The 56,117-nt window shown below is 68.6% G+C and carries 53 protein-coding genes and 1 tRNA gene (1 of these 54 running past the window's edge); 28 read left to right on the forward strand and 26 right to left on the reverse strand.

The features are described from left to right. Both ACIRRA_RS33440 and ACIRRA_RS33445 read left to right on the forward strand, forming a co-directional pair. The coding region (locus ACIRRA_RS33440; RefSeq protein ID WP_402776574.1) for a MarR family winged helix-turn-helix transcriptional regulator at window positions 1-261 on the forward strand (261 nt) is incomplete at its 5' end. A 639-nt stretch (window positions 262-900) separates the two neighbouring features. Further along, window positions 901-2,109: a tyrosine-type recombinase/integrase gene (locus tag ACIRRA_RS33445; RefSeq protein WP_402776576.1), complete on the forward strand. Its 1,209-nt coding sequence runs from the start codon at window positions 901-903 to the stop codon at window positions 2,107-2,109. Here ACIRRA_RS33445 and ACIRRA_RS33450 read toward each other — a convergent pair. From ACIRRA_RS33450 to ACIRRA_RS33465, 4 genes are all read right to left on the reverse strand, one after another. After that, a tRNA-Leu gene (locus ACIRRA_RS33450) sits at window positions 2,110-2,183 on the reverse strand. 59 nt (window positions 2,184-2,242) lie between these two features. Next, entirely contained in the window at window positions 2,243-3,088 is an 846-nt protein-coding gene (locus ACIRRA_RS33455) for a universal stress protein (protein WP_402776578.1), read from the reverse strand. 286 nt (window positions 3,089-3,374) lie between these two features. Continuing rightward, window positions 3,375-4,232 carry an NmrA family NAD(P)-binding protein gene (locus ACIRRA_RS33460; RefSeq protein WP_402776580.1) on the reverse strand — a complete coding sequence of 286 codons (858 nt, stop codon included), beginning with the start codon at window positions 4,230-4,232 and terminating at the stop codon, window positions 3,375-3,377. Further along, a complete protein-coding gene (locus ACIRRA_RS33465) occupies window positions 4,229-4,834 on the reverse strand; it encodes a TetR/AcrR family transcriptional regulator (protein ID WP_402776582.1) in 606 nt (201 codons plus the stop codon). The genes ACIRRA_RS33460 and ACIRRA_RS33465 overlap by 4 nt, the downstream gene beginning before the upstream one ends. Before the next feature lie 94 nt (window positions 4,835-4,928). Between ACIRRA_RS33465 and ACIRRA_RS33470 the strand changes: the two genes are divergently transcribed. Together ACIRRA_RS33470 and ACIRRA_RS33475 are read left to right on the forward strand one after the other, a co-directional pair. After that, window positions 4,929-5,981 carry an alpha/beta fold hydrolase gene (locus tag ACIRRA_RS33470; RefSeq protein WP_402776584.1) on the forward strand — a complete coding sequence of 351 codons (1,053 nt, stop codon included), beginning with the start codon at window positions 4,929-4,931 and terminating at the stop codon, window positions 5,979-5,981. Window positions 5,982-6,037: 56 nt separating this feature from the next. After that, entirely contained in the window at window positions 6,038-6,328 is a 291-nt protein-coding gene (locus ACIRRA_RS33475) for a hypothetical protein (protein WP_402776585.1), read from the forward strand. On the opposite strand, the gene ACIRRA_RS33480 is transcribed toward ACIRRA_RS33475, so the two are convergent. Continuing rightward, window positions 6,322-7,569: a hypothetical protein gene (locus tag ACIRRA_RS33480; protein WP_402776587.1), complete on the reverse strand. Its 1,248-nt coding sequence runs from the start codon at window positions 7,567-7,569 to the stop codon at window positions 6,322-6,324. The genes ACIRRA_RS33475 and ACIRRA_RS33480 overlap by 7 nt on opposite strands. A gap of 209 nt (window positions 7,570-7,778) precedes the next feature. On the opposite strand from ACIRRA_RS33480, the gene ACIRRA_RS33485 reads away from it, so the two are divergent. Next, the gene (locus ACIRRA_RS33485) at window positions 7,779-8,090 is read left to right on the forward strand and encodes a hypothetical protein (RefSeq protein ID WP_402776589.1); all 312 of its coding nucleotides are present in this window, start codon (window positions 7,779-7,781) and stop codon (window positions 8,088-8,090) included. Window positions 8,091-8,191: 101 nt separating this feature from the next. Here the strand turns inward: ACIRRA_RS33485 and ACIRRA_RS33490 are convergent, their stop codons facing one another. From ACIRRA_RS33490 to ACIRRA_RS33500, 3 genes are all read right to left on the reverse strand, one after another. Then, on the reverse strand, window positions 8,192-10,033 hold the full coding sequence (locus ACIRRA_RS33490) for an APC family permease (protein WP_402776591.1): 1,842 nt from the start codon (window positions 10,031-10,033) through the stop codon (window positions 8,192-8,194). An 81-nt stretch (window positions 10,034-10,114) separates the two neighbouring features. Next, window positions 10,115-11,476 (reverse strand): NtaA/DmoA family FMN-dependent monooxygenase, encoded by a 1,362-nt coding sequence (locus ACIRRA_RS33495; protein ID WP_402776593.1) that lies wholly within the window; start codon window positions 11,474-11,476, stop codon window positions 10,115-10,117. Then, a complete protein-coding gene (locus tag ACIRRA_RS33500; protein ID WP_402776595.1) occupies window positions 11,473-12,549 on the reverse strand; it encodes an LLM class flavin-dependent oxidoreductase in 1,077 nt (358 codons plus the stop codon). Before ACIRRA_RS33500 ends, ACIRRA_RS33495 begins: the two co-directional genes overlap by 4 nt. A gap of 172 nt (window positions 12,550-12,721) precedes the next feature. On the opposite strand from ACIRRA_RS33500, the gene ACIRRA_RS33505 reads away from it, so the two are divergent. The 6 genes from ACIRRA_RS33505 (at window position 12,722) to ACIRRA_RS33530 (ending at window position 22,212) form a co-directional block, all read left to right on the forward strand. After that, window positions 12,722-13,621: a hypothetical protein gene (locus ACIRRA_RS33505; protein ID WP_402776597.1), complete on the forward strand. Its 900-nt coding sequence runs from the start codon at window positions 12,722-12,724 to the stop codon at window positions 13,619-13,621. Between the two features lie 258 nt (window positions 13,622-13,879). Next, window positions 13,880-16,018 carry an ArnT family glycosyltransferase gene (locus tag ACIRRA_RS33510; RefSeq protein WP_402776599.1) on the forward strand — a complete coding sequence of 713 codons (2,139 nt, stop codon included), beginning with the start codon at window positions 13,880-13,882 and terminating at the stop codon, window positions 16,016-16,018. Window positions 16,019-16,175: 157 nt separating this feature from the next. Further along, entirely contained in the window at window positions 16,176-17,363 is a 1,188-nt protein-coding gene (locus tag ACIRRA_RS33515) for a BTAD domain-containing putative transcriptional regulator (protein ID WP_402776601.1), read from the forward strand. A 148-nt stretch (window positions 17,364-17,511) separates the two neighbouring features. After that, window positions 17,512-20,199 (forward strand): alkaline phosphatase family protein, encoded by a 2,688-nt coding sequence (locus tag ACIRRA_RS33520; protein ID WP_402776603.1) that lies wholly within the window; start codon window positions 17,512-17,514, stop codon window positions 20,197-20,199. A 77-nt stretch (window positions 20,200-20,276) separates the two neighbouring features. Then, on the forward strand, window positions 20,277-21,512 hold the full coding sequence (locus ACIRRA_RS33525) for a cytochrome P450 (RefSeq protein WP_402776605.1): 1,236 nt from the start codon (window positions 20,277-20,279) through the stop codon (window positions 21,510-21,512). 130 nt (window positions 21,513-21,642) lie between these two features. Further along, window positions 21,643-22,212 carry a TetR/AcrR family transcriptional regulator gene (locus ACIRRA_RS33530; protein WP_402776607.1) on the forward strand — a complete coding sequence of 190 codons (570 nt, stop codon included), beginning with the start codon at window positions 21,643-21,645 and terminating at the stop codon, window positions 22,210-22,212. Between the two features lie 9 nt (window positions 22,213-22,221). Here ACIRRA_RS33530 and ACIRRA_RS33535 read toward each other — a convergent pair whose 3' ends face one another. Both ACIRRA_RS33535 and ACIRRA_RS33540 read right to left on the reverse strand, forming a co-directional pair. Beyond that, on the reverse strand, window positions 22,222-23,139 hold the full coding sequence (locus ACIRRA_RS33535) for an alpha/beta hydrolase fold domain-containing protein (RefSeq protein WP_402776609.1): 918 nt from the start codon (window positions 23,137-23,139) through the stop codon (window positions 22,222-22,224). A 4-nt stretch (window positions 23,140-23,143) separates the two neighbouring features. After that, window positions 23,144-24,607, reverse strand: coding sequence for a flavin-containing monooxygenase (locus ACIRRA_RS33540; RefSeq protein ID WP_402776611.1), 1,464 nt, complete (start codon window positions 24,605-24,607; stop codon window positions 23,144-23,146). Window positions 24,608-24,747: 140 nt separating this feature from the next. Here ACIRRA_RS33540 and ACIRRA_RS33545 point away from each other — a divergent pair, with 140 nt between their 5' ends. Further along, window positions 24,748-25,788, forward strand: a complete 1,041-nt coding sequence (locus ACIRRA_RS33545) for an NAD(P)-dependent alcohol dehydrogenase (RefSeq protein WP_402776612.1) — start codon at window positions 24,748-24,750, stop codon at window positions 25,786-25,788. A 30-nt stretch (window positions 25,789-25,818) separates the two neighbouring features. Here ACIRRA_RS33545 and ACIRRA_RS33550 read toward each other — a convergent pair whose 3' ends face one another. Further along, entirely contained in the window at window positions 25,819-26,751 is a 933-nt protein-coding gene (locus ACIRRA_RS33550; protein ID WP_402776614.1) for an alpha/beta fold hydrolase, read from the reverse strand. A gap of 39 nt (window positions 26,752-26,790) precedes the next feature. After that, window positions 26,791-27,663, reverse strand: coding sequence for a hypothetical protein (locus tag ACIRRA_RS33555; RefSeq protein ID WP_402776616.1), 873 nt, complete (start codon window positions 27,661-27,663; stop codon window positions 26,791-26,793). Between the two features lie 197 nt (window positions 27,664-27,860). On the opposite strand from ACIRRA_RS33555, the gene ACIRRA_RS33560 reads away from it, so the two are divergent. Continuing rightward, window positions 27,861-29,384: an APC family permease gene (locus ACIRRA_RS33560; RefSeq protein WP_402776618.1), complete on the forward strand. Its 1,524-nt coding sequence runs from the start codon at window positions 27,861-27,863 to the stop codon at window positions 29,382-29,384. 146 nt (window positions 29,385-29,530) lie between these two features. Further along, the gene (locus ACIRRA_RS33565; RefSeq protein WP_356995903.1) at window positions 29,531-29,818 is read left to right on the forward strand and encodes a hypothetical protein; all 288 of its coding nucleotides are present in this window, start codon (window positions 29,531-29,533) and stop codon (window positions 29,816-29,818) included. A 55-nt stretch (window positions 29,819-29,873) separates the two neighbouring features. Here the strand turns inward: ACIRRA_RS33565 and ACIRRA_RS33570 are convergent, their stop codons facing one another. Further along, window positions 29,874-30,524, reverse strand: a complete 651-nt coding sequence (locus ACIRRA_RS33570; RefSeq protein ID WP_402776620.1) for a DUF305 domain-containing protein — start codon at window positions 30,522-30,524, stop codon at window positions 29,874-29,876. A gap of 90 nt (window positions 30,525-30,614) precedes the next feature. Beyond that, complete coding sequence (locus ACIRRA_RS33575; protein WP_402776622.1) at window positions 30,615-31,082, reverse strand: DUF6153 family protein; 468 nt, start codon at window positions 31,080-31,082, stop codon at window positions 30,615-30,617. 117 nt (window positions 31,083-31,199) lie between these two features. Between ACIRRA_RS33575 and ACIRRA_RS33580 the strand changes: the two genes are divergently transcribed. Next, window positions 31,200-32,117, forward strand: coding sequence for a ribonuclease Z (locus ACIRRA_RS33580; protein ID WP_402776624.1), 918 nt, complete (start codon window positions 31,200-31,202; stop codon window positions 32,115-32,117). 169 nt (window positions 32,118-32,286) lie between these two features. Next, a complete protein-coding gene (locus ACIRRA_RS33585) occupies window positions 32,287-33,957 on the forward strand; it encodes a DUF885 domain-containing protein (RefSeq protein ID WP_402776775.1) in 1,671 nt (556 codons plus the stop codon). 77 nt (window positions 33,958-34,034) lie between these two features. Here ACIRRA_RS33585 and ACIRRA_RS33590 read toward each other — a convergent pair whose 3' ends face one another. After that, on the reverse strand, window positions 34,035-34,364 hold the full coding sequence (locus ACIRRA_RS33590; RefSeq protein WP_402776626.1) for a hypothetical protein: 330 nt from the start codon (window positions 34,362-34,364) through the stop codon (window positions 34,035-34,037). A gap of 216 nt (window positions 34,365-34,580) precedes the next feature. Here ACIRRA_RS33590 and ACIRRA_RS33595 point away from each other — a divergent pair, with 216 nt between their 5' ends. From ACIRRA_RS33595 to ACIRRA_RS33610, 4 genes are all read left to right on the forward strand, one after another. Continuing rightward, window positions 34,581-36,008 carry an MDR family MFS transporter gene (locus ACIRRA_RS33595; RefSeq protein ID WP_402776628.1) on the forward strand — a complete coding sequence of 476 codons (1,428 nt, stop codon included), beginning with the start codon at window positions 34,581-34,583 and terminating at the stop codon, window positions 36,006-36,008. Between the two features lie 119 nt (window positions 36,009-36,127). Then, on the forward strand, window positions 36,128-37,261 hold the full coding sequence (locus ACIRRA_RS33600; protein ID WP_402776630.1) for a class I SAM-dependent methyltransferase: 1,134 nt from the start codon (window positions 36,128-36,130) through the stop codon (window positions 37,259-37,261). 79 nt (window positions 37,262-37,340) lie between these two features. Continuing rightward, window positions 37,341-38,267 (forward strand): LLM class F420-dependent oxidoreductase, encoded by a 927-nt coding sequence (locus ACIRRA_RS33605; RefSeq protein WP_402776777.1) that lies wholly within the window; start codon window positions 37,341-37,343, stop codon window positions 38,265-38,267. Between the two features lie 183 nt (window positions 38,268-38,450). Continuing rightward, complete coding sequence (locus ACIRRA_RS33610; protein WP_402776632.1) at window positions 38,451-39,308, forward strand: Bax inhibitor-1/YccA family protein; 858 nt, start codon at window positions 38,451-38,453, stop codon at window positions 39,306-39,308. 91 nt (window positions 39,309-39,399) lie between these two features. On the opposite strand, the gene ACIRRA_RS33615 is transcribed toward ACIRRA_RS33610, so the two are convergent. The 3 genes from ACIRRA_RS33615 to ACIRRA_RS33625 form a co-directional block, all read right to left on the reverse strand. After that, entirely contained in the window at window positions 39,400-39,738 is a 339-nt protein-coding gene (locus ACIRRA_RS33615; protein WP_402776634.1) for a DUF1330 domain-containing protein, read from the reverse strand. 200 nt (window positions 39,739-39,938) lie between these two features. Next, window positions 39,939-41,156: an acetyl-CoA C-acetyltransferase gene (locus tag ACIRRA_RS33620; RefSeq protein WP_402776636.1), complete on the reverse strand. Its 1,218-nt coding sequence runs from the start codon at window positions 41,154-41,156 to the stop codon at window positions 39,939-39,941. A gap of 196 nt (window positions 41,157-41,352) precedes the next feature. Further along, window positions 41,353-41,817 (reverse strand): hypothetical protein, encoded by a 465-nt coding sequence (locus tag ACIRRA_RS33625; RefSeq protein WP_402776638.1) that lies wholly within the window; start codon window positions 41,815-41,817, stop codon window positions 41,353-41,355. Window positions 41,818-41,898: 81 nt separating this feature from the next. Between ACIRRA_RS33625 and ACIRRA_RS33630 the strand changes: the two genes are divergently transcribed. Next, window positions 41,899-43,287 (forward strand): cystathionine beta-synthase, encoded by a 1,389-nt coding sequence (locus tag ACIRRA_RS33630; RefSeq protein ID WP_356995699.1) that lies wholly within the window; start codon window positions 41,899-41,901, stop codon window positions 43,285-43,287. Between the two features lie 153 nt (window positions 43,288-43,440). Here the strand turns inward: ACIRRA_RS33630 and ACIRRA_RS33635 are convergent, their stop codons facing one another. After that, window positions 43,441-44,001: a DUF6529 family protein gene (locus tag ACIRRA_RS33635; protein ID WP_402776641.1), complete on the reverse strand. Its 561-nt coding sequence runs from the start codon at window positions 43,999-44,001 to the stop codon at window positions 43,441-43,443. Window positions 44,002-44,070: 69 nt separating this feature from the next. On the opposite strand from ACIRRA_RS33635, the gene ACIRRA_RS33640 reads away from it, so the two are divergent. The 3 genes from ACIRRA_RS33640 (at window position 44,071) to ACIRRA_RS33650 (ending at window position 46,892) form a co-directional block, all read left to right on the forward strand. Further along, complete coding sequence (locus tag ACIRRA_RS33640) at window positions 44,071-44,469, forward strand: hypothetical protein (protein WP_402776643.1); 399 nt, start codon at window positions 44,071-44,073, stop codon at window positions 44,467-44,469. Window positions 44,470-44,832: 363 nt separating this feature from the next. Beyond that, window positions 44,833-45,435 carry a transglycosylase SLT domain-containing protein gene (locus ACIRRA_RS33645; RefSeq protein WP_402776645.1) on the forward strand — a complete coding sequence of 201 codons (603 nt, stop codon included), beginning with the start codon at window positions 44,833-44,835 and terminating at the stop codon, window positions 45,433-45,435. Between the two features lie 251 nt (window positions 45,436-45,686). Next, on the forward strand, window positions 45,687-46,892 hold the full coding sequence (locus ACIRRA_RS33650; protein ID WP_402776647.1) for a hypothetical protein: 1,206 nt from the start codon (window positions 45,687-45,689) through the stop codon (window positions 46,890-46,892). A gap of 63 nt (window positions 46,893-46,955) precedes the next feature. Here ACIRRA_RS33650 and ACIRRA_RS33655 read toward each other — a convergent pair whose 3' ends face one another. Both ACIRRA_RS33655 and ACIRRA_RS33660 read right to left on the reverse strand, forming a co-directional pair. Beyond that, window positions 46,956-47,300 (reverse strand): DUF6401 family natural product biosynthesis protein, encoded by a 345-nt coding sequence (locus ACIRRA_RS33655; RefSeq protein WP_356995704.1) that lies wholly within the window; start codon window positions 47,298-47,300, stop codon window positions 46,956-46,958. 74 nt (window positions 47,301-47,374) lie between these two features. Further along, entirely contained in the window at window positions 47,375-48,550 is a 1,176-nt protein-coding gene (locus tag ACIRRA_RS33660; RefSeq protein ID WP_402776650.1) for an acyl-CoA dehydrogenase family protein, read from the reverse strand. 272 nt (window positions 48,551-48,822) lie between these two features. Here ACIRRA_RS33660 and ACIRRA_RS33665 point away from each other — a divergent pair, with 272 nt between their 5' ends. Continuing rightward, entirely contained in the window at window positions 48,823-49,968 is a 1,146-nt protein-coding gene (locus ACIRRA_RS33665; protein WP_356995706.1) for a cystathionine gamma-synthase, read from the forward strand. A 264-nt stretch (window positions 49,969-50,232) separates the two neighbouring features. On the opposite strand, the gene greA is transcribed toward ACIRRA_RS33665, so the two are convergent. Both greA and ACIRRA_RS33675 read right to left on the reverse strand, forming a co-directional pair. Then, window positions 50,233-50,724, reverse strand: coding sequence for a transcription elongation factor GreA (greA, locus tag ACIRRA_RS33670; RefSeq protein WP_154789804.1), 492 nt, complete (start codon window positions 50,722-50,724; stop codon window positions 50,233-50,235). Window positions 50,725-50,968: 244 nt separating this feature from the next. Further along, a complete protein-coding gene (locus tag ACIRRA_RS33675; RefSeq protein WP_356995707.1) occupies window positions 50,969-51,385 on the reverse strand; it encodes a DUF4307 domain-containing protein in 417 nt (138 codons plus the stop codon). Window positions 51,386-51,613: 228 nt separating this feature from the next. On the opposite strand from ACIRRA_RS33675, the gene mca reads away from it, so the two are divergent. From mca to ACIRRA_RS33690, 3 genes are all read left to right on the forward strand, one after another. Continuing rightward, window positions 51,614-52,516 carry a mycothiol conjugate amidase Mca gene (gene mca, locus ACIRRA_RS33680; protein ID WP_402776779.1) on the forward strand — a complete coding sequence of 301 codons (903 nt, stop codon included), beginning with the start codon at window positions 51,614-51,616 and terminating at the stop codon, window positions 52,514-52,516. After that, window positions 52,513-52,827, forward strand: coding sequence for a hypothetical protein (locus ACIRRA_RS33685; protein WP_402776653.1), 315 nt, complete (start codon window positions 52,513-52,515; stop codon window positions 52,825-52,827). Before mca ends, ACIRRA_RS33685 begins: the two co-directional genes overlap by 4 nt. A 134-nt stretch (window positions 52,828-52,961) precedes the next feature. Beyond that, window positions 52,962-53,861, forward strand: a complete 900-nt coding sequence (locus ACIRRA_RS33690) for an alpha/beta hydrolase (RefSeq protein ID WP_402776655.1) — start codon at window positions 52,962-52,964, stop codon at window positions 53,859-53,861. Between the two features lie 10 nt (window positions 53,862-53,871). On the opposite strand, the gene ACIRRA_RS33695 is transcribed toward ACIRRA_RS33690, so the two are convergent. From ACIRRA_RS33695 to ACIRRA_RS33705, 3 genes are all read right to left on the reverse strand, one after another. Then, window positions 53,872-55,104: an FAD-dependent monooxygenase gene (locus ACIRRA_RS33695; protein ID WP_402776657.1), complete on the reverse strand. Its 1,233-nt coding sequence runs from the start codon at window positions 55,102-55,104 to the stop codon at window positions 53,872-53,874. A 126-nt stretch (window positions 55,105-55,230) separates the two neighbouring features. Further along, complete coding sequence (locus ACIRRA_RS33700) at window positions 55,231-55,698, reverse strand: VOC family protein (RefSeq protein ID WP_402776659.1); 468 nt, start codon at window positions 55,696-55,698, stop codon at window positions 55,231-55,233. Window positions 55,699-55,907: 209 nt separating this feature from the next. Next, window positions 55,908-56,117, reverse strand: partial view of an AraC family transcriptional regulator ligand-binding domain-containing protein gene (locus ACIRRA_RS33705; protein ID WP_402776661.1) — the end only. Its footprint extends 807 nt past the window's final position; 210 of the gene's 1,017 nt are visible here — the last part of the coding sequence; the start codon falls outside the window, past its right edge; the stop codon is at window positions 55,908-55,910.

Here is a 56,117-nt window from a genome sequence, read left to right on the forward strand (position 1 = left end):
AGCGGTGTCACCCGACTCGTCGACCGGCTACAACGCAACGGCCTGGTCGTGCGTGAAACCGACCCCGCCGACCGGCGCAACACCTATGCCACGCTCACCCCCGAGGGAGACGCCAGGCTCGGCCAGGCCCTGCCCGAATACCGTGCCGCCGTGCAGCACTGGTTCATCGACCAACTACCCCCCGATCAACTCGACAGCCTGCTCGCGGGCCTGCGCGTTCTGCGCGACGCGCTGCGCCCCGAGGCCACAGCCATCACCTGAACACCCATGGTTATCGGTGGGAATCCATTTCGTCACCGCGTACCCCCGCACCAAGACCGGCGTCAGCTACGGCTGCGGTTGGTGCTCGTCGCGGGCCCGACCCCGAACCAGTGCTCGTGGGAAACCAGCGGAACCGGTACCGCGGACATAATCCCGGTCCTCGGCCCGGTGCTGAAGTCGCTCGAACTCCGATCCAGCCACCGGTGCCGCACCGGTTACCACGACCAGCCCGTGGCCGGCGCCGCGATAATTCGTCGACCACGACCGAACATCATGCGGCGCGAGCTGTCCGGGAACAACCAGGACAATTCACCGCGACATGAGACACGGTCTCAGCCCTACCGAGCGAACGAGATACGGCAAAGTAGCGTTGCGTCGCCTGCAGTTTCAGAGTTCGCGGTCGATCATGTCCAGCAGGTGGGTGATGAGGTCGTCGAGCTGGGCCGGTTCGAGGAACCGTAAAGGGTCCATCGACGGCGAGATAGGCCAAGCCGTGCACAGTCGGCCAGGCGAGAAACTCTGCACCGGGACGTCTTTCGGGTGCGAGGAGTCCGGTAGTGACGAGGCCGTCGAGTGCCTCGGCCAGCAATTCGATCTCGGAATCCGCGGGCGGGTGTCGATGATCGCTGGTACAAGACCGTGATCGAGATCGATCCCGCCACAGGGGAGAAGAAGCGCAAGAGGGTCGAGTCCAAGAAGTTCGGGCGCGGGCAGCGCTGGCAGGCGCGATATGTGGATCCGAACGGCAAAGAGCGTTCTCGCTCGTTCGGTACGAAGCTCGCAGCCCAGAAGTTCCTCGACAGCGATGTCACGACGAAAGTTGTCACTGGGACGTGGGTGGATCCGGATCGCAGCGGCGTCCTATTTCGTGTCGTTGCGGAGAAGTGGTTCGCCACCAAGAAATTGCGCAAGCCGAAGACCAAGGCCGGATACCGCTCATTGTTGGATCGAATCGTGTTGCCACGTTGGGGTTCGGTGCCGCTGCGAGACATCGAATTCGAGGACATTCAAACCTGGGTGGTGGAACTGCTGGAGTCCGGGAGCTACCGCTTCAAGGGCCGTGGCTTGTCCGCGTCGCGGGTTATCCAGGCGTACCAGGTTCTCGACCAGGTCTTGCGGTTCGCAATCAAGGCGCGGCGGCTTGCGGTCAATCCTGCGGAGGAGGTGGACTTGCCGACAGCCTCGCCTGCCGAAAAGCGATACCTGACGCACGTGCAGGTGATGCGAATGGCGTTGGCCGCTGGCCGGTTTCGTCCGCTGGTATTCACGTTGGCCTACACCGGAATCCGCTTCGGCGAAGCGATAGCCCTGCGTGTCGCGTCGGTGGACTTGGACCGCCGGCGGATCTTCGTAGCGCGTTCGGCTACCGCAGTCACCGGTGAGGGTCTGGTGGAGACCGACACAAAGAACCACACGACTCGCTCGGTGCCGATACCGGCGTTCTTGGTCAAGGAGCTGACTAGCTTGATTGCCGGTCGTGATCCGGATGCGCGGGTGTTCGAAAGTCGGAAGGGTGGCCCACTGCCGCTCGGCGAATTTCGCTGGGCCTTCGATCAGGCGGCCAAGGTGGCCGACGTGAGCGGCATTGTGCCGCATGGACTCCGGCACACCGCTGCCTCGCTGGCGATCAGTGGCGGCGCGAACATCAAGGTCGTACAGAGAATGCTCGGGCACAAAACCGCGACCCCGACGCTCGATCTGTATGGGCACCTGTTCGACGACGACCTCGGCCCGGTCGCCGATGCAATGAACGCTGGCGCGATGCTCGCTGCGGGCCAACTGCGGGCCGCGATCTTGGAAGCCGGTTTACAGGGCGTGTCCGAGAGCGATTTACCAGCGGTTTCGTAGTGCCCCCGATCGGGTTCGAACCGATACTCGGCGGATTTTAAGTCCGCTGCCTCTGCCAATTGGGCTACGGGGGCGTCCGGGTCAGACTACCGAGCCGTCCGGTCGTGCTGGTAGCAGGTATTTGGGGGAGGAGTCAGGGGGTGGGGGCGATCATGATGGGGGTTTGGACGGAGAGCAGGAGGGATTGGCTGGTAGAGCCGAAGACCTTGCTGACGAAGCCACCTCGGCCTCGGGTGCCCACCACCAGAAGCTGGGTGCTGGAGGAGAGTTCGAGGAGGGAGCGTTCGGGGCTGTCGTGGGTGGTTTGGCGGTCTATGCGGACGTTGGGGTAGCGCTCCTGCCAGCCGGCCAGGCTCTCGGCGAGGACGTAGTCGTCGAGGGCGTCCATTTCGGGGTCGTCGGAGGCGCCTTCGGCGTGCAGGGCGATGACGGCCACGCCGCGGACCGAGGCTTCGTCGAGGGCCGCCGCGATGGCGGGCTCACTGATCTTGGTGCCGTCGACGCCGACCAGGATGGGGCGGGTGGGCAGGTCCGGGGGTAGGGGGACGCCGTCTCGGACCACGACGAACGGGCAGTGGGAGCGGCGGGCGAGGACGGAGCTGACCGAGCCGAGCAGGGCGCGGCGCAGGGTGCCGCTGCCGCGGGCGCCGGCCACGACCATGCGGGCGTCGTGGGTGCGTTCGAGGAGGGTGGGGACCACGGCGCCGGTGCCCAATTCGGTGGTGACCGTGAGGCCGGGGGAGATCTGGGCGGCTTCTTCGGCAGCGGTTTCCAGCAGCCAGTTGCCGTGTTCCTCGAGCCGGGAGTAGTCCTCGGTGGTGATCGCGGCGCCCAGACCCAGACCCTGATCGGGGGTGATCTCGAGGACGCGCAGCAGGTGCAGGGGCGCATGGTGCAGGGCGGCGGTGTTGGCCGCCCAGGCGACGGCCGATCCGGCCGATTCGTCCACGGCGACGATGACGGCTTCCCCTGTCGACATGCTGAGTCCTCTCCCATCGTGAATCACGCGGTGCGGCTGCGGGATAGCTGATCGGTCGCTATCGACCCTACGCCGACGCGGGCCCGGCACGGACGCGCGGCGCCGCGATCCGGGTCACGGGAATTCCGGCCGGGCCCCGAACCGGCGGCGGAACACACCCGCGGCCCCGCCGAGGGGTGTACGGGGACTCGGCGGGGCCGCGGGGCCGGGCTGTGACCAGCCCATGCAGGCATCCTGGTACCTCAACCCACATTGAGGTCAAGGCCCGCGCGCGGACCGCCGGGGCTCAGCGGAAGCGCACGAGGTTCTCGGTGAGGAAGTCATCCAGGGTGCGCGGCGCGCGCCCCAGTATCCGGGCCACCACGCCGGTGGGCCGCTCGGGGCGGGTCCGGGCCAGGAGCTGGATCTCGGTCACGTGGGCGGCCAGCCAATCGGGCAGATGCGCCTGCCGAATCAGGTTGTCGCGCAGTGCCTCCGGCGGTACATCGACATAGCGGATCGGACGGCCGAGCAAGCGGGACAGCCGCGCCGCGATCTCCGGATAGCCCAAGACCTCCGCGCCCGTGAGCGTGTGCACCCGACCCTGGAGTTCGGGCCGGGTCAGCACCGCGGCCGCGACATCCCCGATGTCACGACAGTCGACCCAGTTGCAGGCGGTGTCGCCCATCGCTCCGACGATGACGCCTTCCGCCAACCCGGGAGCCAGCGTCAGCAGCTTCTGCATGAATGCGTACGGCCGCAGAATCGTATGCGCGACACCGGACCCGCGCAGATGCTCCTCGATGGCCCAGTGCCAGCGCGAGATCGCGACGGGGGAATCCGGTTCGGCGGCGGGTGCGGACAGCTTCACGATGTGTTCCACACCGCAGCTCGCCGCCACGTCGATGGCACGCGTCTCGAACTCGACCTGCCGCGGGCCGTTCACCATGGTGAGGAACAGCTGTGACGCTCCGTCGAACCCCGCGCGCAGCGATTCCGCGTCGGCGGCATCGGCGGCCGCGAACTCCACGCCGCCCACCTCGCCGAGCCGATCTCGCAATCGCCCGGGGTCCCGGCTCAAGGCCCGGCACGGCACCCCGAGTTCTCGAAGCCCTTGCAGCGCAGCGCCGCCGGTCTCCCCGGACGCTCCCATCACCGCGATCATTCCGATGTCCTTTCGCCTGTCGAAAGCAGCCCGTTCAGCACCAGGTCGACGACCCGCTCGGCGTAGTCGTCGGACAGCGGCTCCCGGGTGAGCAGTTTGCGGAAATGAATTGGCGCCGTCAGTATTTCGAGCACCAGCCAGGGGTCCGGAGCTGTCTCCAGCTCGCCTCGCTCGACGGCGCGATCGAGCATCACGCAGGCGCCGTCCAGACGAACCCGCCAGAATTCCGCGCGGGATTCCGCGAGTTCCGGGTTGTCGCTCGCACTCGCCATGGCCCGCCCGAGCATCGTGCCGAGCGGTGAATCGACGATCGCCACCATGGATCGGTTGAACGCGATCAGGTCCGTGCGCAGTGATCCGGTGTCCGGGACGGGCAGGTTCTCCGCGCTGTGCTCCAGCATCGCGTCGAAGATCAGCCGCTCGCGGGTCTTCCAGCGCCGGTAGATCGAGCTCTCGTGCACGCCCGCCCGGGTGGCGACCGCGCCGATGCTCAGCTGGTCGAATCCATTGTCGGCCAGCATTTCCAAGGTCGCGTCCAGCACAGCCCGCCGGACGCGCGCGGAGCGGCCGCCTGTGCGGCGGCGAACTTCCGGATCGGTCATCCGACCATATTAACGCAAGAATCTTGCGTTAGATTCCGGCAAGGTCTACCGTTCATAAACGCAGGCAACTTTGCGTTAGCGGCAGGAGGATCGAATGGCGTTCCACTGGCAGATCGACCCGCAGGACCTTTTCGTCGAGCGATACCCGCAGATGGTGGGTACCGGCCTGCCACAGGCCGACGTCGACACCGCGCGGGCGGCCATTACGGACATGTGGCTCGACGGCCCGGGCGGCTGGGTGCACGAATGGTCCACCCTGGCCGGGGGATACGCGGCCACCGGACGGCACCGGCTCGCGGCGCTGGCCTACGGCTGGGCCAAATTCCCCACTCTGGCGGACGAGTCGAAGCGTGCGGCGCTGTCCGATCAGGTTGATCAATACCTGCTCGCCGCACCGGATTTCGGGCTCGAATTCACCCGGCTGACAGTTGAGGCTCCCTATCGCGGCATGCGGATCGACGTCCCGGTGCACCTGCTGACCCCGCCCGGCTGGTCGGCCGCCGACCCCGTCCTGCTGGCCTCCGGCGGCGTCGACTCCTGGAAGATCGACCTGCACTCGCTGTTCGCCGAGATGGCTCTGCGTACCGGAATGCGCGTGCTGGCCTTCGACATTCCGGGTACCGGCGAGACGCCCGTGCCCATGTCCGCCGACAGCGGCTATGGCGTGGTCCGCGCGATCATCGACCGCGCCCGAACCCTCGGCAACGGCCGGGTCGCGCACCTGGGCGTCTCCATGGGCGGCTGGTTCTCCGCCCGCTCCGGCCTGGCCGCCGAGGTGGACGCCGCCATCGTGCTGGGCGGTCCGATCGAGCGCGCCTTCGACCCGGACCGCACCTGGGCATACGGCATGCGCGGAATCATCGGCAATGCCCTGGGTTTCGACGCCGAGCCCACCGATGCCGAGCTCGCGCAGCGCATGTCCCCGTTCACGCTCCGGCGATGGCTGGACCGGGACTGGAACGCGCCCATGCTCGTGGTCAACGGCGCGGACGACGTGCACATCCCGACTGCCGACACCCTGATCTTCGAGGGCCGCCGCGACACCGAGGTGCATCTGCTCCCGGACACCGGGCACTGCGCGATCACCAAACTGCCGGAGGCGACCCGGATCATGGTCGATTGGCTGGTCTCCACCGCCGCCTGGTGACCGGGCGGGCGGCTCACGGCCGCTCGGCCCCCTCCGGCCACACCACCGTGACGGGCATGTCGCGCGCGTGCGGTCGCCACCACATCGGCGGTGCCGCCGAAGCCGCGCGCGGGCAGGTTCGCCCGGTATCGCCGGGCCGGGACGACCGCGATCAATATCCCGCGCGCGTCCAGGATCGCCTGCGCGAAAAGCGAATCCGGCCCGTCTGCTGGGCAGCTCACCCCGACCGGGGGCGGGCCGCCGGGCTGGATGCGCAGCGCCACCTCCGGGCGCAGCGCCCGATCCATCAGGGCGAGCGTGGCCGCGGACGGTCCGAGATGCCCGGTGATGGCGACGCTCGTCATTGATCGTCTCGTCCGTAGAGGGTCGCGAGGGCGTCGTCGAGCGCCCTCGCCTCGACGGTACGCGCGGGCAGATCGGCGCGGAATGCCCTGGCCAGGCGGGTGATTCGCTCACTGTGATAGGTGAGCCCGACCAGCAGCGCCTCGGCCGCCAGTGCGCAGCCGGCCTCGATGTCGCCGCTGCGCGCCAGCACCTGGGCGTGCTCGACCTTGGCCAGCGCGCGCGGCTTCTCGGCGGTCAACGCGGAGTCCGCGTTCTCGAAGGCGAGGTGTGCCGCGCGATTGTCGCCCAGCCGGGTCAGCGCGCTGGCCTGATACCGCGCCGCCTTGGGCCCGTCGAAGACGAACACCCACGGCCACTGCGGTTCACCGCGCTGCCTGTCCACCAGCCGCTCTGCCCGACGCAACGCCCCCAGCGCGCCGACGCGATCTCCGGTCGCGGCGTAGGCGACGGCCAGCAGCGACGACATCCACGCCCCGGCGCTGTCGGGCGCCTCGCGCCCCAGCTGCGCGGCGGCTGTGCGCAACAATGTCAAACCCGCTCGGGCATCGCCCATTTCGACGGCGTAGTGCCCGAGGCTGGCGGTCATGTACGAGACCAGCAGCGGATGATGCGTGCGCTCGGCACGCCGGATCGCCTCCACGTAGCGCCGCCGCGCCGCCGCGTCGTCACCGCGGTCCGCCGCCAACCACGCTGCCAGCCCGGCGATTTCGGACAGCGCTCGGAATCCGCCCGAGGTGCGCAGCCGATCCCGCACCACCCCCGCAACCAGATTCAGGTGCGCGTCCACCACCGGCGCCAGCCGATCCGAGGGCACCGAGGATTCCATCCGCCGATAGTTGGCGGTCGGTCCGGCCATGGTGTCGATGAGCTCGGATTCGGTCGGCGCGGAGTTCGACAGCACCACGTTCGTGGTCACCACGAGCGCGCTGGACAGGAATTGCTTGCGGTTCACGGTCTCGTCATCCGCCGCGCGATGCGGCTTGCTGAAGCCGAGTTCGGCATCGGTCGCCACATTCAGGACCGCACGCAGTGCGGATCGGTAATGTCTTCTGGGCCACGTCGTTTCGCCTCGCTCCCACTTGCCGACGTGTCGTTCATCGACGGCCCCGCGCTTGCTGGTGGCCCGGAAGACGTGGTCGTTGACGGCGTCCGCCAACTCCCGGCGAGTCATCGATTGTCCCGGCGCTCCGGGTGATTCCATGCGCAGCCGAGCCTCGATGAGCAGCTCGTTCCGTCCGGTCACGGCATGCGGCCTCTCTGCTGGACCTGTCCCGAGAATAGGCTTTCCACAGATTTGCCGTGCCGCCATGACCCTCATTTGCCCCGTACTTTCCCCATCGCACGCCATCGATCAATCGCCTGCGGCGGACCAACGTTGAAGTCGGCACAGTCGCCAGCAGCGAAAACCCCTGAGAGATAGCCATGACATCGGAACCCAGTGCGATCGGATGGTTGCGGAGCGACATATCCGGCGAACGTCTGCAATGGGATGAGGCCCGGATACGCGGATTGGCCCACCGGCTCGGCTACGACCTGCGCAGAACGGTGGTGTTCGGCCCGCGAACCGACCGGCCGGTGCAACGGCTCCGCATGCTGGTCTCACGGCTCGACCTGGAGGCCGTCATCGTGCCCAGCGTCGATCATTTCGAAGGAGGTTGCGTACCCGCCGATCTGGTGGCCGTCGCCGACATCATCACGGTGAACCCGGAGAACACCTACGCCCGCTTTGCCACGGGGCAGGTCCCGGAACGGTACGAGGCGTAGCGGGTGCGGGCATAGCGGGCGATTCGCCTCCCGTCGCGAGGGGCGCGGGCAGCGAATCGATCAGCCCGGGCCGGGATTCGGCCCGGCCGCCCGGGACAGAATCAGTCGAGCCGCACGGCGAGCGTCGCCACCACGGCGTCAGTGCGGGCGCGCAGCGCGGCGGTCAGCACCGGCCCGCGCGGATTGTGCAGCAGCCGATGCCACCAGCGGCGCGTCTCGATCTGGGTGAGCAGCACCGTCACCTGACGGCCCTTCGCCGACTGCTTGCGGACGTAGCCGACCAGCGTGGCCACCAGGCTGCGGTTCGGGCTGGGCAGCACCATGAGCGGCACACCGGGATTCCATTCCTTCCATTGCGCGCCCAGCTTCTTCGCGCTCGCGGGTTCGATGGCGACGGCTACCGCCACGACCTCGCCACTCAGTCGCATGGCTGTGGTCAGAGCCTGCTCGGTGAGTGCGCTGACCGTCACCACCGGCACCACGATCAGGCTGGTCTCGGTATCCGGCGCCGGGCAGGGCGGAATCTTGCCCAGTCCCAGGAGCTTCGCCACCTGGGCGTAGTACTTCTCGGTGCGCGCGAACAGGATCAGCAGCGACGGAATGATGATCAGCAGCAGCCATGCGCCTTCGGTGAACTTCTCGACCAGCAGCACCACTCCGGCGATCGCGGTCAGCACCGCGCCGAAACCGTTGAGCAGGGCCCGCGGCAACCAGCCCGGACCGCGGACGGCGCGCCAGTGCCGCACCAAACCGAGCTGGCTGATGGTGAATCCGATGAACACGCCGATGGCGAAGACCGGCAGCAGGCGGTTCGTGTCCGCCGAGACGATGATCAGCACCAGGGCGGCCAGAATCGCCAGCGCGCCCACGCCGTACCGGAACACCGGCCGCTCCGACCGCATGGCGAAGGCGTGCGCCACCCGGTGATCCTTGGCCAGCAGCGACAGCAGCACCGGCAGCCCGCCGAAGCTGGTGTTGGCGGCCAGCACCAGGACCAGGGTCACCGCGATATTGGTGAGGTAGAACATCCAGCCGGTGCCGAACGCCGCGGCCGAGAGCTGCGCCAGGATGGTCACGTCCCCGCGCGGCACCATGTGGTACTGCCGGATGAGCAGCGCCAGCCCGACCAGCATGACGCCCAGCAGCACGCCGAGCGCGATCTCGGTGTGCTGGGCGCGTTTCACCGCGGGGGTGCGGAAGGACGGCACCGCGTTCGCGATGGCCTCGACACCGGTCAGCGACGAGCAACCGGCCGAGAACGCCTTGAGTATCAGCACGATTCCGACCGCCTCGATCGGCTCCACGGGGCCCAGGTCCTTGCCGATGACCGCGATCGGATCATGGTGTAGGAATCCCCCCGCGATCACCGCGAAGATGGCGAGGATGAAAACCAGGGTCGGCCCCATCAGCACCTTGGCCGATTCCGCGATGCCGATCAGGTTGATCACCGTCAGTACCGCGAGCCCGGTCAGGGTGATGGCCAGCAGGTGACCCGCGAGCGCTGGGAAGGCGCTGGCCAGGCTGGCCGCACCGGCGGCCAGGCTCACCGCGACGGTCAGTACGTAGTCCACCACCAGGCTGGCCGCCGCCAGCAGGCTGGCCACGCGCCCGAGGTCCTTCTTCGCGACCGCGTAGGCCCCGCCGCCGTCCGGATGGACCGCGATGACCTGACCATACGACAGGACCAGCACCAGCAGCAGCGCCGTGATGGCCAGTGAGACGGGCAGCGTCCACGACACTGCCCCGATGCCGGCCGGAATGAGCGCGAGCACAATGGCTTCGGGGCCGTAGGCCACGCTCGACAGGGCGTCCAGCGACAGCGCCGCCAGGCCGCCCAGTGCCGTCAGCCGGTAAGCGTCTCCACGCTGGTCCCGCCGGACCCGCCGATCGGCGACCGGGGGTTGCGGGCTCGTGCTGTCCAGTGTCTCCACCACGGCCCTCATTGAACGCGCTGGTGTCCCGAACCGGGCGGTATGACACCGTTTCCGGCCGGGTTTTCGCCCGTAGCTGACATTTCGGGCGGGTCAGCGGCGGGTCAACGGCGGCCGGAGACCGAGGTGTTCGCGCAAGGTGACGCCGGTGTAGGCGGTCCGATACGAACCGCGTTCCTGGAGTTCGGGAATCAGCAGGTCCACGATCTCGTCCAGCCCGGCCGGAACCCGCCACGGAGTGATGTTGAAGCCGTGGCTCGCGCCGTGCCGCACCCAGCGGGTCAGCTCATCGGCGACCTGCCCCGGCGTCCCCGCGAAGCCGAAACGGGCCGTTGTCTCGATGGCCACCTGCCGCAGCGTCAGCCCCTTCGACTCGGCCAGCGCCCGCCACTGCGCCACGATCGTTCCGCGGTCCTGCCCGTCCCGCTGCGCGCCGCGGGTGGACGAAATCACCGACGGCGCCGGATCTTCCGCGGGCAGCGGGCCGTCCGGATCCAGGTGCGACAGATCCCGTCCCCATACCTGCCCTGCCAGCGAGAGCGCCGTCGCACCGGTGATCTGCTGCTCCAGCACCCAGCGCCGCTTCTCCTCGACCTCGGCGGCGGTCTCGGCCAGCACGATCTGGGTACCGGGCAGGATCCGGATGTCGTCGGCGGGCCGCCCCGCCGCGACGAGGCGGGCACGAATATCGTTCGCGAACTCCAGGGCCGGACCGAACTCGGTTCCGAAGGGGGAGAAGATGACCTCCGCCTGCGCGGCCGCGAAATCGCGTCCGGCGGGGGAGGCACCCGCCTGGAAGATCACCGGATGACCTTGCGGACTACGCGGCACCGTCGGGGTGATCGCGACCTTGAATTGCGCGCTGTCGCGTTCGACCACGCGCACCGCACCGGAGTGCGACCAGCTCTCGTCGTGGCGGGTCGAGGCAATGGGATCACCGGACCAGGCATCCCAGATCTCCCGTGCCAGGCTCAGGAATTCGGCGGCGCGCTCGTAGCGCTGCGTGTGATCCAGGAATCCGCCGCGCCGGAAATTCTCACCGGTCCAGGCATTGTCGGTGGTCACCACATTCCACCCGGCGCGCCCGCCCGACAGCACATCCAGGCTCGCCAGCCGGCGCGCCAGATCGGCGGGCTCGTTGTAGGTGGCATTCTGCGTGGCCACCAGGCCGATTCGCGTGGTGATTCCCGCCAGCGCGGCCAATTGCGTGATGGCGTCGGGCCGTCCCGCGATATCGGTGTCCAGCAGCTGCCCGTCCTGTTCGCGCAGGCGCAGGCCCTCACCCAGGAAGAAGGCATCGAACAGGCCGCGCTCGGCGGCGGTGGCGACCCGGCGGAAGGTCTCGAAGTCGATCTGCGATCCGCTGCTCGGATCCGCCCAGATGGTGTGGTGATTGACGCCCTGGAAGAAGACCCCGAAATGCACCTGGGCGTCGGGGAAGGGGACCTCGGTCATCGGGCGAGCTCCTTGACGTAGCGGTTGGCGGGGCGGGCCAGGCCCAGATTCGCGCGCAGCGTCGAACCAGGGACCGGGCGATGAGCGAGACCCGCGCGCAGCAGGGCGGGGAGGACGTAGCGGGCGAGGACGGGAAGGTCCTCGTCGATGACGGCCGGGTGCAGGCGGACACCGTCGGCGATCGGGGCCAGTTCGGTGAGCAGGGCGGTCAGCGCGGCGTGCCTGCCCGAAAAGGCCAGTCGCCCAGCGGATCCGGGGCCCAGGTCGGTGCGGCGTTCCGCGGCCGGGGTGTCCAGGGCGATGTCGATGTCCACGAGTACGCGCGAAACCCCACCCACCCGTGCGTTTTCGATTGCCTCGCGGACCTCGGGCAGCGTGGTTCCGCTCACCAGTGCCACGTCGATGCCCTCGGTTCCCGCTGCGCCGTAACCGAATACGACGACCTGTCCCTGCGGCGGGCGGGGCACGATGGCCGGGCCCTTCACCGAGAAGGTCTCGCCGATGAAATCGATGTAGTGCAGCTTGTCGCGGTCCAGGAACTTCCCGGCCGCGTAGTCGCGGATGACGGCGTCGTCCTCCCACGAATCCCACAGTCGCCGTGCGACTTCGACAGCGTCGATGCGCTCGCGCCGGATCGCGGCCGGGGTCTCTCGTGCGGTGGCTCCCCAGGCCCGGGCCGCGCCCGGCTCGTCGACGACCAGCCAGCCGGCCCGGCCCCGCGAGGCATAGTCGAGCGAGGCCAGCTGCGACGACAGGTGGAACGGCTCCGCGTAGGTGGCCGCCGACACCGGGACCAGGCCGAGGGTGCTGGTGGTGGCCGCGACGAAGGCCGCGCGGGTGGTGGCATCGAGCCGCCCGCCCGGACCGGGGCCGGGGTTCAGGGCATCGTCGAAGGTCGCGAACGTGAAGCCCGCGTTCTCCGCCGCTTGAACCCGGGTGCGCACGGTCTGTGGATGCAATGGACGGTCTGGTTCGTGTCCGGCTCGATGCCACGCGGCGGGGTGGTGACCTTCCCCGTCGAGTTCGATTCCCAACGCGAACAGGCCCGTTCGGTACTCGCTCTCGCTCGCCATGGGTCCGACGATTGTCGAACCGTGTCCGTCCGGCCACGGTTGCCGTCACGGTGATCCGAACCCGCGCCGATTCTGCGGTGATCCAGTTCACGAACCGGCATCTTGCACATACCCCCAGGGGGTATTAACTTGATCTTTCGTAAGGCACCGAAGCAGTTGAGAGGGACGAGAAATGACCACCCAGGCGCACACCGGGCACCACGACCATGCGGCCCACGGCGATCACGCCGCGCATGCTCACCACGCGGCCCCGGTCGACCACGCTGCTCACGGCGACCACGACGTTCACGCGGCCCACACCGGGCACGACGTTCACGCGGCCCACGAGGCGCACACCGCTCACGGCAGCCACGACGGCGGCCTGCCGGGCGGACTCCATATCACCCAGGACGGTTACACCCTCGACCTCGCCGAAAAGGTCGTAGCCGCAGGCGAAATCGAGTTCCGGTTCCGCATCCTCGGCCCGGATGGCCTGCCCGTCAACGACTTCGACGCCATCCATGACAAGGAACTGCACCTGATCGTCGTGCAGCGCGAGCTGACCGGCTTCTGGCACGTGCACCCGGAGCGGCAGGCCGACGGCACCTGGACCGTCCGGCTGAACCTGCCCGAGGCGGGCGCCTACCGCGCCTTCACCGATATCGCGCCGCGCGCCCTCGGCAAGACCATCACGCTCGGAGCCGATTTCGCCATCGCGGGCCACTATCGGCCCGGCACCGCGCCGGAACCGCAGCGCACCATCACCGTCGACGGCTACCAGGTCACCCTGGACGGCGATCTGGTTCCCGGCGAGGGCCGCCTGCTCACCCTCACCGTGCGCAAGGACGGCGCGCCCGTCGCCGATCTGCAGCCCTACCTGGCGGCCTACGGCCATCTGGTGATCCTGCGCGCGGGCGATCTGGCCTATGTCCACGTGCACCCGAACGGCGAGCCCGGCGACGGCGTCACCGCGCCCGGCCCCGACATCACCTTCCACGCCGCCGTTCCCGGCCGCGGCACCTACCGGCTGTTCCTCGACTTCAAGCACGCCGACAAGGTCCGCACCGCGGCCTTCACTCTGCCCACCGTCTGACCCGACCCGCCCGTATCGGAGAAGTCGTGTGCGACTGCCGAAGTCCCCGGAGCATGACTAGCGAACAACGCGGTCCGCTGCGCCGGACGACACGCGGAAGGACATCCGAATGGATGCCCTTCCTGCTTTTTGCCCAGGTAAGGCCATCCTCGTGTCCCCTCACAGGGAACTCCCAGTCGACCTGAAGCTCGGTTCAAAATCCGCCGCCTAGGCTCCGCGAGGTCAATCGGAATCTGGGAACACAGGAAGGCGGGTGGCATGTCGACCATCACCAGCGTCGCGGGCGATGCGGCCTCCTCCGGAGGTGGCGACGCCTCCACCGGGGAGGACAACGCAGCCTTGTCGGAGGGTAGGCGCGCGTCGCGATGGGCGATGCTCGCCCCGCCCGGGCAGCCGCGCTGGGAGCGACCTGCCACCCTGGCGCTGCTGATCGCCACGGCCGTCGTCTACCTGTGGGGTCTCGGCGGTGCGGGCTGGGGCAACGGCTACTACGCCGCCGCCGTGCAGTCCGGCACCCAGAGCTGGAAGGCCCTGCTGTTCGCATCGCTGGACCCGCAGAACTTCATCACCGTCGACAAGCCGCCCGCCGCCATGTGGGTGATGGGCCTGTCCGGCCGCATCTTCGGCTTCAATTCCTGGTCCATGTTCGCGCCGCAGGCCCTCATGGGCGTGGCCGCGGTGGCGCTGCTCATCGCCGCGGTGCGTCGCTGGGCCGGACCGGCCGCCGGTCTCATCGCCGGCTCGGCGCTCGCGGTGACCCCGGTGGCGGCCATGATGTTCCGCTTCAACAACCCGGACGCCCTCATGCTCCTGCTGCTGGTGGCCGCCGCGTACTGCACGGTGCGGGCCATCGACGCCCGCGGCGAACGCTTCTGGTCCGGCAGCACCGGCTGGCTGGTCGGCGCGGGCGTGCTCATGGGCTTCGGCTTCCTCGCCAAGATGATGCAGGCCTTCCTGGTGCTGCCCGGCCTCGTGCTGGTGGTGCTGGTGGCCGGCGCGGGCGGATGGCGCACGCGCATCACGCAATTGGCGTCCGCGGGCGTGGCCCTGGTGCTGTCCGCGGGCTGGTATGTGGCGCTGGTCGAACTGTGGCCCACCGGATCCCGGCCCTACATCGGCGGTTCCACCAGCAACAGCCTCTGGGAACTGGCCGTCGACTACAACGGTCTCGGCCGGGTGCTGGGTAACAAGAACGGCGGCGGCGCCCACCGGCCCACCCCGCCCCCGATGCCCACGCCGGATGCGGCCCAGCATGCCGACCCGTCCCAGATGCACGGCGGCTTCGGGTCGCAGCCCGGCCTCACCCGCCTGTTCAGCGGTGAGCTCGCCACCGAATTCTCGTGGCTGCTGCTCGCCGCGCTGATTGCCCTGATCGCCGGACTCTGGCTGACCCGCCGGCTGCCGCGCACCGATCGCGTGCGCGCCGGACTGCTGCTGTGGGGTGGCTGGCTGCTGATCACCGCTGCCGTGCTCAGCTACATGAGCCGTAGCTTCCACTCGTACTACGCCATGGAGCTGGTGCCGGCAATGGCCGCGCTGATCGGCATCGGCGCGACCCAATTGTGGCAGCGCCGTGCGCATCTCGCGGCCCGCGGCACCCTCGCGGTCATGTCGCTCGCCACCGGCGGGTGGTCGTTCGTGCTGTTGCACCGCACCCCCGAATGGCTGCCGTGGCTGCGCTGGACGCTGGTGGCGCTGTCGGTGGTCGCCGCGGCCGCGCTGCTGATCGCCCCGAAGCTGCCGCGCGTCGCGCTCGCCATCGGCGTCTTCGCCCTGCTCGCCGGACTGCTCGGCCCCACCGTCTACACCCTCGAGACCGTTGCCCAGGTGCACAATGGCGGCAGCCCGATCGCCGGTCCGCCCCGCAGCGAACACGGTGGCGGCCCCGGCCAGCGCGGCGGCGTGCCCGACCCGCAGATCGCCGGCCTCATCGAGGGCAGCGAAACCCGTTGGGCCGCAGCCGCTATCGGCGCTCAGGACGTCAGCTCGCTCGAATTGACCACGGGCAAGGCGCTGCTCGCCGTCGGCGGTTTCAGCGGTCGCGACGACTCACCGACCCTGGCCCAGTTCCAGCAGTACGTCGCCGACCACCAGATCGGCTACCTGCTGGTCCGTCAGCGCGAGGAATCCGGACAGGACAACAACTCTCAGGGTGGCCAGCCGAACGCCGGTCAGCCGAGCAACCCCCAGTCCGGCCATGACCACTCCGGCGCGGGCCGCGACACCCAGCCGGGCGGTGCCGGACCCCAGCCGGGCCAGGGCGGCAACGCACCGCGGTCCGGCCAGGGCAACTCGGAGTCGGATCAGTCCACCTCCGCCCAGATCACCGCCTGGGTGAAGGCGAACTACCCGGTCACCATGATGGGCAGCGTGGAGGTCTACAACCTCAACCCCTGACCGGCGACAGCATCCACGAGCATGCACCGGTGCGGGCACTCTCCCGGGACACGCCCGCACCGGTGCATGCTCGTCGTATCCGCGCCCGGGTGGAACGAATTCGGGCCGGGCACCGACCATTTCGGTGAGAGGAATTCGGCGGATACGAGGGGCGGCCGTGGACAACTACAGTGACGGACGACAGCTGGGGCCGGGCGGGAGGTCGGCGATGGGCGACGTGCGCGCGCAGGTGGGGGTGCTCGGTCCGGTGCAGTTGACCATCGACGGGGTGGCCCAGCAGCTGGGCGGGCCCAAGCAGCGCGCCGTGCTCGCCTACCTCGCGATCAATGCCAACCGTCCGGTATCCGTCGAGGCCCTCGCCGGCGCGGTCTGGGAGGACAATCCGCCGCCCGACGTGCGCGTCAGCCTGCACGCCATCGTCTCCAATCTGCGCAAGCCGCTGCGCGACGGCGGCATCGACGCCCGGAACATGCTGCAGCACATGGGCACCGGCTACCGCATCGTGCTCGCGGACCCCGCCTGCGATGTCTTCCGCTTCCGGGCCCGCCGCGAGAACGGCCTGCGCGCCCTCGCCGCGGGACGGTTCGCCGCCGCCGCCGCCGCCCTCTCCGACGCGCTCGCCCAGTGGCGCGGACCCGTCCTGTCCGATCTGCGCGGACTCGGCTTCGCCGACGCCTACGCCGTCGCCCTCGACGACGAGCGCATCGGCGTCATCGAGGCTCGCGCCGAGGCCGATATCGCCCAGGGCCGCGCCGAGGGTGTGGTCTCCGAGCTGGCCCTGCTGGTGCGCGATCATCCACTGCGGGAATCGCTCTGGGAGCAGCTGATCACCGCGCTCTACCTGACCGGCAGGCAGTCCGACGCGCTCGAGGCGGCCCGCCGGCTGCGCGGCATCCTCGCCGAGGAACTCGGCATCGATCCGGGCCACCGCATCCGGGAGCTGGAATCGCGCATCCTGCGCCAGGACCCGCTCAGTGTACCGGCGGTCGCGGCGGCCTCGGCCACCCGCGCCACCACCATCGTGGACCGCAGCTGGCACGAGCCGCAGGCGCTGCTGCGCGACCGCTCGGGGAACGTCTTCCCGGTGACCGGCTCCACGACCCGTATCGGCCGCCTGTCCGACAATGACATCGCGCTCACCGACGGCCGGGTCAGCCGCCACCACGCGCTGCTCATCGACAACGGGCACACCTGGGTGATCAAGGACCTGCACTCCTCCAACGGCGTCTATGTCGATGGCGCACGGGTTGCCGACAGCGGATTATTGTCCGATGGAGCGGTGTTGCGCATCGGCGATACCGAACTGGTCTTCCTGCTGGTTCGCGACGAGGACAACGCCGGCTGAACAGCAGTGAATGCCACGTGACAGATCCGCGACGTCCGGAGCCAATGATTAACTGACCCTTCATTACTGATCCCCCTCACCGCCACGAACCCCCAAGCTCGGTCGGCGATCCTCGACGGTAGCCGTTCCTATGCTCACAGGGGTTGCCATGGATCGGAGGCGTTTTCTGAAGCACGCCGCGCAGCTGGGTGGTGCGGCCGGAGCCATGTCGATGCTCCCGCCGAGCCTGGTGCGGGCCTGGGCCGAACCGGCCCCGCCCGGCGGCTGGGACCGGATCGAGCACGTGGTCATCCTCATGCAGGAGAACCGCTCCTTCGACCACTACTACGGCTCCATGGCCGGCGTGCGCGGCTACGCCGACCTCAATGCGCTACAACTGTCCACCGGGCGCTCGGTTTTCCACCAGCCCGACGGCGGCCGGGTGGTGCTGCCGTACCCCACCACGCTGGAGAACATCGACGGCACCGATCACGGAACCCGTACCGGTCATGATGCTTTCGCCTTCGGCCGGCACGACGGCTGGATCCCCGCCAAGGGCGAGGGCGCCATGGTCGGCTACGACCGCGACAGCCTGGGCTTCTATTACCAGCTCGCCGAGGCGTTCACGCTGTGCGACGGCTACCACTGCTCGGTGAACGGGCCCACCGACCCCAATCGCATGTACCTGTTCACCGGCACCGTGGAAAACCCGCTGGCCCTGGACAATTTCGCGGAATCCCTGCAGGTCTCGCTGTTCGCCGACGACCTGAAACTGCGCTGGATGCGCAGCCTGCCGGTCGCCGGGATCGTGGACGCCGTGCTGGGGATGGTGCACGGTTTGACCAGCGCCCTCCCCCACTCGGTCGCCGAGTCGCTGGCCGGGCTGGTCGCGCCGCGGACCGGCAATCTGTTCCTCTACGACGCGCTGCTCGGCCCCGACGCCGGGCGCTACGTCAACGACATCATCTTCGGCCTGCCCTGGACCACCTACGCCGAACGACTCCAGGAGCGCGGCATCGGCTGGCGTGTCTACCAGGAGTGGGACAACTACACCGACAACGCGCTCGACTTCTTCCTGCCCTTCCGCGAGGCAGCACGGGCCGCGCTGAAGTACACCAACGGCGGCCGCGGGGTCGCCTTCGAGAACTTCTTCCGCTATTACATGGACCTGCAACGGGATCCGAGTCTCGAACCCGCCTACGCCGCCGACCTGAAGCGGGGCCTGGACGAGCTGTCGGAGGGGCAGCGGGCGCTGGTGGAGCAGGGACTGCTGCGGGCGCGCACCGGCACGCTCGTGGAATCCTTCCGCACCGACGTGGCGACCGGACGGCTGCCCACGGTGTCCTGGATCGTCGCACCCTACGTCGACTGCGAGCATCCGGTCATGGGCCCGCGCAATGGGCAGGCCATGGTGCGCGGGGTGCTGGAGGCGCTCGCCGAATACCCGGACGTCTGGAACAAGACGGTATTCATCCTCAACTACGACGAGAACGACGGTTATTTCGACCATGTCCCGGCGCCGGCGCCGCCGGAGGGCGCGGCCGGTGAATACTTCGGCCGCCACAATGTCGGCCTGGGCGCGCGGACACCCGCGATCATCGTGTCGCCGTGGAGCAAACAGGCCGTCTGCTCCGAATTGTTCGACCACACCTCGGTGCTGAAGTTCCTGGAGCGGGTCACCGGTGTCGCCGAACCGAATATCAGCCCGTGGCGGCGGGAGGTGTGCGGTGACCTGTCCTCGCTGTTCGACTTCGGCGCGCGCCGCACCCTCATCCTGCCCACCGCCGCCCCCCGCACCGAGCAGCCGATGTCCGGTGTCGCGCAACCGCTTCCGTTCGTGCAGCGCATGCCGAAGCAGCAGACCGGCAGCAAGGCGCGGGTGCCGCTGCCGTACCGGATGCAGGCCCGCTGCGCGCCCAACGGGCAGGGCGGGATCACCCTCACCATCGACAACGGCGGCACCGGCACCGTGCACTGCCGGGTGCATCCGAACGCCTTCGCCGCGGACTTCACCCCGACCCGCTTCGACGTCCCCGGCGGCGGCGCTGTCGCACACGACTTTCCGGCGGTGAACGGCTGCTACGACTATTCGGTATACGGCCCCGACGGCTTTCAGCGTCGCTTCGCCGGCGACCTCAGCGGTCCGTGCCGCGCGCTGCGGGTCACCGCCACCGCCGCCGCCTCCGGCAGGCGCAAGCTCTCCTGGGTATTCGAAAATGGTGGGAAACAACCGGTTTCGGTTGCGGTGCTCTCCAATGCCTACCGTCACGACGGGCCCTGGATCATCGATGTCGCGGCGGGCGCGACCGAGCGGCGCGATATGGCCTGTGACGCCGATGCCGAGGGCGCGGGCTGGTACGACTTCTCGGTGACCGCTGCCGCCGATGCCGGATTCTGGTGCCGGGCACGCGGATTCGTGGAAACTGGAGCGGCCGGGAGGACCGCCGACGACGCCGCGCCCTTCGACCGGCTGCTGCTGGACCGGTCCCTCTACGAGCCGGGCCGGGACCTGGTCGTCAGCTACGGCCTCGCGGGCGCGGTGGCCGGGCATCGCCTCGCGGTCTACGCCGATCCCGGTGTCCTGGCCGCCACGGTGCCCGCGACGCCCGCGCTGCGCACCCTCGCGCTGGGGAACGGGGTGACGCGGGATCAGGTGGTCCTGCCGGTCATCGCCGCGCCGGGCGCGGCCGATGCCGCGGTCGCTCCGGTGGCGGGACTGCGGCAGGTAGGCGCGGCCGCGGTCCCGGCCGACGCGGCCCTGCGGTCCGGTCCGCTGCCGACCGGCTCCTACCTGCTGCATCACCTGGATGATGCTGGCCGGCCGCTGGCCCATCCCGTTCGCTTCCGGGTGCTCTGATTCCGACTTCCTGGTACATCGTGGCGGTTATGCAACAGGTTCTAGACATATTATGAATTTTGTCTTACCGTCGGTTCATGAGTTCAACGGCGTCTCATGCGGTGCGATTCGAACTGCGCTCCGGCGAAACCTGGCGCGACCCGTATCCCATGTATTCCCAACTGCGCGACCATGATCCGGTCCACCGGGCCGTCCCGGAGGGCCGCGAATCCGACGACTTCTACGTCCTGTCCCGGCACGCGGACGTATACGCGGCCGCGCGCGACCCCGAGACCTTCTCCTCGGCCTCCGGCCTCACCGTCGACTACGTCGACCTGCTGGCCGCAGGATTCGGCGCCGCCAAGCCGTTCGTCTTCATGGACCCGCCCGACCACACCGACTTCCGCCGCCGGGTATCACCGGGATTCACACCCCGGCAGGTCAATTCGGTCGAACCCGAGGTACGCGCCTTCGTCATCGAGCGCATCGAGGGGCTGCGGGCCGCCGGCTCGGGCGATATCGTCAAGGACCTGTTCAAGCCTCTGCCCACCATGGTGGTGGCGCACTATCTCGGTGTGCCGGAACGGGATCGGGGCAGGTTCGACGCGTGGACCGAGAACATCGTCGGTGGCGCGGTCGAGGGCGCGGGGCTGGCCGCGGGCGACCAGAACGCCTTCACCGCGGTCGGTGAAATGGTCGGCTACTTCAGCGAGCTCATCGACCAGCGGCGCCAGGAACCCGGCGACGACACCATCTCACACCTGCTGGCCTCCGGGCTCGGCGCGGACGGCGACAACGAGGGCCTGCTGGCCATGCTCGGCTTCGCCTTCACCATGATCACCGGCGGCAATGACACCACCACCGGAAACCTCGGCGGCGCGGTGCAATTGCTCACCGCCTTCCCCGAGCAGCGCCGCCTGCTGGTGGAGAATCCGGCGCTCATCCCCGACGCCGTCGAGGAATTCCTCCGCATGACCTCCCCGGTCCAGGGCCTGGCCCGCACCGCCACCCGCGATGTGGAACTGCACGGCGTCACCATCCCCGCGGGCCGCCGAGTGCTGCTGCTCTACGGGTCGGCCAACCGCGACGAACGCGAATTCGGGCCCACCGCCGCCGAACTCGACGTGCGCCGCAACCCCAAGCGCATCCTGACCTTCAGCCACGGCCACCACCACTGCCTGGGCGCGGCCGCCGCCCGCATGGTGGCGCGGGTCGCCCTGGAGGAACTGCTGGCCCGCTGCCCGGACTTTGCCGTCGATCTCGATACCGTGCGGTGGGCACATGGCAACTACGTGCGCTGGCCGATCTCCGTCCCGTTCCGGGCGACGGCCTGACCGACCCCGGGGCGGCCACCGCAAGGTCGGCCCGGTCGCACCGTCCGCGCACCGCGCGGGCAGAGTGTGAACGAGTGGGTCCGGTGGCGGTTGCCCCGCCGCCGGGCCCGCGAGCACCGAAGGGACATCCATGAGCCGAGACTGGCTGGCCGACGACCGTGCCGACCTGGCCGCCGAGCGCATCCTCGATGCCGCCGCGCGCCTGTTCGCCGAGCGCGGCGTCACCGCGGTCGGCATGGGCGATATCGCCAAGGCGGCCGGATGCTCCCGCGCGACGCTCTACCGATACTTCGAGAACCGGCAGGCCGTCCGGCTGGCCTTCGTGCACCGCGCCACCCGCCGCATTGCCGGGGGCGTGTTCGAGCAGGTCGCCGCGATCGCGGATCCGGGCGACAAGGTGGTCACCGCCATGCTCGGCGCGATCCATGCGGTCCGGGCCGACCCCATGCTCATCGCCTGGTTCCGCCCCGGCGAGTCCGGCGCGGCCGGGCGCATCAGCCAGGACTCCGACGTAATCGAATCCATTGCGGCGGGCCTGTTCACGCCCACTGCCCTCACCGATCCCGAGCGCAGCCGCCTGGCCCGCTGGCTGACCCGCATCATCGTCTCCTTCCTCGCCGCCCCCGGCCGCGACGACGCGGAGGAGCGTGCCATGCTGGAGGAGTTCGTGGTGCCGGTCGTCAGCCGGGCTTTCGTGTGATCCGCGCGATCAGCGGCTTACCCGGTGGCCGACGTGGCGGCCGTAGAGGCGTTCGGACAGCGCGGATGCGAGATCGGCCACGGCTTCCCGCGCCACCCGCATGGGCATGGCGTGGAAGACGTGCCAGAGATTGCGGTACTCGCGGTGCCGCAGGGGCGCAGCCGATTTCGCCGCGAGGGCGGCGAAGCGGCGGGCATCCCCGGCCAGTAGGTCGTCGCCCGCCGAATGCATGACGATGGGCGGCAGGCCGGTGATGTCGCGGTAGAGCGGGGACCGGGCGCGTCGTTCGTCCTCGGGGACACCCGGCAGGTACGCGTCCATGAACTGCGCCATGAGCGGCGGGTTCAGCAGCGGCTCGCGGCTCGGATCGCACTGGAAGGCCGAGGAATTCACGGTCAGGTCCAGCACGGGGCAGATGAGCCCGAGAATCGCGGGTTGCGGCCAGTTCTTCTCGCGCAGCCGCAGGGCCAGGTCCAGTGCCAGGCCACCACCGGCCGAATCGCCCACCACCGCAATGCGTTCGGCGGGAATGCCCGCGGCGAGCAGGGCGCGATAGGCCGCGAGGGTGTCGTCGATGGCGGCCGGGTACGGGTGCTCGGGGGCCAGCCGGTAGTCGAGGGCGTGCACGGTGGTCCCCATGGCCTCCGCCAGCGCGCCGGTGAGGGTGCGCACCATGCGTGGCATGCCGATCACATAGCCGCTGCCGTGCAGGTACAGCACCGCGGCATCGGTGGGTGCCGAACGGGGAGTGAGGGTTTCGACCGGTATGTCGCCGAGTCGACTGGTCTCGACGGCGATACCACGCGGCGCCCGGGCGAAGGTGGTGCCCGCACCGACCCGGGCGCGGACGCGAGACCAGTCCGGGGCGGGGCCGAACCACCAGCGGCCCACCAGGCGGGAGATCGAGCGCCAGAACGCTGTTTCCACGATGTCACTTCCGGCTCTCGACGCGCTGATTCAGGTCGTAGTCGACCGGATCCGGTGCGCTGCGGATCAGCTTCTCGTAGCGCCCCGGGGTCCACGGCCACAGCTCGGGCAGCCCGTCCTCGCCGAGGTACCAGCTGGTGCAGCCGGTGGTCCACACCGTGCTCGGTGCGGCGGCCCGCATCCGCGCGTTGTAGCGGTCGGTGGCGGCGCGGGTGGGGGCGACGGTCGCGAATTCACCTGCCTGCCACCGCCGCAGCCAGCCGACGATACGCGCGGACTGCGCCTCGGCGACCGCGGTCAGCGGATGATTGGCGAAGGGACTGTGCGGGCCGACCAGCATGAACAGATTCGGGAAGCCCGGCATCATGACGCCCTCGAAGGCGCGCGGGCCCTGCTCCCACGCCTGATCCAGGGTGCGGCCGTCCGATCCGGTGATCGCCATCGGGCGCATGAAGGCGTGCGAGTCGAATCCCGTTGCCAGGACCAGGATGTCGAGCTCGTGCAGGCGGCCATCGGTGGTCACCACGCCGCGCTTCCCGACGTGGTCGATGCTCTCGGTCACCAGCGCGACATCGGGGCGCTGCACCGCCTGGTAGAAGCGGTCGGACACCACCAGCCGCTTGCACATGGCCTGATAGTCGGGCGTCAGCTTGCGCCGCAGTTCAGGATCCCTGACCGACCGCAGGTTTCGCTCCACCACCCACTGGATGAACCGGCGCACCCGGCCGGGATGCACCAGGCCCTGCGAGAACACCGCGAAGGCGGCGCGATTGAACCAGTAGGGGAGTGCGCCCAGCGCGGGTATCAGCGAGTAGAGCCGCTTCGACACCCGCGTGTACGACCGGTTCACCGTCGGCAGGATCCACTGCGGAGTGCGTTGGAACAGCACGACTTCCGGCACCGTGCCCGCGAGCGCGCTCACCAGCTGGGTGCCGGTGGAGCCGGTGCCGATCACGCCCACCCGCTTGCCGGTCAGCTCGACATCGTGCCGCCAGCGCGCGGAATGCATGACCGGGCCGCCGAATTCGTCGAGGCCTGGGATGTCGGGCCGGTTGGGGTGGTGCAGGAAACCCGTTGCGCACAGGACGAAGTCGACACGCCGGGTCGCGCCGTCGGAGGTGGTGAGCTGCCAGCCGTTGCCGTCGAACACCGCGCCGGTCACCTCGGTCCCGAAGCGGGTGCGCCGGTGGAGTCCGTGCTCGCGCGCCACCCCGATCAGGTAGTCCTTGATCTCCGGCCCGGCCGAATACAGGTGTGACCATTCGGGATTCATGGCGAACCGGAATTGGTAGTACCGCGAGGGCACATCGCACACCAGGCCCGGATAGCTGTTGTCACGCCACGTGCCGCCGTACTCGTCGGCCTTCTCGTAGAGGGTGAAGTCGGTGAATCCGGCCCGCTGCAGAGCCACGGCCATGCAGATCCCGGAGATTCCGGCGCCCACGATGGCGATCCGCGGTGTGTTCATGGGACGCGAGCCTAGACAGCTGTCCGACATGGTGGGAAGGCTTTCGGGTAAATCAGTAGACATTCCGTCATTCGCTAGACGCAGTGTAAAGCCAATGCTACCGTGTGCGCCAGATCACAAGCTCGAGGCAAGGAAGCACGATGCGCGCACTCCAGTGGACCGGCCCGGAAAAGGTGCAGATCAACGACATCCCGGTCCCGGACATCGGACCCACCGATCTGCTGCTGAAGGTCGGCGCCGCGGGCGTCTGCCACTCCGACCTGACCCTGGTCAACTTCCCGATCCAGCTGCGCGAGGATCCGCTCACCCTCGGCCACGAGATCGCCGGCACCATCGAGGCCATCGGCTCGGATGTGAACGGGCGCGAGATCGGCGAACGCGGTGTCGTCTACCTGTTCTGGACCTGCGGCGTCTGCCGGGAGTGTGTGAGCGGCAACGAGAACGTCTGTCTCGCGGCTGGTCGCGTCGCCATGCCGCCCTGCCCCGGACTCACCATCGAGGGCGGCATGTCGGAGTACGTGCGGATTCCGGCGAGCTCGTTCGTGCCCATCGGCGACCTGGACTTCCTGCAGGCCGCGCCGGTCGCCGACGCCGCCCTCACCGCCTACCACGCCATTCGCGGTGCGCGCGAAGCACTCCGGCCCGGCGGTACCGCGGTCGCCATCGGCATCGGCGGGCTCGGGCACGTGGCGGTGCAGATCCTGCACGCCATCTCCGGCGTACGGGTCATCGCCGTGGACCAGGCACAGGAGAAGCTGGACCTGGCCGCCGACTGCGGTGCGGAGCTCGGCATCCTCTCCGGCGGCGACACCGCCAAGCAGATCCTCGACCTCACCGACGGGCGCGGCGCGGACGCCGTCTTCGACTTCGTCGGTGTGGACGCCACCGCCAAGCTGGCCTGCGAGACCGTCGCCCCCAACGGTGCCTACCGCATGGTCGGAATCGGCGGCGGCGCACCGGAAATCACCGCCGGACCGGCCGGCGGCCCCGGCTGGCCGTGGGGCGCGACCGTGCGGAAATCGCTGGGCGGCACCCGCAGCGACCTGCACGCGTGCGTGGCCCTCGCCCAGGCGGGCAAGCTGCACATGGAGGTCGAGCGCTTCGACCTCGCCGAAGGGCCGGAAGCCTTCCGCCGCCTGGACGCGGGCCAGATCCGGGGGCGCGCGGTTCTGGTGCCGTGACCGATTCGCACCTGAGCCAGGCTGGATGAATCAGCCTGCGGCGGGTTCTATCTCGCCGAGGAACTTCGCGACGCGCGCCGCGATCTCGTCCGGGAACTCGCCGTTGATGGCGTGTGAGGCGTCCGGCCACACCTCGAATTCACCGCCGGGCACCAGCTTTCGCGCCCTGTCCGCCAGCTTGCGGGCATTGTGCACGATGCTGCGCCCGGCGAAGATCCCGAGGAACGGCATGGTCAGGGCCGAAAGCTGGTCCTTGGCAGGCTGATTGGTCATCGGCAGATAGGAGGCGAAGTCCTTCATGCCCGAGGCGATCAGCCTGCCCTCGGGCAGGTCCTGCGGCGCGGACACCCCGCCGGAAATCCAGCTCAACAGCTTGTTGCGCCACGTCTCCGGCATCCCCGGCAGCACCGAACCCAGCGACACCAGAATCATCTTCCAGGTCACCCCGCCGAACACGAACGGCGCATCCAGGGTGATGAGCGAGGCCACCCGATCCGGATGGTGCACGGCCAGATTCACCGCCGACCACCCGCCGATCGACACGCCCAGCACATGCACCGGCCGAGACTCCAACGCCGCCAGCGCCTCCGACAGCCACGCCGCCTGATCGACTCCGTCGGCCAGCGGCCCGGACTGCACACTCAACCCCGGCTCACCCAGCAGATCCAGCGTGATCACCGGCCGCACCGCCAGCAGCCCCGGCAGATTCGCCGCCCACATCGGCGTGGCGGCCTGCCTGCCGGGCAGCAGCACCAGCGGCGTCGCCTCCCCCGCCCGGAATCGATACGCCCGCACCGTCCCGAAACTCGTTGGCACATCGATGGTTTCCCATACGGGCGGCAACAGCCCGAACCCGTCCCGATACGCCTTCGCATACCGCCGATACCCCGCCGTCTCGCGGAAGTACCCGACCCGCTTGCCCTTGAACTTCGGCCCCACGTTGCTCTCGGGAAACTCGACCATGTTTCCAGGCTAATCTCCGGCCGAGCCGGTGCGTCGACCTCACTGCAACCCGGCGATGCGGCGTTCCAGCCAGTGGCGGGATTCGGCGTCGGGGGCGCGGAGGAGGACCTTGCGGCGCGCGGCGGGGGAGAGCGCGGACAGTAGGCGGGCCAGGCGTTTTCGGGTATCCCAGCCGAGCAGGTAGCGGATCGCGCCGGTGATGGCGGCGTCGTCGGCGAGGTCGACCGCGCGGGCGAAATCGGTGTGGTTCTCCAGATCCAGGCACTGGGCCGGAATGCGTTCGTGCGGCGGGTGGCCCGAGGAGGCGCCGGTGCCCGCGGCGTACCAGGCGCACAGGCGCAGGATTCGCTCCACCGCATCCGGGTACGCCGCCGACAGCAGGTCGTGGACCTCCGCCACCTGGCGTCCGGTCAGGCTGTCGCCGGAGGTGGACGTATCGAGAAAGAGGCCGGCGTACGACATGAGCGGTGCGGGGATCTCGGCCGCCCAGAGCCGGGCGGCACGGTCGATTTCGGCCTGGCGCTGCTCGGCCGCGCGGTATTCGCGCAGGGGAGCGGCGACGCCGCGCACGGCAAGCCATTCCAGCGGGCGGACGCCGTCGGCCAGCAGGGCGTCCTGGGGCCAGCCGTCCCAGCGGATCGAATAGCCGTGATGCAGGGTCACCGTGGCGAGCGGACGCTCGGCGGTATCGAAGAAGTCCAGCACCACATCGCCCCAGCACATGCACACGAAGCCGGGCAGGTCGGCAATGCGCAGGGCGTCCCGCAGCGCTCGCACGGCAATCGGGTCCCGCTCCTCCAGCAGGGTCGGCGCCTGCCCGGGCATCTCCCTGACCCGGACGCCGTGCGCATGCGCCAGCACCCGATCCAGCGCGACCGGATCGCCGCCCGCGGACGCTCCCCCGAAAGCCATACCGAAACACTAATCCGACCCACCGGTCCCGGCGTGGTGTTGCGGCCGCACGGGGGTGCATTCTCGGTGACCAGCCTGTTGCTGAACTGGTACGTACCAGCTGGTGATACGGTGCCGTGTGACGCCGATAACTCGCCTGACGGCGACCGAACGGTGAGAACTGCATTGTTGCCGAGAAGCCAGATTTAGGAGAGACAGTGGCGATATCGGACTCCCCGCGAGACGCTGCCGGTCCCGCTGCCCAGCGCACCACCGGACTGTTCCGCACCAAGAGCGTCGAGCAGTCGATCCGGGACACCGACGATCCCGATGCCAAACTCCGCAAGGACCTGACCTCGTGGGACCTCACGATCTTCGGCGTCGCGGTCGTGGTCGGCGCCGGTATCTTCACCCTCACCGCGCGTACCGCGGGCAACATGGCCGGACCCGCGGTCTCACTGGCCTTCGTCTTCGCGGCCGTCGCCTGCGGCCTGGCCGCACTCTGCTACGCCGAATTCGCCTCGACCGTCCCCGTCGCAGGCAGCGCGTACACCTTCTCCTACGCCACCTTCGGTGAGCTGGTGGCCTGGATCATCGGCTGGGACCTCATCCTGGAATTCGCGCTCGGCACCTCGGTGGTCGCCAAGGGCTGGTCTCAGTATCTGGGCACGGTCATGGGCGGGCATCAGCCCATCTGGCACTTCGGGTCGGTCAAGTTCGACTGGGGTGCGGTCGTTCTGATCGCCGTACTCGGCGTGCTGCTCGCCCTCGGCACCAAGCTGTCCTCGCGGGTGTCCGCGGTCGCGGTCGCCATCAAGCTGGCCGTCATCGCGCTGGTGGTCGTGGTCGGCGCCACCTACTTCAAGGCCTCGAACCTGAAGCCCTTCATCCCCGCATCGGTCCCCAACGCGGACTCCGGCAGCGCGAGCACGCTGCAGCAGACCCTGTTCCAGCTGGTCACCGGCGGCGGCAACAGCCACTACGGCTGGTACGGCCTGCTGGCCGCGGCCTCCATCGTGTTCTTCGCCTTCATCGGCTTCGACGTGGTCGCCACCGCCGCCGAGGAGACCAAGGATCCGCAGCGCAATGTGCCGCGCGGCATCCTGGGCTCGCTGGCCATCGTGACCGTGCTGTACGTGGCGGTCTCGCTGGTGCTCACCGGCATGGTGTCCTACAAGGACCTGCAGGGCAATGACGCCACCCTCGCAACGGCCTTCGCCCTGCACGGCGTCACCTGGGCCAAGAACATCATCTCCGTCGGCGCGCTGGCCGGTCTGACCACGGTCGTCATGGTGCTGTTCCTGGGCCAGACCCGCGTGCTGTTCGCCATGTCCCGCGACGGCCTGATGCCGCGCCGGCTCGCCCACACCGGCCCCAAGGGCACCCCGGTGCGGATCACCGCCATCGTCGGCGTCATCTGCGCGGTGCTGGCCGGATTCGTGGACTTCGGCACCCTGGAGGAAATGGTCAATATCGGCACGCTGTTCGCGTTCGTGCTGGTGTCCATCGGCGTGGTCGTGCTGCGCCGCAGCCGGCCGGATCTGAAGCGTGGCTTCCGGGTGCCGCTGGTGCCGCTCATCCCGATCCTGTCGGTCATCGCCTGCGCCTGGCTCATGTTCAACCTGTCGGTGGAGACCTGGCTGCGGTTCGTCATCTGGATGGCGTTGGGCCTGGTCGTGTACTTCGCCTACGGCCGACGGCACTCGGTGATGGCCCGCGCGGAGGCGAAATCCGGTAGCTGATCGGGTGCTCGAGTTCGGTGCTGGTGGTGTGTCTTCCATACGCGACCTCGCGGAATGCGGTTCAATTGCTCTGAATAGTGAGAGTTGTGCCACAAGTTCGACCCATCAGCACCGTCTCAGCATCCCGAGAGGAACCGGTCGTGAGCATGCTCCTCGCCGTGCACGACGCCTACACCACGGTTGTCGCGCAGATCGGCAACCCGACCCCGGAGACCCCGCCCGTAGCGGACAAGCTGATGAAGCTGGTCCGCTACTTCACCTGGTTCACCATGCTGTCCGGCGTCACCGCCATCACCTACGGCGGTGGCCGGTTCGCCTGGGAGAAGTGGAGCGGCGGCGGCCTCGAATCACCGAAGATGGTGGCCGGAGCGATGATCGGCGGCGTCACCGCCACCAGCGCCGGCACCATCATGAACGCCGTAATCGGCAATTGAGAAAACGCTCGTAACGGGTGCGCCGGATACCGGCGCACCCGTTGGCTTCTCGCGGTCAGCTCTGGCCCAGCATGCTGTTCATCTGGGTGATTTCCTGCTGCTGCGCGGTCACGATGGACTGCGCCAGGACCTTCGATTCGGCGTTCGTGCCCTGTGCCAGTTCGGTATTCGCCATGGTGATCGCGCCCTGATGGTGCTCGATCATCATCTGCATCCACAGCTTGTCGAAGTCCGGGCCGGACAGGCCCTCCAGCTTGGTCATCTGGTCCTTCGACATGATGCCGGGCATATCGTGACCCATGTCGCCGCTCGGCGCCGGCTTGCCGAAACTCTGCAGCAGCGTGGTGATCTGCTGCATCTCCGGCGACTGCGCCTGCTCCACGGCCTTGGCCAGGGTGATCAGCTGCTGGTTCTGCGAGCGGGTGGGCACCAGCTTCGCCATCTCCACGGCCTGCGCGTGATGCGGGTACATCATCTGCAGGAACGTGACGTCGGCGGCATTGAAGTCGCTGCGGGTGGCCGCCGGCGCCGAGGTGCCGGTCGCGCCGTGATCCATGCCGGGCATGCCGCCGTGATCCATGGCCGTGGTGGTCAAGGACGGCGCGGCCTTCGAGGTGTCGCTGTTATTGCCGCTACAGCCGGCGGCGATCAGGGCGGTGGCCGCGGTGCCGGCGATCAGGGCGAGCTTGATCCGGGTGCTGAACATGGTCGAACTCCTTGGTGAGTACTGGTGAATCGGGAAATGAGCAGGCGAAAACCCGCGTCCGCGCGAGGGATACGCGGCCGCGGCGGCCCATCAGATCCGCAGGATCGCCAGTTCGGCCAGGGAGAGCACCGTCCAGGGTGGTGGACGGGCGTGATGCGCGCGCGGGCGGCGCGGTGTCGAGGTGACGGCGTCGCGGCGGCCGATGCCGACCCAGGCCAGCAAGGCCAGACCCAGTCCGAGCAGCAGCGCGGCGAGCACGAACAGGCAGCCGTGCATTCCCGCGTGGCCGTTGCCGCAATCGCCGCCACAGCCGGGCATGGACATGTGGTTCTCGCCGAGGGCCGAGGCCTTGGCGATGGGGGCGATACCCGCCATGGGCAGTGCGGCGTCGTGCATGTGCTCGGTCATAACGGTCGCCGGGCTCCCGGCGTGGTCGCCGGTCATGCGGTCATGGCTCATGCCCAGGACGAGCGCGTGCATGGCCACCAGCCCGGCCAGCAGGGCGAGCAGCCCGACGGCCCGGATGAACCGGGTGCCTCGGGGCTGCTGTTCGATCACGGCGGCCATTCTACGGACCCGCCACCGTCCGGCCGGATACCCCCTATCGGTATCGTTACGGGACGCGCCCGCCTCGCCACCGCGAGGATCGGCGGGGTGGACGGTAGCCTGACGGCCGTGTCACAGCGCGAACTGGTCATTCTGGGGACGGCCAGCCAAGTACCGACCAAACAGCGCAATCACAACGGCTACCTGCTGCGGTGGGATCGCGAGGGGCTGCTGTTCGACCCGGGGGAGGGCACCCAGCGGCAGATGAGCTTCGCGGGGGTGGCCGCCAGCGGGATCACCCGCATCTGCATCACCCACTTCCATGGGGACCACTGCTTCGGCCTGCCGGGTGTGCTGGGCCGCATCAGCCTCGACGGGGCGCTGCATCCGGTGGACGTCTACTTCCCGGCGTCCGGCGAGGTCTACTACGAACGGCTCATCGATTCCTCGGCGCACAACCGCCATGTGGACCTGCGCCCGCACCCGATCACCGATGCCGGTGAATTGCCGCCGCCGGGAGCCGATTTCACCCTGCGCACGGCGCGGCTGTCCCACCCGGTCGAATCGTTCGGCTACCGGCTCGACGAGCCGGACAGCCTGCGCTTCATTCCCGAGCGACTGCGCGAACTGGGATTGTCCGGGCCCGTCGTGGGTGAACTGCAGCGGCGCGGCGAAGTCGAGATCGGCGGGCGCGTGGTCACTCTCGACGAGGTGAGCGAGGCGCGGCCGGGACAGAGCTTCGCGTTCGTCATGGACACGCGGCTCTGCGACGGCGTCCACGACCTGGCCCGGGGCGTGGACATGCTCGTCATCGAGTCCACCTTCGTCGATGCCGATGAGCACCTGGCCGTCGAATACGGTCATCTCACGGCGGGACAGGCGGCACAGGTGGCGGCGCGGGCGGGGGTTCGCACCCTGGTGCTGACCCACTACTCGCAGCGCTACCGCGCCCTGGACCAGCATTTGGCCGATGCCCGTGCCCATTTCGGCGGGGAGATCGTGGTGGCCGAGGATCTGATGCGCATTCCGGTTCCGCCGCGCCGCTGACATCGGGGACGAAGGCCATAATGGTTCGCGGCCAATCCCGTTCTGGACTGCGGCTCGATAGACCTGAGACTTGGAGCGGAGGAGCGAAGCGGGGAGCGCGGGGAGGGAAGAACGAGACCTCCAGGGCCGCGAACCCGCTCGGAGCGAAGCGGAGGGCAAATTGAACACAGTGCACGAGGAACTCATCGGACTCGCCGACCGGTACTGGGACGCCATGCTGGAGTCTGCGCCGAGCGAGGCGACCCTGTTGGGGGACAGGAGATTCGACGATCGCATCGAGGATCTGTCGGTCGCGGCGGAGGAACGGCTGCTGGGTACCTGGAGGGGGTTGCTGGCCGAGGTGGATGCGCTGGACCCCGCGCGGCTGGGTGACGAGGACCGGACCACGCGGAGCCTGCTGCGCACCGAATTGGCTTCGGCGGTCTCGCATCTGGAGTGGCGGCCCGTCGAGATGGCCTCGGATCAGATGACGGGCGTGCACGCCGGGATGCTGACCATGGCTCCCCAGGTGAACGCGCCCGAACCGGAGAACGCGCGGCGGCTGGTGCAGCGCTACCGGCAGTTCGGCACCCTGATGAACCAGGCCGTGGAGCGCTTCCGGGCGGGACTCGCGGCCGGGCGCACGCCGGCACACATCACCATCGTGCGCTCGCTCAATCAGCTGGACGGCTATCTGGCCTCCGATCTCGCCGACGACCCGTTCGTCACCCTGGCCGGCCCGGCGGGCTGGGATGGCGAAACCGCTTGGCGCGCAGAGCTGGCCGAGGTCGCGCGGGAGGTCATCCGGCCGGCCTTCGCCGCCTACCGGGCGGTGCTCGCCACCGAGCTCGAACCCGCATCGCGCCCCGATGACAAGCCCGGCCTCTGCTGGCTCGGCGACGACGGTGCGGACATCTACCGCCGCCTGCTGCGCCACCACACCACGCTGCCCGACCTGGGCGCGGACGAGATCCACCAGCTCGGCCTGGACGAATTGGCCCGCCTGCGCACCGAATACGAGGAGGTGGGCGGCCGCCTGTTCGGCCTCGCCGGCCAGACCGCCATTTTCGCCCGCCTGCGCGAGGATTCGGCGCTGCGCTACGGCGAGGGTGCGGAGATCATGGCCGACGCCCGGGCGTATCTGGCCGCCGCCCAGGCGGAGATGGGCAACTGGTTCGGCCGGCTCCCACGCCAGTCCTGCGACATCCAGCCTGTCCCCGACTTCCTGGCCGCGGACGCACCCGCCGCCTACTACTTCCCGCCCGCGGCCGACGGCTCCCGCCCTGGCGCATACTACGTGAACCTGCGGGAACCCAAGAGCCGCAACCGCTATGAGACCGCCGCGGTCGCCTACCACGAGGCCATCCCCGGCCACCACCTCCAGCTCACCATCGCCAACGAGCTGGACCATCTCCCGCGCTTCCAGCGCATGTCCTTCTCCAATACGGCCTTCGTCGAAGGCTGGGCGCTCTACACCGAGCGCCTCGCCGACGAAATGGGCCTGTACCCCGACGATCTCACCCGTATCGGCATGCTCGCCGCCGATTCCTGGCGCTCCTGCCGCCTGGTCGTGGACACTGGTCTGCACGCCAAGGGCTGGACCCGTCAGCAGGCTGTCGACTTCATGTCCGCCAACGCCCCCGTCGGGCTCGAGGAAATCCGGGTGGAGATCGACCGCTACATCGCCATGCCCGGCCAAGCGGTCGCCTACAAGGTCGGCCAGCTCGAGATCCGCCGCCAGCGCGCCCTGGTCACCGATCGTCTCGGATCCGCCTTCGACATCAAGGCCTTCCACGACAAGGTGCTCGGCTCCGGCTCGGTCAGCCTCCCGGTCCTGCGCGATCTGGCCGCCTCCCTCTGACACTCTGCGGCGGGCAGCCGGTGGGCGTGGCTTACCGGCGCCCGCCCGGTGACAGATCGAGCCCGGTGACAGCTCGATCAGCGGCAGATCTGGCCCGCGACATCGGCCGGCACACCGATCTCGGTGCAGTGCAGGGCGCTGCCGAAGTTCACCGGCTTCCAGCCGCCGTCGGCTGCCAGATCGACGCATTTGCCGTTTCCGGCGGTGGTGGGTGCGCCGTCACCGGCGGGCTGCGTGGCGCCCGGCGACCGCTGAGGGCCGGGGGACACAACAGTTCCCGGTGCGGTCACGGTGGCGGAGCTCGGCATCGACGACCCGCCGGTCGCCGGTGTCGAGCCGCCGTCCTGGCACGCCGTCGCCAGGGCCACCGTGGCGACCGCCGCGATGATGCCAACGATCCTCTTCATGAAAAGCCCTCCCACTCGGTACTACCGAGTACGTCGAGTCATCCTTGCGCCCCGCGTTCCTGGGCACACCGGCGCGCCGTCGGCACGACCGCCTGCCGGCCGTTGCGAGCCCTCGTATTTCGCGTCCGGCACGATCCGGCTCGACCGGGCCGGGAATAGCGGTCCGGGTGGGGTGTTCGACTCTGTGGTGAGTTGTGTTGAGGGAAGGGGCCGCCGGTGACGGCTACGGATGTGAAGTCGTCGATCGGGTTGCGGTCGGAGCGGGGGCCGATTCTCGCGGCGATCATGTTGTCGACGTCGCTGGTGGCATTGGACTCGACCATCATTGCCACCGCGGTGCTGACGATCACCGATCAGCTCGGTGGGTTCGCCCAGTTCCCTTGGCTTTTCAGCATCTACCTGCTGGCACAGGCGGTGACGGTGCCGATCTACGGGAAACTCGCCGACATGGTGGGGCGGAAACCGGTGATGCTGTTCGGGATCGGGGCCTTCGCGGTGGGGTCGCTGCTGTGCGGGCTGGCGACGAGCATGCCCGCGCTGATCGCGTTCCGGGCGGTGCAGGGCATCGGGGCGGGCGCGGTCAGCCCCATCTCGATGACCATCGCGGGCGACATCTACACGGTCCCGGAGCGGGCCAAGGTGCAGGCGTACCTGGCCAGTGTGTGGGCGACCTCGTCGGTGCTGGGGCCGCTGCTCGGCGGCGTGTTCTCCGAGTACATCAGCTGGCGGTGGATCTTCCTGATCAATCTGCCGCTGGCGGCGCTGGCGGCCTGGATGATCCTGCGGAACTTCACCGAAAGCGCTCCGCGGCAGAGCCATCGGATCGACTACCTCGGCGCCGGACTGCTCACCGTCGGGGCCGGGGCGCTGATCCTGGCCCTGCTCGAGGGCGGCCAGACGTGGGCCTGGGGCTCACCCGCGAGCCTGGCGCTCTTCGTCGGCGGCGGGGTGATGCTGGCGGTGTTCGGGCTGGTGGAGCGGCGGGCCGCGAATCCGATTCTGCCACTGTGGGTTTTCACCCGCCGCATCGTCGTGGCCAGCAGCCTGGCCTCGCTGCTGGTCGGCGCCATCCTGCTGGGTCTCACCTCGTACGTGCCGACCTTCGCGCAGGGTGTGCTGGGCAGCGGGGCACTGATCGCGGGTCTCACCGTCGGCGCTCTCACACTGGGCTGGCCGGTGTCGGCGTCGCAGGCCGGAAAGGTATACCTGCGCATAGGTTTCCGGGCGACGGCGGTGATCGGCAGTCTGTTCGCCGTGGCGGGTGCGGCGTCGCTGCTGGTGGTGGACGCGCGGTCGAGCCTGTGGCAGTTGGCGATCGGCTGCTTCATCGTCGGCATGGGGATGGGCCTGGTGGCCAGCCCGACCCTCATCGCCGCCCAGGCGAGCGCCGAATGGTCGGAGCGAGGCGTGGTCACCGCCGCCAATATGTTCGCCCGCTCGCTGGGCAGCGCGGTCGGTGTGGCCGTGTTCGGAGCGCTGGTCAATGCCCGGCTCGGGAAGGCCGGCCATCCGGCCGCGTCGGACCTCGCGCCGGCCGTGCACCTGGTATTCCTCGGCGTGGCCGCCATGGCGGTGGTCCTCATCGGTGCGGCCGCCGTCATGCCCCGGCGAAGCGCGGGCAACTCGGAAATCCATTCGGCGTGAACACGATCGACATGTGATTTGCGGAATCGCAGAATAGCGCCGGGCTCGGTCAATTCCGCAAAAAGGCCAGCGACCGTGCCGAATGGAATACTTCGGCAATGATCTAGCACACTGTAGGTGTGGTTGAGGTCGAGGACGTATTGGGCCGGTTACGGCGGTATCCGGATGTCGAAGCGGTGAACCTGTATGCGGTCGATGCCGCCGACCGCCTCATGCTGGATGTCGCCGCGGATTCGCTGGCCATCGCCGGGGACGGGCGGGTGGCCGTGATCGACGACGGCTACGGGGCATTGACCCTGGGGGCGATCGCCGCGCACGACCTGCACGAGGTCCGGGTGCATCAGGATTTGCTCACCGGTGAATTGGCGCTTGCCAACAATGCCCGAATTGTCGGTCTAGCCGATCGCTTTTCGACCCGCGAATTGGGCGCGGGATTGCTCGCCGATGTCCGCGTGGTGCTGTGGCGGCTGCCGCGAGCCCTGTCCGGCCTGGCCGAAACCGCCGAGGCCATCGCGCGCTGGGCCGCACCCGATGTCGAGGTCTTCGCCGGCGGCCGCGACAAGTACCTGACCCCCGCCATGAACGAGGTACTCGCCGAATCCTTCGGCTCGGTGCGCGCCACCCGCGGCCGCCAGAAATCTCGCATCCTGCTCGCCGCCGAGCCCAAAATCGTTGGCGAGCCCCGCTTTCCGATCCGCAACCGGCTCGACGACCAGGGCCTGGAGGTGGTGGCCCACGGTGCGGCCTTCTCCGGCCCGCGCCTGGACATCGGCACCCGCTTCCTGCTCGACCACCTGAAGCGGATGAAGCCCGATGCCCGCGATGCCATCGATCTGGGTTGCGGCACCGGCATTCTCGCCGTCGCACTCGCCAAGTCCCGCCCCGGTATCCGGGTGACGGCGACCGACCAGTCCGCGGCCGCGGTGGCCTCCACTCGCGCCACCGCAGCCGCCAACGGCGTCGCCGACCGCGTCACCGTGCTGCAGGACGACGCCATGTCCAGCGCCCCCGACAACAGCGCCGACCTGGTGCTGTGCAACCCGCCCTTCCATGTCGGCGCGGCCGTGCACACCGGCTCGGCCATCAAGATGTTCCAGCAGACCGGCCGGGTGCTGCGCCCCGGCGGCGAGCTGTGGACGGTCTACAACACCCACCTCAACTATCGAGGCGTGATGGAGCGCATGGTCGGCAGAACCGATGTGATGGGCCGCAATCGCAAGTTCACCGTGACCCGCTCGGTGCGTCCGTTGTGACCCGCCGAATACGCCCGCCCACTGTGACCCGCCGGATGCACAGCTTGCAGGACGTCGAACAATAGGGCGCATGGGACGAATCGATCTTCGAATCTTCACCGAACCCCAGCAGGGCGCGTCCTACGACACCCTGCGCACCGTTGCCAAGACCGCCGAGGACCTCGGCTACGACGCCTTCTTCCGGTCCGATCACTACCTGAAGATGGGCGACGCCGACGGCCTCCCGGGCCCCACCGACGCCTGGATCACCCTCGCGGGCCTGGCCCGCGAGACCCGCCGCATCCGGCTGGGCACCCTGGTCACCTCGGCCACCTTCCGCCACCCGGGCGTGCTCGCCATCGAGGTGGCCCAGGTCGACGCCATGTCCGGTGGCCGCGTCGAATTCGGTTTCGGCGCGGGCTGGTTCGAGGCCGAGCACGCCGCCTACGGCATTCCGTTCCCGGCCCAGCGGTTCCCGCGCTTCGAGGAACAGTTGGCCATCGTCACCGGTCTGTGGTCGACGCCGGTCGGCGAGACCTTCTCCTTCGCCGGTGAGCACTACACGCTCACCGATTCCCCGGCGCTGCCCAAGCCCGCGCAGCCGCGTATCCCGGTCATCATCGGCGGCATGGGCGCCGCGCGCACCCCGCGCCTGGCCGCGCAGTACGCGACCGAGTTCAACGCGCCGTTCCAGTCGGCGCAGGACAGTGCCGAGCAGTTCGAGCGAGTCCGCAAGGCCGCCAAGAACGCCGGCCGCGATCCGCACGACATCACCTTCTCCAACGCGCTGGTCGCCTGTGTCGGCGCGAGCGATGCCGAGGTGGCTCGGCGCGCGGCCGCCATCGGGCGCGAGGTGGACGAGCTGAAGGCCAACGGCCTGGCCGGCAGCCCGGACGAGGTGGTCGAGAAGATCGGCCGCTATGCCGAGATCGCCGGTACCAGCCGGGTTTACCTGCAGATTCTGGATCTGTCCGATCTGGATCACCTGGAGCTCATCGCGACTCGCGTGATGAGCCAGCTGGGCTGAGACCGGCTTCCGGAGCGGCCGGACCACGGCTCGTCGGTCGGCGCATTCAGTAAAGCTGAGGTAAAGTCCGCTCCGTCCGATCTGTGGGGGTTCGGGAACTCCGGACCCCCACGGCGCGTTGGACGAGTAGCTTCAATGGCCACGACCGACGTGAGCCGCGACTCCAGAAAGGGACGCACCGAAATGCGCTCCACATCCAACCCGGTCTTCCGGAACTTGCAGCCGCAGCAGGGCGGCTACGCCGGCTTCGGCTCGGCGCCTGGAGCCGGACAGTTCCCTAACAACCCGTACGGCCAGCAGCCGCAGTACCCGGGCTACCAGCAGCCCTACCAGCCGGCCGTGCCGACCACCCGCCCGATGACCATCGACGATGTCGTGCAGAAGACCGGCATCACCCTCGGCGTGGTCACCTTGACGGCGATCCTGTCCTACGCGCTCACCTCGGCCAACCACGGCCTGGCCGGGCTGTTCCTCGCGGTCGGCGGCCTCGGCGGCTTCGCGCTCGCCATGATCATGACCTTCGGCCGCAAGCAGGACAACCCGGCCCTGGTGCTCAGCTACGCGGCGCTGGAAGGCCTACTGCTGGGCTCGTTCTCGTTCCTGTTCACCAATGTGCAGTTCGGTGGCGTCGGTGGATCCGGCCTGATCGCGCAGGCGGTGCTGGGCACCTTCGGCGTCTTCTTCGGCATGCTCGTGGTCTACAAGACCGGCGCGATCCGCGTCACCCCGCGCTTCACCCGCATGATCGTCGGCGCCATGATCGGCATCCTGGTGCTCATGCTCGGCAACCTGGTCGCCAGCTTCTTCACCGCCGACGGCTTCGGCCTGCGCTCGGGCGGCACCCTCTCGATCGTGTTCAGCCTGGTGGTCATCGGTGTCGCGGCCTTCAGCTTCCTGCTCGACTTCGACGCCGCCGACCAGCTCATCCGGGCCCAGGCTCCGGAGAAGGCGGCCTGGGGCGTGGCGTTCGGTCTGACCGTCACCCTGATCTGGCTGTACCTCGAAATTCTGCGCCTGCTCAGCTACTTCCAGGACAGGTAGTCCGGGAAGGGCTGACGCACAGCTGAATACATGAGCGGCGGGCATCGGAATCCGGTGCCCGCCCGCTGCTGTGTAGCCAGCCTGAGAGCGTTCAGTCGTTGGTCACCACCTCCTTCAGGACGTCGGTGGCGACGTGATTCTCGCCGCAGTCGGCGGCCAGGACCCCGACACTGGAGCAGTTGCGCAGGCGCAGCGGCAGGATCTCCTGGTAGGCGGCCGACTCGTACCAGTCGGTCACGGCCTGATAGTCGGGGAACTCGATGACGATGACGCTCGCACTGGCCGGGCCCTCGATCACCCGCTGCGTGCCGCCGTGCACGATGAACTTCCCGCCGTAGGGCGCCAGTGTGCCGTCGATGCGCTCCAGGTATTCCACGATCTCGGCATTGATGTCGACGTCCCACAGGTTGGCGATGGCGTAGGCGGGCATTTCAGGCTCCTCGTTCGGATTGCTTTGCTGCCCTTGATATTTCCGCCCGCCGGGAACGAAGTCGATTACCCGCCTGGTAAAGCCGACTCCCGAGGGGTGCGGGAGCATAGCCCCACCGTCCCTCGAACGACTTGGGCCGCCCGACCACAAGGTCGGGCGGCCCAACTAATTCCGTAGCTCGGCTGCGGGTATCTCCTGCCTCAGCTCAGGCGCTCGATGATCATCGCCATACCCTGGCCGCCACCGACACACATGGTCTCCAGACCGAACTGCTTGTCGTGGGTCTGCAGGTTGTTGATGAGGGTCGCGGTGATGCGGGCACCGGTCATACCGAACGGGTGGCCGAGGGCGATGGCGCCACCGGAGACGTTCAGCTTGTCCAGGTCCATGTTCAGCTCGCGGGCGGAGCCGAGAACCTGCACGGCGAAGGCCTCGTTGATCTCGTACAGGTCGAGGTCGTCGATGGTCATGCCCGCGGTCTTCAGGGTGTTGCGGACCGCCTGGATCGGGCCGAGGCCCATGACCTCCGGGGACAGGCCCGAGACACCGGTGGCCACGATGCGGGCCAGCGGGGTCAGGCCCAGCTCGCGAGCCTTGGTGTCGGACATGACGACCAGGGCGGCCGCGCCGTCGTTCAGCGGGCAGGCGTTGCCGGCGGTGATGGTGCCGTCGGCGCGGAAGACCGGCTTCAGCTGCGAGATCTTCTCGTAGGTGGTGCCGGCGCGCGGGCCGTCGTCGGTGGTGACGATGGTGCCGTCGGGCAGGGTCACCGGGGTGATCTCCCGCTCGAAGAAGCCGGACTTGATGGCCTCCTCGGCGCGGTTCTGCGAGCGCACGCCCCAGTGGTCCTGGTCCTCGCGGGAGATGCCGGTGTAGGTGGCGACGTTCTCCGCGGTCTGGCCCATGGCGATGTAGACGTCCGGGAGGATGTCGTCGTTGCGCGGGTCGGTCCAGGTGGCGTTGGACTCGGCGGTCGCCTTGGTGCGGGCCTCGGCCTCGGCGAACAGCGCGTTGTGCGAGTCCGGCCAGCCGTCGGCGGTGCCCTTCGGGAAGCGGGAGACGGTCTCGACGCCGGCGGAGATGAACACGTCGCCCTCGCCGGCCTTGATGGCGTGGAAGGCCATACGGGTGGTCTGCAGCGAGGACGAGCAGTAGCGGTTGACGGTGACGCCCGGCAGGGCGTCGTAGCCCAGCTGCACGGCCACGGCACGCGCCATGTTGAAACCGGCCTCACCGGCGGGCTGGCCGCAGCCCAGGTGCAGGTCGTCGATGTCGGAGACGGCGAGCGAGGGCACCTTGTCGAGGGCGGCGCGCACCATCTGTGCGGCGAGGTCGTCCGGTCGCATGCTCACCAGAGAACCCTTGCCAGCGCGGCCGATGGGCGAGCGGGCGTACGAAACGATGACGGCCTCAGCCATGAGGACTCCTTTTTTGCCGGGGTGATCCTCTTCGAATTTACGACGGGGGTGTTCCGGCTCAAACATCCGGTATGCCCGTATCCCAACCACTGAACTGTGGGATATCGCTCACTCTCGCAGCTCTCGTGCCGCGCTGCCGGCCGGCACCGCGGCACGGACAGGTTCGAAGGTGGGCAGGAACAGCGATGAAGGCGAGTCACCCGAGGACGTCGAAGGCGCTGTGCGCCGGGATGTTCGGCATGTCGGTGTAGACGGTGACGATGATGTGCCCCGGCCCGGTGTTCTGGAACAGGGCGTAGTGCTCGCTGCCGTAGAAGCCGGCCAGCACGGGAACTCGATATTCGCCGGCGGCGCCGGTGTCCATGTTCCGCCATGCGACGGTTGCCACGGTGATGCACTGCGGGGCGAAGCTGTACTCGCCCGGATCGAACCCGGCGACCGGCAGCGCCTGGATGTTGATGATCGCCCGGCTGGGCCACTGCGGGCCGGTGTCGGCCCAGGACCGGATATTGCCGCCACAGATCAACGCATCGTGATAAACGCTCGGGACCTGCGGGAATTCGACGGTTGCGGCCTCCGCGGGCGCGGCCGCGACGATCATGGTCGCGAGGCCGGAGGCGGCGAGCAGGGAGGCGGCGGGCACGCTCGTCGGCATCCTCATGGGGCCGATCGTAGTTCGCCGCGCCGTGATATCTCCGACGTGCGCGTGGGCGCGTATCTCCTTTCTGCAACGATAAGGGGTATGCGCATCGCTAACCATGTCGTCGATCTGATCGGAAACACCCCGCTCGTTCGTTTGAACTCCGTGGTGGGTCCGAACTCGGGACTGGTGGCGGCGAAGGTGGAATACCTGAACCCGGGCGGCAGCTCGAAGGACCGCATCGCCGTCAAGATGATCGACGCCGCCGAGAAGGCCGGGCTGCTGAAGCCCGGCGGCACGATCGTCGAACCGACCTCCGGTAATACCGGTGTGGGCCTCGCCCTGGTCGCGCAGCAGCGCGGCTACAAGTGCGTGTTCGTCTGCCCCGACAAGGTCAGCGAGGACAAACGGAACGTGCTGCGCGCCTACGGCGCCGAGGTCGTGGTCTGCCCGACCGCGGTCGCGCCGGAGGATCCGGACAGCTACTACAACGTCTCCGACCGCCTGGTGCGGGAGATCCCGGGCGCCTGGAAGCCGGACCAGTACTCCAACCCGGGTGGCCCGGAATCGCACTACGAGACCACCGGTCCGGAGATCTGGCGCGACACCGAGGGCAAGATCACCCACTTCGTGGCGGGCGTCGGCACCGGCGGCACCATCACCGGCACCGGCCGGTACCTGAAGGAGATCTCCGGCGGCAAGGTCAAGATCGTCGGCGCGGACCCGGAGGGCTCGGTCTACTCCGGCGGCACCGGCCGCCCCTACCTGGTCGAGGGCGTCGGCGAGGACTTCTGGCCCACCGCCTACGACCCGGCCATCCCGGACGAGATCATCGCGGTCTCCGACGCCGACTCCTTCGAGATGACCCGTCGTCTGGCCCGCGAGGAGGGCCTGCTGGTCGGCGGCTCCTGCGGTATGGCCGTGGTGGCCGCGCTCAAGGTCGCCGAGCGCGATCCGGACGCCGTGGTGGTCGTGCTGCTGCCGGACGGCGGTCGCGGCTACCTGTCCAAGATCTTCAACGACCAGTGGATGAGCTCCTACGGCTTCCTGCGCACCCGCCTCGACGGTTCGGACACCGAGGTGCACGTGGGAGATGTGCTGCGCGGCAAGTCCGGTGAGCTGCCGGACCTGGTGCACACCCACCCGCAGGAGACGCTGCGCGACGCCATCGAGATCCTGCGCGAGTACGGCGTCTCGCAGATGCCGGTGGTCGGTGCGGAGCCACCGGTGATGGCGGGCGAGGTCGCGGGTTCGGTCACCGAGCGCGATCTGCTGTCGGCCGTCTTCGAGGGCCGCGCCAAGCTCACCGACCCGGTCGCCAAGCACATGAGCCCGGCCTTCCCGCTCATCGGCGCGGGCGAGCCGGTCGCGGCGGCCACCAAGCTGCTGGAGTCCACCGACGCTCTCATGGTCGTCGAAGACGGCAAGCCGGTTGGCGTCATCACCCGCCACGACCTGCTTGGTTTTCTCAGCACCGGCGCCCTGTCCTAGGTCGCAGCCGATAATTTGCCGCCCGCCGGAACTGCAGCTGGTTCCGGCGGGCGGACTGCTTTTCGCGGCCGCGATTCATGGCCTGGGACAAGCGAATACGCTTCCGCCCTCGAGATCACAGCGCCGGGATTGCGAGATAACTGCGCTGTTACCTCATCTCGCGAATCCGACGGTGCGGAACCACCAGAGCGACGTCAGCGTCCATGCCAGCACGAAGCTGGTGAAGACCAGGCCGCCGAGGATCGGCAGCAGCCAGCCCGGCGTCCGCTTCAGCCGCAGTGTCAGCATTTTCGAGGCGAAGGCGCCGTAGAACAGCACGCCTGCGACGGAGTGCGCCATGACCCGGCCCGTCACGCCCCGGCCGAACTGGAAGCCGAAACTGTAGAGGCAGTAGAAGGCAACCGGCAGGCTGAGCAGGAAGGCCAGCACGCCGGACAGCCGGTGGTAGATGTGCACCGATCGCGGCGCGTGGAAGCGGTAGATCCAGACGGCGGTGAGCAATTGGCCGCCGATCAGCAGGAGCACCACGCTGCTCAGGTACGCCTTGAAGACCTGTGGCGCGGAGAAGCCCCAGGTGGGCAGGGGCTGGGTGCCGGGCCAGTAGTGGGTGCCGGCCATCCCGAGCGCGATCGCGACCGCGGCGCCGGCCAGCAGCACCGGCACCGCGATCAGATTGCGCCGAGACGCGGTGAAAACGTCTGTCAGCAAGGACATCTCGCCTCTGTGAATGGTGTTGTCGGAAGGGGGCATTGGAGATACCGCCACGGGTTACAGCGGTCGGGTGTGTCCTTCGCGGTGCGGGCGGGGCTCGTCGGCACGGCATTCCGGTGGCCGGAACGGTGGGTCCGTTGGGCCGTCAGCGCCTCGGTGACCCGGCTGAATGCGGTGGTCGGGTCCCGATTCCGGGCATGCGCCGTTGTGACGCCTCCATATCGTGTGACGATTGTGACGAATGTGATTTGTGATGATCAGTGTGAATTTGCTGCGCTGTTACCTTCGGAATGTGAAACGCCGATGAACGCCGAGAAATCAGACAAATATCGGTATATCGCGATCTCGGGGCGATATTTTTCTGTGATCCGAAACACTTTGCGTTTTGAATTGAATGACCAGGTCAGCGCTTGTATTAATGCAGGTCCCGGCGTTGCCCAACGGGTCAGTTCACCTTCTGTTCACTTTTGATTCAGGCTGTGTTCACAATACGCAATCAAGCTGTGACCTTGTCGGAAACAGACCGCAAGTCTGAATGGCGCAAGGAGATGTGAACACACATGCGGAACGTGATCACAACATCGGTGCGATGAGGCACCGCGGCCGGAAGGTCGCAAGGTCTCCACTGCACTCCGCGCAGTGTGCCAATCCAATTGACCCATACCGGGTTTCACAACAGCACACAACAGCCCGAGGTACGCAGGCGGGCGCCGTGAGACGCCCATACTGCGCTGCCTTCTTCAGGCCCGCGAGCCCGAAACCGAACAGGAATCCAAATTCGCCATGCCCACGAATGTTATGACTGCTCTGAGTGACCCTGCTAGACGTAGCAAATTGGTTGCCGCCGCTCGTACCGCCGGCGCCGCCGCCCTCGCCCTGGGTGTCTTCGGCTCCATCATCACCGCCGCCGGCGCCGCCGCCAGCGGAGATGTCCAGCCGGCCGCGCTGAAGGCCTCCCTGGCCGTCGCCGCGCCCGCCGCCGCTCCGGCCAAGGAGCAGCCCGCCCCTGCCCCCGCACCCGCGGCCGCCGTCGCGGCTCCTGCCCCGGCGCCCATGCCGGCCCCGCTGCCCGCTCCCGAGCCGGCTCCGGCCCCCGCGCCGCCCGCCCCCGTCTACGAGGACAACCTGGACGGCTGGATCCACCACGCGCTGGACATCATGTCGCAGCACGGCATCCCGGGCAGCTACGACGGCATTTACCGCAACATCATTCGCGAATCCAGCGGCAACCCGCAGGCGATCAACCTGTACGACTCCAACGCGGCCATGGGCATCCCGTCCAAGGGCCTGCTCCAGGTGATCGACCCGACCTTCAACGCGTACCACGTCGACGGCACCGCCTTCGACGTCTGGGACCCGGTCGCCAACATCGTGGCTGCCTGCAACTACGCGGCGCACCGCTACGGCTCGATGGACAACGTCTTCAGCGCCTACTGATCCGGTCCGGCGACGTACCGGACGACACCGCGATGGCCTGCCCGATGAGGGGCGGGCCATCGCTGTCGTATCGGCCCGCGGTCCCTGTCGCCGGCGTCTTGGTGGCGGTCGTACCGCCATTCGGCTAATCACAGGCATCTGATTTGGCAACTATTTCGCAAACGAGCAATCTCGACGATCGACCAGGCGTATAACGACCCCGAAGAGCAGTTCCGGCACACGGCCGGAACAGATAGCGAAGGGACGGGGTCATGCACACCTCGAGTTCGGCTATCGATATCCAGTTCGGACAGGGTCTCTCGAATGCGTGGAGTTCCATCGCCACGTGGGTGCCCAAATTCGTCGGGTTCCTGGTCATTCTGCTCATCGGCTGGTTCGTGGCCAAACTCGTGGCCAAGCTGGTGACCCGGATCCTGAACCGAGTCGGGTTCGATCGGCTGGTGGCACGCGGCGGCATCAAGGACATGCTGGCCCGCGGTCGTTACGACGCGACCGGCATCATCGCCAAGCTGGCGTACTACGCGATTCTGTTGATCACGCTGCAGCTCGGCTTCGGCATCTTCGGCCCGAACCCGGTGAGCACCATGCTCAATGGCATCGTGGCCTGGCTGCCGCGGCTGGCGGTCGGCATCGTCATCGTCTGTATCGCGGGCGCGATCGCGCGCGTCGTGCAGGACATGGTGTCGAACATGCTGAGCGGTCTGGACTATGGCCGCATGCTGGGACGCATTGCGGCGGTGTTCATCTGGGGCATCGGCATTATCGCGGCCCTCAATCAGATCGGGGTGGGGACCTCTGTCACCATGCCGATCCTCATCACGGTGCTGGCGACGATCGCCGGTGTCCTCATCGTCGGTCTCGGTGGTGGCCTGATCCGGCCCATGCAGGAGCGGTGGGCGGGCTGGCTCGACGCCATCGAGGGCGAAATGCCCGAGGTGAAGGGGCATGCGCAGGCCTATCAGCGGGGCCGTGAGGATGCGGCCCGCCAGCGGCAGGCGCGTGAGGAGGCCATGTGGGCGCAGCGCTCGGCCACCCGGCCCATGATGGCGGGGCAGGGCATGGGCCAGATGCCTCCGGGCAAGTGGGCAGAGCCGCCGGGCGGCCAGGCGGGTTACGGGCAAACGGGATACGGCCCACAGGGCGGCCACGGACCGGCCGGCGGTGGCCAGATGCCGCCGCCGCAATCCGGGCAGATGCCGCAGCAGCCTGGGCAGATGCCTGGACAACCCGGGCAGATGCCGCCGCAGCAGCCTGGGCAGATGCCGCCTCAATCCGGCCAGATGCCTGGACAACCCGGGCAGATGCCGCCGCAGCAGTCCGGGCCGATGCCGCCCCAACCCGGCCAGATGCCGCCGCCCGGACAGCCGATGCCGCCCGGACAGCAGCCCCCGCATTCCAGCGGGCAGATGCCATGGCCCGGCAGCCAGGACCAGGGCGATCGCGACGACATGGGCTGATCCCACGCCGTCGGAAACCGAGCAGCCCCGGGGATTCCACCCCGGGGCTGTTTCATGGTGATGTCAGGAGGCGCGGGCCAGGGAGCAGACGCCCGCCAGGCGCAGGTGGAGCCAGTCGGCATCCTGCCAGTCGAGCAGGGAGTGGGGGAGGATGGCCTCGGCTTCGCGCAGATCCTCGAGGATGCCGCGGGCGTAGCCGGCCAGCAGGACACTTGCCGGGACGAGGTTGGAGTTCTCGACGCCGAGGTCGAGGATGTCGCGGACGGCCGCGGCATGCTGATCGATCGCTGCGGACACACCGGGGAATACGGCCGCGGCCTCTGCGGCGGGGGCTCCGTGGGTGCGCTGCAGGCGGTTCAGGGTTTTACGCGCCGAAACGACGAGCAACGCGGAGCCGGGCACAAACACCCGGTGATGCTAGCAATCGACCGGCACCTCGGGGACCGGCTGTGACATATCGCGCAATCGACCGGAACTTCCGCTCAGCGGAACGCTTTCGCGCCTGTCAGGGCCTCGCCGAGGACGAGCTGGTGCACTTCCGCGGTGCCCTCGTAGGTGAGGACGGACTCCAGGTTGTTGGCGTGCCGCAGCACCGGGTACTCGAGGGTGATGCCATTCGCGCCCAGGATGGTCCGGCACTCGCGCGCGATCTTGATGGCCTCGCGGGTGCTGTTCAGCTTGCCGGCGCTGATCTGCTCGTTGGAGATCTCGTGCCGGTCCTTCAACCGGCCGAGGTGCAGCGCCAGCAGTTCGCCCTTGCCGAGTTCCAGCGCCATGTCGGCCAGTTTGGCCTGGGTGAGCTGGTAGGCCGCGAGCGGCTTGTCGAACACCTCGCGCGTCTGCGCGTATTCGATTGTGGCGGACAGGCAGTCGCGGGCCGCGCCGAGCGCGCCGAAGACGATGCCGAACCGCGCCTCGGACAGGCAGCCCAGCGGTGCGCGGAGTCCGCGGGCCTCGGGCAGCAGGGCGTCGGCGGGCAGCCGGACGCCGTCGAGGGAGAGTTCCGCGGTGATCGACGCGCGCAGCGACAGCTTGTGCTTCATCTCGCGAGCGCTGAAACCCGTTGTGTCCGTGGGTACTACGAATCCGCGGATCACATCCCGCTCACCCTCGCGCGACTGCGCCCACACGATGGCCACATCCGCGACCGACCCGTTGGTGATCCACATCTTCGACCCGTCGAGGATCCAGTCGTCCCCGTCCCGCCGCGCCCGCGTCCGCATGCCGCCCGGATTCGAGCCGAAGTCCGGCTCGGTCAGCCCGAAGCATCCGATCATCCGGCCCGCCGCCATCTCCGGCAGCCACCGCAGCTTCTGCTCCTCGGACCCGTACTTGTGGATCGCCGTCATGGCCAGCGACCCCTGCACCGAAACCATGCTGCGCACACCCGAATCCACGGCCTCCAGCTCCAGGCAGGCCAGCCCGTACGCCGTGGCCGACGTCCCCGCGCACCCGTACCCGTCCAGATGCATCCCCAGCAGCCCGAGCTTCCCCAGCTCCGGAGCCAGCTCCCGCACCGGAAACGTACCCGCCTCGAACCACTCCGCCACCCGCGGCCGCAATCGCTCCGCCGCGAACGCGCGCACCGTACCCCGGATCGCCCGCTCCTCGTCACTGAGCAGGGAATCGATAGCGAACAGCTCGTCCACGGTGACCATGCGCCCCACGATAAGACCGCCCCCACCCTGCCTACAACGCCGCGCCGCACCCCACCCGAACACGGCCGCCACCGCATGACACCGGTGTCATGCGAACGCAACAACTGATTTCGCGAGGTGGGGGTAACTCGCCGGGTACGACCGAAATCGGTTCGGCACCCAACCGCCGGCACGGGTTGTCAACAGCCGACGGCTCTCTGCCGTCCGCTGAATATTCGGGGAGGCGGGGGAGCGGCGGGGGAGCGAGGCGGGGGTGCCCTTAGGCTGTCCGCATGAGTGATCAGCTGGGTTTCTCCACACGGGCGGTGCACGCCGGGTTCGATCCGGACCCTCAGACCGGTGCGGTGAACGTGCCGATCTATGCGAGTTCGACGTTCGCCCAGGACGGGGTCGGCGGGATGCGTGGCGGGTACGAGTACGCGCGCACCGGGAACCCGACCCGCACGGCGCTGGAGGCGAACCTGGCGGCGCTCGAATCCGGTAGCTACGGGCGGGCTTTCGCCTCGGGTATGGCGGCCACCGACTGCGCGATCCGCGCGAATCTGCGGCCCGGTGACCACATGGTGATCCCGAACGACGCGTACGGCGGGACCTTCCGGCTCATCGACAAGGTGTTCACCCAGTGGGGGATCGAGTACTCGGTCGCGCCGGTGTCGGATGTGGACGCGGTCGCCGCGGCCATGCGGCCCAACACCAAGCTGGTGTGGGTCGAGACGCCGACCAACCCGCTGCTGAACGTCGGCGATATCGCGGCCCTGGCCGAGGTGGCGCACACGGGCGGCGCGAAGCTGGTGGTGGACAACACCTTCGCCTCGCCCTACCTGCAGCAGCCGCTGCTGCTGGGCGCCGACATCGTGCTGCACTCGACCACCAAGTACCTGGGCGGGCACTCGGACGTGGTGGGCGGCGCGCTGATCACCGACGATCAGGAGATGGACGCCAAGTTCGCGTTCCTGCAGAACGGTGCGGGCGCGGTCCCCGGCCCGATGGACGCCTTCCTCACCATGCGCGGCATCAAGACGCTGGCCCTGCGCATGGACCGGCACTGCGACAATGCCGAGACCATCGCCGAATTCCTCTCCAACCACCCCAAGATCGCCCAGGTCATCTACCCCGGCCTGCCCGAGCACCCCGGCCACACCGTGGCCCAGAAGCAGATGCGCCGCTTCGGCGGCATGATCTCGGTCCGCGTCCACGGCGGCAAGGACGCGGCCCTCGCCTTCTGCGCCAAGACCAAGGTCTTCACCCTCGCCGAATCCCTCGGCGGCGTCGAATCCCTGATCGAGCACCCCGGCGCCATGACCCACGCCTCCACCGCCGGCTCGGCCCTCGAGGTCCCCGCCGACCTGGTCCGCCTCTCCGTCGGCATCGAGGACATCAGCGACCTCCTCTCCGACATCGAGCAGGCGCTCGCCTGAGCTGGACCGCCTCCCCGGGCCTTCAGTGGGCGGCCGGGTGACGTATCCGATCACGCACCCGTGCCGGCGGTCGGGAGCCGAACCGATTTCGGTCGTGCCCGATGAGTTACCCGGAACCTCGCGAAATCAGTTGTCGCGTTTTGGAAAGAAACGAAGCGCCGCACCATTCTTGGTGCGGCGCTTCGTCGTGTCGCGGCTGGTGCCGACAAACATTGCGGCCCCGGAGTCCGTGTGGACCGGGGCCGCGAATCCGTCGGTCGTAAATCAGCTGTGGTAGGGCTCCGCGGAGACCAGCGTCACCTTCATGGTGTTGCCGTTGGGCAGGGTGTATTCGCGGGTTTCGCCGACCTTGGCGTTGATGAGGGCGCCGCCCAACGGGGAGTTGGGGGAGTAGGTCTCGAGGTCGGCGCTGCCGAGGCCCTCTTCGCGGGTGGCGATGAGGAAGGTTTCGGTGTCGGACTCGTCACCGTCGTAGTAGACCTTGACGACCGAGCCGGGCAGGGCGACGCCGGACTTCGTGGGCGCGATGCCGACCTTGGCGTTGTTCAGCAGTTCCTGCAGCTGGCGAATGCGCGCCTCCTGCTGGCCCTGCTCTTCACGGGCCGCGTGGTACCCGCCGTTCTCCTTGAGATCGCCTTCTTCACGGCGCTCGTTGATTTCGGCCGCGATGACGGGACGGTTGGCGATGAGCGCGCCGAGTTCGCTCGTGAGCCTTTCGTGCGACTCCGGGGTCAGCCAAGTCACGGTCTCAGTCATCTCGATCACTCCCTAGTAGTTGTCCCCGGCAAGCCGGGATTCCCTGATGCCCGCTACCGTGGCCATCCGGAGATGGGCACAGCAGCAGTGGACAGCCAGAGCGATCCCTGGGGAGAGTCCCGACAGCGCCGGCCGTCAATGCAGCAAACACGGCTCCGAACGCCGGAACCGTGTATCGCGTCATTTTAGCACGATTCGGAAAGGTGCAGGTAGAAGCGTCAAAGCGGGTCGCCCAACGGACGATTCACCCGGCGCGCAGGTAGGCCGGCACATGGTCGCTGCACCCGTAGACATTACCGGCGCCGGCCCGTCGGGTGGTCTTGATCGTGGTCACCACCCGGACGGTGCCGGCGTCGGAGCCGGGCACCAGGATCTCGCGGCGGCCGACCTCGTCGGTGTCGCCGTCCATGGCGCGCACGAAGCAGACGACCGCCTGGCCCGGATCCTTGCGTGTCACTTTGAAATCCACGCTGACCGTGGAGTCGTCGACGATCGTGTAACCGATCCGATCCGGTTCGACGGCCTGCGGCCCGTAGGTGCGGTAGCCCAGATAGGAGACGCCGAGCCCGGCGAGGATGACGACCGCTCCGAGGGCGTAGGGGAGCCAGCGGCGGGTCTTCCGAGGCGCAATCCCGTACCGGTCAGCCGGTCTTTCACTCATATCGGGGACGCTCCCGGGGGGTAGGTCGGAACAAACAACGATCGGATGGAACTATAGGGAATGCATATCTGATGCCTGTGCCTGGACTCGGCACGTGCGGTCAGGGTTCGGAGGAGGCAGCTTGCGTAACCACGTAGGGCCCCTGCACGTGCCAATTGATACAGCTCGACGCTACGAGGTGGAAAACGTGATCGGTGAGGTGAACGAGAAGTGAGTGGTCTTCGCCTCATGGCGGTGCACGCGCATCCCGACGACGAATCCAGCAAGGGTGCGGCGACCACCGCGCGCTATGCCGCCGAAGGCAATGACGTGCTGGTCGTCTCCCTCACCGGTGGGGAACGCGGCGACATCCTGAATCCCGCCATGGACACCCCCGGCATCAAGGACCGCATCACCGAGGTCCGCCGGGAGGAGATGGCCGCCGCCGCCGAGGCGCTCGGCGTCCGCCAGACCTGGCTCGGCTTCGTGGATTCCGGTCTGCCGGAAGGCGATCCGCTGCCGCCACTGCCCGAGGGCAGCTTCGCGCTGGTGCCCTTGGAGGAGGCCACCGAGGCGCTGGTGCGCGTGGTCCGTCAGTTCAAGCCGCACGTCATGACCACCTATGACGAGATGGGTGGCTACCCGCACCCGGATCACATCATGTGCCACAAGGTGTCGGTCGAGGCCTTCGAGGCGGCGGGCGATCCGGAGCGGTTCCCCGACGCGGGCGAGCCCTGGCAGCCGCTCAAGCTGTACTACAACCACGGTTTCAGCCTCACCCGGCTGGAGGTCTTCGCCGACGAGTACGCGCGCCGCGGCGAGCCGTTTCCCATGCAGGACTGGATGGACCGTATGCGCAAGTACGCCGCCGAGCGCGGCGACATCATGGCGCGGGTCACCACCCAGGTCGAGTGCGCCAAGTACTTCCCGCAGCGTGACGACGCCCTGCGCGCCCACGCCACCCAGATCGACCCGAACGGCGCCTTCTTCGCGATTCCGCTGGAGATGCAGCAGCGGCTGTGGCCCACCGAGGAGTTCGAACTGGCCAAGACCCGGGTCAAGACCGCGATCCCGGAGACCGACCTGTTCGCGGGAATCGACGAGGCCGATTCCGGCTTCGACACCGCCGACACCGAGGACGCCGCCCGATGATGCTCACGCTGCTCGCCCAGGGCACCAATTCGCCCACCGGACCCGAGTTCGGCAAGGCGTCCCCGCTGGGTCTGGTCATCGTGCTGGTGCTGCTGGCCGGCACCATCCTGCTCATCCGGAACATGAACAGGCACATCAAGAACCTGCCCGCCGAGTTCTCCCCGGAACACCCGGAGGCCGACCAGGAGGCCGACGAGGGTACCGAGCACGGCATCGCGGCGCGTGAGGATCATGAGGCCGCGCGCGCGGAGGACACCGAGTCCGAGCCGCACAGCGAGAACAAGCCGGAAGCCACCAACGGCACCGCCTGAATCTCCCCGGATATCCCACGACCCCGGTCCGGTGACCGGGGTCGTGGCATATCCGGGAGCGGCCGGAACAAACGGCGGGCGGGCAGGGTTGTCGGCCGCGAGATCGAAACGATTGGAGCGGAAGGGGAATCGCCATGCCGAGCCCGGAGATGCGGGAGCATATCGAGCTGTTCGAGCGGCGCCGGGTGACGCGGCCCGCGACGCCGCCGCCGATCGAGGAGTTGCGGGCCAATTTCCTGCCCGCGGGCAAGCGGTACGAGATTCCCGATGATGTCCGAGTGAGCGCGGTGTCGGCGGCGGGCGTGCCCGCGCACTGGCTGGATGCGCCGCGGACCTCGCCGGATCGGGTGCTGGTGTATGTGCACGGGGGCGGGTTCTCGCTGGGCTCGCTGGACAGCCACGGTGAGTTGGCGGCGCGGCTGGGGCGGGCGTCCGGGACGCGGGTGTTGTTCCCGGAGTACCGATTGGTGCCGGAGCATCCGTACCCGGCGGCGGTGGAGGATATCCGGGCGGTCTGGCGCTGGCTGCGCGAGGAACAGGGTGTGGCCGCGAATTCCATTGTGCTGGCGGGTGATTCGGCGGGCGGCAATCTCATCGCGGCATTGCTGCTGGAACTGCGCGATGCCGGGGCGGCGCTGCCCGCGGCAGCCGTGCTGCTCTCGCCCACGTTGGATATGAGCGCTTCCGGGGCCTCCGTGACCGAGCTCGACGGCCAGGATGCGATCTTCACGGCCGGCATGCTGCGGGGCGTATTCGCTGCCTACCTGAATGGCGCTGATCACCGAATTCCTTCGGCCTCACCGCTTTTCGGTGACCCGGCCGGCCTTCCGCCGCTGCTGATCCAGGTCGGCACGGCCGAACTGCAGCTCAGTGACTCCGAGGGCTTCGCGGCCGCCGCGCGGGCCGCGGGCGTCGATGTGACGCTGTCGCTCGGTGAGGGTCTCCCGCACGTCTACCCGAGCATGCGGGACACCCCGGAGGCGGCGGCCGCCACCGACGAGATCGCGGCCTTCCTGCGCAAGCATCTCGGCTGAGGCCGGGAATTCAGACCAGCGTCTCGGTCTCGTACACGGGCAGCCGGTAGTCCTCGGCCTTGGGCTCGAACAGCTTCCGGGTCAGCGGAAGCAGCGGGCCCGAGGTCATGATCCGCATATTGAGCCGGCCCAGGGCGGTCAGGACCTTCGACTTCGGGAGCATCATCTGGATGCCGCCGCCGGGAAGTTCCTTGGCCGCGTCCAGGAACGGGGTCACCCGCTCCTCGTAGCGGGCCAGCGCGCCGGGCAGATCGTCCGGGGTCGCGGCGATTTCGCCGGTCAGGATGTACGCGCCCACCAATGCCATCGCCGTGCCCATGCCGGTCAGGGGGGAGCCGCAGTAGCCGGCGTCGCCGGCCAGGGTGACCCGCCCGGCAGCCAGGGTCGGCATGTCGATGCGGGCCAGCACGTCGAAGTAGAAGTCGGGTGCGCCGGCCATGGCCGCGAGCGCGGTGGGTGCGTGCCAGCCGGCCTCGGCCAGCATGTCGGTGATGAGGCGCTGCTGGGCGGCGACATCGCGGCGCAGCGCGGGGTTCTCCGGGGTGCGGAGGGTCAGGATGGCCTTGGCGGTGCGCGGGTCGCGGTCGGGGCGGATGCCGACGGCGGCGCTGGGCACCGAGTGCATGGCGAACCAGCCCGGCTTGGTGTCGGCGGGGGTGGGCATGGTGAAGAAGGCGGTGTAGCCGCCCAGGTATGTGGAGAACTGTTCCTCCGGCCCGAAGGCGAGGCGGCGGACCGCCGAGTGCACGCCGTCCGCGCCGACCACCAGATCGAAGCGCTCGGTCGCGCCGGAGCCGAAGCCGACGGTCACGCCGGTGTCGTCCTGGTCGAGGGTCTCGATCCACTCGCCGTAGCGGTAGTCGAGCTTGCCCGGGGTTTCGGCCAGCAGGTCCAGCAGCACCTGGTTGAGGTCGCCGCGGGTGATCTCGATTTCGGCGACCGGGCCCTTGCCGTCGAAGGCCTCCACCGGCAGGGCGGCGTATTCGGTGCCCTTGCGGTCGACCCAGGCCATGCCCAGCTCTTCGAGCTGGTATTTGCGGATGCCCGGCATCAGGCCCATGCGCTCGGCGACCTCCTTGCTGGCGGCGCGCAGGTCGACGGCCTGGCCGCCGGGGCGGGGCGCGGTGGCGCGCTCCACGACGGTGACCCGGGCTCCGGCCCGGAGCAGTTGCAGCGCAACGGCATTGCCGGCGATGCCGCCGCCGGAAACGAGGATGTGCAGCGAGTTGGCGGTGGTGTTCATGGTGTCGGGCCTCTCGGTTGGGTCTAACGTCTGAGACAAATGTACTAAACGACTGGCACGCTTGTCTAGTACAAATGTCTTAGCGATATCTACCTGGGAATATGTACCTTCGAGAGGGTTCGGCGCTCAGCCGAGGGTCGGGGTGTCGTAGACGCTGAAGCCGCCCTTGCCGTCGGTGTCCACCCCGAGGAAGCGATCCGCGCGGAAGGGGTTGTTGGCCAGCAGCCGCACCACGGTGTCGTCGGGGTCGGCGAGATCCAGGACCGCGCCGTACGGGCCACGATCGAACACCTCGCCGCGGGTGTACTCCAGTTCGTCGGCACGGGCGGCGAAGGCGTGCAGGTCGTCGACCGACTCCACCTCCAGTGCGAAGACGTCGAAGCCGCGGAAATCCGGTGTGCCCGCACAGTATTCGCGCTCCCACAGCGTGATGCCGAAGCCTGACGGGTGCATGAGCTGTGCCCCGCGCAGCTCACCCTCCTCCCGGAACTCGCCCGCCAGGCGCAGATCCAGCAGGTCGCAGTACCAGGCGACACTGCGCGCAAGGTCGCTGACCGGCAGTTTGACGTGGCGGATGCGGGCCAATCCGGCCATGGTGCCTCCTGATCGGGGTGCGGCGAGCGGGGCGTGAACCCCTGAAGGATGCCACTTCACCACCCCGCAGACGCGGAATGGCACCCTCCTGGCGCGAATGACATCGGGTGCTGGCCCGGGCAATCCGCCGCTGGACCGGGCAGTCATCCGCGAGCTTCCGCCGTGATCAGCAGGAGTGACCGCCGGCGCGGAGGCGCACCGCAGCCGCTTCAGCTCGCGTCCGTCCAGCGCTGCTGGGCGCGGCGCAGCGACCTCGGATCGGAGTAGCCGAGGCGGCGGGCGCGCTCGGCCTGGGTGAGGCCGAGCGGCTGGTCGAGAACCTGCTGCCTGCGGGCCTTTTCGAGTTCGCACCGCCATGAGGTGCCCTCCTCGGCGAGGCGGCGCTGCAGCGTGCGACGGCCGGTCAGCAGCCGGCGGGC

It is taken from the genome of Nocardia sp. NPDC101769 (assembly GCF_044766925.1).
In the GTDB taxonomy this organism is placed as follows: domain Bacteria; phylum Actinomycetota; class Actinomycetes; order Mycobacteriales; family Mycobacteriaceae; genus Nocardia.

What these genes read in the sequence shown, in the direction of transcription:
- ACIRRA_RS33690 (WP_402776655.1), top strand. Translation starts at nt 52,962, where the DNA reads ATGCCGAGCCCGGAGATGCGGGAGCATATCGAGCTGTTCGAGCGGCGC.
- ACIRRA_RS33525 (WP_402776605.1), top strand. Translation starts at nt 20,277, where the DNA reads ATGAGTTCAACGGCGTCTCATGCGGTGCGATTCGAACTGCGCTCCGGC.
- ACIRRA_RS33500 (WP_402776595.1), bottom strand. Translation starts at nt 12,549, where the DNA reads ATGGCGAGCGAGAGCGAGTACCGAACGGGCCTGTTCGCGTTGGGAATC.
- ACIRRA_RS33625 (WP_402776638.1), bottom strand. Translation starts at nt 41,817, where the DNA reads ATGAGGATGCCGACGAGCGTGCCCGCCGCCTCCCTGCTCGCCGCCTCC.
- ACIRRA_RS33460 (WP_402776580.1), bottom strand. Translation starts at nt 4,232, where the DNA reads ATGATCGCGGTGATGGGAGCGTCCGGGGAGACCGGCGGCGCTGCGCTG.
- ACIRRA_RS33630 (WP_356995699.1), top strand. Translation starts at nt 41,899, where the DNA reads ATGCGCATCGCTAACCATGTCGTCGATCTGATCGGAAACACCCCGCTC.
- ACIRRA_RS33520 (WP_402776603.1), top strand. Translation starts at nt 17,512, where the DNA reads ATGGATCGGAGGCGTTTTCTGAAGCACGCCGCGCAGCTGGGTGGTGCG.
- ACIRRA_RS33495 (WP_402776593.1), bottom strand. Translation starts at nt 11,476, where the DNA reads ATGACCGAGGTCCCCTTCCCCGACGCCCAGGTGCATTTCGGGGTCTTC.
- ACIRRA_RS33565 (WP_356995903.1), top strand. Translation starts at nt 29,531, where the DNA reads ATGCTCCTCGCCGTGCACGACGCCTACACCACGGTTGTCGCGCAGATC.
- ACIRRA_RS33530 (WP_402776607.1), top strand. Translation starts at nt 21,643, where the DNA reads ATGAGCCGAGACTGGCTGGCCGACGACCGTGCCGACCTGGCCGCCGAG.
- ACIRRA_RS33695 (WP_402776657.1), bottom strand. Translation starts at nt 55,104, where the DNA reads ATGAACACCACCGCCAACTCGCTGCACATCCTCGTTTCCGGCGGCGGC.
- ACIRRA_RS33665 (WP_356995706.1), top strand. Translation starts at nt 48,823, where the DNA reads ATGAGTGATCAGCTGGGTTTCTCCACACGGGCGGTGCACGCCGGGTTC.
- ACIRRA_RS33650 (WP_402776647.1), top strand. Translation starts at nt 45,687, where the DNA reads ATGCACACCTCGAGTTCGGCTATCGATATCCAGTTCGGACAGGGTCTC.
- ACIRRA_RS33570 (WP_402776620.1), bottom strand. Translation starts at nt 30,524, where the DNA reads ATGTTCAGCACCCGGATCAAGCTCGCCCTGATCGCCGGCACCGCGGCC.
- ACIRRA_RS33510 (WP_402776599.1), top strand. Translation starts at nt 13,880, where the DNA reads ATGTCGACCATCACCAGCGTCGCGGGCGATGCGGCCTCCTCCGGAGGT.
- ACIRRA_RS33555 (WP_402776616.1), bottom strand. Translation starts at nt 27,663, where the DNA reads ATGGCTTTCGGGGGAGCGTCCGCGGGCGGCGATCCGGTCGCGCTGGAT.
- ACIRRA_RS33540 (WP_402776611.1), bottom strand. Translation starts at nt 24,607, where the DNA reads ATGAACACACCGCGGATCGCCATCGTGGGCGCCGGAATCTCCGGGATC.
- ACIRRA_RS33610 (WP_402776632.1), top strand. Translation starts at nt 38,451, where the DNA reads ATGCGCTCCACATCCAACCCGGTCTTCCGGAACTTGCAGCCGCAGCAG.
- ACIRRA_RS33635 (WP_402776641.1), bottom strand. Translation starts at nt 44,001, where the DNA reads ATGTCCTTGCTGACAGACGTTTTCACCGCGTCTCGGCGCAATCTGATC.
- ACIRRA_RS33545 (WP_402776612.1), top strand. Translation starts at nt 24,748, where the DNA reads ATGCGCGCACTCCAGTGGACCGGCCCGGAAAAGGTGCAGATCAACGAC.
- ACIRRA_RS33675 (WP_356995707.1), bottom strand. Translation starts at nt 51,385, where the DNA reads ATGAGTGAAAGACCGGCTGACCGGTACGGGATTGCGCCTCGGAAGACC.
- ACIRRA_RS33590 (WP_402776626.1), bottom strand. Translation starts at nt 34,364, where the DNA reads ATGAAGAGGATCGTTGGCATCATCGCGGCGGTCGCCACGGTGGCCCTG.
- ACIRRA_RS33470 (WP_402776584.1), top strand. Translation starts at nt 4,929, where the DNA reads ATGGCGTTCCACTGGCAGATCGACCCGCAGGACCTTTTCGTCGAGCGA.
- ACIRRA_RS33620 (WP_402776636.1), bottom strand. Translation starts at nt 41,156, where the DNA reads ATGGCTGAGGCCGTCATCGTTTCGTACGCCCGCTCGCCCATCGGCCGC.
- ACIRRA_RS33475 (WP_402776585.1), top strand. Translation starts at nt 6,038, where the DNA reads ATGTCGCGCGCGTGCGGTCGCCACCACATCGGCGGTGCCGCCGAAGCC.
- greA (WP_154789804.1), bottom strand. Translation starts at nt 50,724, where the DNA reads ATGACTGAGACCGTGACTTGGCTGACCCCGGAGTCGCACGAAAGGCTC.
- ACIRRA_RS33700 (WP_402776659.1), bottom strand. Translation starts at nt 55,698, where the DNA reads ATGGCCGGATTGGCCCGCATCCGCCACGTCAAACTGCCGGTCAGCGAC.
- ACIRRA_RS33455 (WP_402776578.1), bottom strand. Translation starts at nt 3,088, where the DNA reads ATGTCGACAGGGGAAGCCGTCATCGTCGCCGTGGACGAATCGGCCGGA.
- ACIRRA_RS33660 (WP_402776650.1), bottom strand. Translation starts at nt 48,550, where the DNA reads ATGGTCACCGTGGACGAGCTGTTCGCTATCGATTCCCTGCTCAGTGAC.
- mca (WP_402776779.1), top strand. Translation starts at nt 51,614, where the DNA reads ATGGCGGTGCACGCGCATCCCGACGACGAATCCAGCAAGGGTGCGGCG.
- ACIRRA_RS33550 (WP_402776614.1), bottom strand. Translation starts at nt 26,751, where the DNA reads ATGGTCGAGTTTCCCGAGAGCAACGTGGGGCCGAAGTTCAAGGGCAAG.
- ACIRRA_RS33685 (WP_402776653.1), top strand. Translation starts at nt 52,513, where the DNA reads ATGATGCTCACGCTGCTCGCCCAGGGCACCAATTCGCCCACCGGACCC.
- ACIRRA_RS33490 (WP_402776591.1), bottom strand. Translation starts at nt 10,033, where the DNA reads ATGAGGGCCGTGGTGGAGACACTGGACAGCACGAGCCCGCAACCCCCG.
- ACIRRA_RS33615 (WP_402776634.1), bottom strand. Translation starts at nt 39,738, where the DNA reads ATGCCCGCCTACGCCATCGCCAACCTGTGGGACGTCGACATCAATGCC.
- ACIRRA_RS33465 (WP_402776582.1), bottom strand. Translation starts at nt 4,834, where the DNA reads ATGACCGATCCGGAAGTTCGCCGCCGCACAGGCGGCCGCTCCGCGCGC.
- ACIRRA_RS33505 (WP_402776597.1), top strand. Translation starts at nt 12,722, where the DNA reads ATGACCACCCAGGCGCACACCGGGCACCACGACCATGCGGCCCACGGC.